We start from the raw sequence: 57,201 nt of genomic DNA, 5'->3' as shown, positions 1-57,201 counted from the left end.
GACGACCTGCGCGAGTCCTTCGAGGCGGTCAAGGCGGCACACCCGGACAACTACGTCCTCTCGGACCGCTTCAGCGTCCCGACCCCCCTCGGTGCGCTGTTCAACGTCGCCGCGCCGAACTTCGGGACCGTCGCCGGGTGGGGCTTCCAGGAGGGCCTGCAGTGGGACCCGGACGCCGAGGAGTTCGTCTTCGCCGGCGCGAGCGACGAGTACCGGGCGATGGTGGAGTACTTCCACGGCCTCGTGGAGGCGGGGCTCATGGACCCGGAGAGCTTCACGCAGGACGACGACACGGCGATCCAGAAGCTCACCTCCGAGCAGTCCTACGCGATCACCACGAACTCCCAGGAGATCCTGCGCCACCGGGCGACGCTCGACGAGACGCTCGGTGCGGGCAGCTACCAGCTGAGCAAGATCCGCGTGCCCGCCGGGCCCGCCGGTGACCTCGCCGCCGGGAGCCGCATGGAGAGCGGCATGATGATCTCGGCCGACTGCGCCGAGAACGACACCTTCGTCGCGATGCTGCAGTTCATCGACTGGCTGTACTACTCCGACGAGGGTCTGGAGTTCGCCAAGTGGGGCGTGGAGGGCGAGACCTTCACCACGACCGACGACGGCACCCGCGTGCTCAACCCCGACATCACGATCCAGTCGCTGAACCCGGGCGCCCCCACCAACCTCCAGGTCGACCTCGGCTACCACAACGGCGTCTTCATGCTCGCGCAGGGGTCCACCGAGGACCTGGTGAACTCCATGCTGTCCGAGGAGGAGCAGGACTGGCAGGAGCTCATGGCCACCAAGGAGCAGGCGCCGGTCGCACCTCCGCACCCCCTCGACGAGATCGAGCGGGAGCAGGCCAGCCTGTACCAGACGGCCCTGACGGACTACGTCACCCAGAACACCCTGGCCTTCGTCCTGGGTCAGCGTGACCTGTCCGAGTGGGAGGACTACGTCGGCGAGCTCGAGGGCCAGAACATGTCCGCGTACGTGGACATCATGAACGCCGCGCAGGAGCGCTTCGCCGAGAACAACGGCTGACCTCTCGCCCTGAGCCCGCCCGCCTTCACCGTCAGGAGAACCGTGGCCGTCGTCGTCCCGTCCGAGCCGATCGGACGCCTCACCGACGCATGGCGCGCCTGCGTCGGCACCGGCCGCGCGAGCCTCGCCCTGCGTGGGGACTACGTCGAGTCCCTCACCCGCACCCAGCGCGACATCGGCTTCCGCGCGGTACGCGGGCACGGGCTGCTGAGCGACGACATGGGGGTCCACCGGCCGTACACCCTGGACGGCGAGCGGCGGGTGCGGCACAGCTTCACCTACGTCGACCAGGTGGTCGACACCTATCTGGCCCAGGGCATCAGGCCGTTCCTCGAGCTCGGGTTTATGCCCAGCGGACTGGCCTCCGGTGGCCAGACGGTCTTCTGGTGGAACGGCAACGTCACGCCGCCGTCGTCGTACCCCGAGTGGGCCGAGCTCGTCGCGGCAACCCTGCGCCACCTGGTGGACCGCTACGGGATCGAGGAGGTGCGGTCCTGGCCGGTGGAGGTGTGGAACGAGCCGAACCTCACGAACTTCTGGGCCGGGGCGGACCGGGACGAGTACCTGCGCCTGTACGAGGTCACCGCCCGCGCGGTCAAGGACGTCGACTCCGGCCTGCAGGTGGGCGGCCCGGCGATCTCCCCGGGCGCCGACGAGTGGTGGGAGCCGTTCGCCGAGTTCGTCACCGCACGCGACGTGCCGTGCGACTTCGTCAGCCGGCACGCGTACACCTCCGGGCCGGCGCAGCACGTGCCGTTCGGCACCTACCAGGACATGCAGCCGCCGCAGGCGCTCCTCGACCAGTTCGGCGCCGCCCGCCGGCACCTGGCCGGGTCCCCGCTGGCCGAGCTTCCGGTCCACATCACCGAGTTCAACACCTCCTACCGGCCGGACAACCCCGTGCACGACACCGCGGACAACGCGGCGTACCTCGCGCCGGTGCTGGCCGCCGGCGGCGACCTGGTCGACTCGTTCTCCTACTGGACGTTCTGCGACGTCTTCGAGGAGGAGGGTGTCCCGACGTCCCTCTTCCACGGCGGCTTCGGCCTGCTCACCCACCGCGGCATCGCCAAGCCGACCTTCCACCTGTACGCCTTCATGGCCCGGATGGGCGCCACCGTCCTCGCCCGCGGGGACGACCACCTGGTCACCCGCCACAAGGACGGCCGGGTCACCGTCCTCGCCTGGCAGCCCGTCGACGGGTCCGCCACCACCGCGGCGACGTCGCACACCGTGCGGCTGTCGGTGCCGGTCGCGGCCGCCGCGCGCCCGTGGGCGGCCCCGCCCCCCGACGGCGACCACGACGGCGGCCCGGCGACGGTGTTCGCGCTGCGCCACCGGGTCAACGAGTCCGACGGCAACGCCTGGACGGCGTGGCAGGGGCTGGGGCGGCCGGCCAGCCCGTCGGCGCGGCACCTGGACGTCCTGCACGAGGCGTCCCGGCCGGCCGTCGAGCACCGCGCGCTGCCGCTCGCGAGGGGCCGCGTCGAGCTGGACCTGCACCTGGCGCAGCACGAGGTCACGCTGGTCGAGCTGGAGGTCGTCCGCGACGGGACCGCGCCGTGGACGGACGACACCCGCATCCCGGGCTATCATCCGTGAGCCGACGATGAGCCGACGATGAGCAGAGCCGAGACCGACCGCACCGGGCCGCTCGCGCGCGCCGCCACGGTCGTCTACTGGTTCGCGGCGATCGAGGTGCTCTGGGCGCTGCTGACCGCCCCGGCGCTGGTGGCCGCCCTGTTCCTGGCGCCCGAGGCCAGCAACCTCCCGCTGTACGCCCTGGCGCTGGTTCCGGTGGGCCCGGCGACCGCGGCGGCGCTGTTCGCCTGGCGCGTGTTCCTGCGCGAGCGGGACCCGTCCCCGGCCGCGCAGTTCTGGCGCGGGCTGCGCCTGGGCTGGGTGGACGCGCTGCGGTCGTGGCTGCCGGCGCTCGTCGCGCTGGTCGTGCTGGCCACCAACATCGCGTACGCCGGGGCCGCCGGCCTGGCCGCGCCCGTGGTCCTGGTCCAGGTGCTGCTGGCGGCGCTCGTGCTGCTGTGGGCCGTGCGGATGCTCGCCCTGGCCTCCACGTTCGCGTTCCGGTGGCGCGACGCGGCGCGCCTCGGCTTCTACACGCTGGTCAACCGCCCGCTCGTGACGCTCGGCATGGTGTCGCTGCTGGTGCTGATCGGCGGGCTGACGGCGATCACCTTCGACGCCGTCCCGGTGCTGCTGGCGTCGGTGCTCACCTTCTTCCTCGCCCGCAACGAGGCCCCCGTGCTCGACGACGTCGAGCGCCGGTTCGTCGCACCGTCGGCGACCACGACCCCCTCCTGACCTGTCCCGACCCCACCACTCACCGCGAGGTACCACCATGACCGTCGACCACGTCGCCCCCGTCGTCCCCCTGCGCACCGAGCTGTCCGCCGACGGCGAGCTGCGGGTCCGCGAGCTCATGGCCCGCATGACGCTCGAGGAGAAGCTCGCCCAGCTCGTGGGGCTGTGGGAGGGGCGCGGCGGCAGCGGCGAGGGCGGTGACGTCGCACCGATGCAGGACGCGATGCAGGCCGAGGTCGACGAGCTGGAGGCGTTCGCGACCCACGGGCTCGGACAGCTGACCCGCGTCTTCGGCACCACCCCGGTCGAGCCCGTCGACCAGGCGCGCGCGCTGGCGCGCAAGCAGCTGTGGCTCACCACCCAGACCCGGCTCGGCATCCCGGCCCTCGTGCACGAGGAGTGCCTGACCGGCCTGGCCGCGTGGAAGGCGACCACCTTCCCCGCGCCGCCGTCGTGGGGAGCGAGCTTCCACCCCGAGCTGGTCGAGGACATGGGGCGCGCCATCGGGGAGTCCATGCGGTCCCTCGGCGTGCACCAGGGGCTGGCCCCGGTGCTCGACGTCGTCCGCGACGCGCGGTGGGGCCGGGTCGAGGAGTGCATCTCCGAGGACCCGTACCTGGTCGGGACGGTGGCGACCGCGTACGTGCGGGGGCTGCAGAGCGCGGGCGTCGTCGCGACCCTCAAGCACTTCGCCGGGTACTCCAACTCGCGCGCCGGCCGCAACCTGGCGCCGGTGCACGCCGGTCCGCGTGAGATCGCCGACGTCTTCCTGCCGCCGTTCGAGATGGCGGTGCTCGACGGCGGGGTGGACTCGGTCATGAACTCCTACGCCGAGGTCGACGGCGTGCCCGCCGCGGCCGACGTCGACCTGCTCACCGGCGTGCTGCGCGAGCGGTGGGGCTTCACCGGCACCGTCGTCGCCGACTACTTCGCGGTCGCGTTCCTGCAGACCCTGCACGGCGTGGCCGGCGACCTCGGCGAGGCGGCCGCGCAGGCGCTGACCGCGGGCATCGACGTGGAGCTGCCGACCGGCACCGCGTACCTGGAGCCGCTGGCCGAGCTGGTGCGGTCCGGCGCCGTGGACGAGGCGCTCGTGGACCGCGCGCTGCTGCGCGTGCTCGGCCAGAAGGAGCGGTTGGGCCTGCTGGACGCCACCTTCGACCCGGACGCGACCGACGGGATCGACCTCGACCCGCTGCCGCACCGCCGGATCGCGGCCCGGATCGCCGAGGAGTCGGTGGTCCTGCTCACCAACGACGGCACGCTCCCGCTGGCTGCCGCGCAGCCGCGGGTGGCCGTCGTCGGGCCCAACGCGGACGTGACCGAGGCGCTGTTCGGCTGCTACAGCTTCGCCAACCACGTGCTGTCCCAGCACCCGTCCTTCGAGCTCGGCCTCGACGTCGCGACGGTGCGCGAGGCGCTGGGGCGCGAGCTGCCCGGCGCGCAGCTCGTGCACGCCCGGGGCTGCGACGTGCAGGGCGACGACACGAGCGGGTTCGCCGCCGCGGTCCAGGCCGCGCAGGACGCCGACGTCGTGGTCGCGGTCATGGGCGACCTCGCGGGGCTGTTCGGGCGCGGGACGTCGGGGGAGGGCTGCGACGCCGACTCCCTCGACCTGCCCGGTGTGCAGCGCCGGCTCGTGGAGGAGCTGCTGGCCACCGGCACGCCGGTGGTGCTGGTGCTGCTCACCGGGCGGCCGTACGCGGTCGACTGGGCGGTCGAGCGCTGCGCCGCCGTCGTGCAGTCGTTCTTCCCGGGGCAGGAGGGCGCCCAGGCGGTCGCCGGGGTGCTGTCCGGCCGGGTGAACCCGTCCGGGCACCTGCCGGTGACCATGCCGCGGTCCGTCGGGGCCCAGCCCTACAGCTACCTGCGGGCCAAGCTGGGCGGCGCGAGCTCGGTGAGCAACCTGGACACCGCCCCCGTGCTGCCGTTCGGGCACGGCCTGTCGTACACCACGTGGGAGTACTCCGACCTGCGGCTGGAGTCCGACCGGGTGGCCACCGACGGCGCGATCCGGGCGACCGTGCGGGTGCGCAACACCGGGGACCGGGACGGCGCCGACGTCGTGCAGCTGTACGGGCAGGACCCGGTCGCGTCGGTGACGCGCCCGGTCGTGCAGCTCCTCGGCTACGCCCGGGTCGAGGTGCCCGCCGGCCGGAGCGTCGAGGTGACGTGGGACGTGCCGACCACGCGGCTCGCGTTCAGCGACCGCCGGCTGGTGCGGGTCGTGGAGCCGGGCGAGGTGCGCGTGTCGGTGGGGACGTCCTGCGAGGACCTCACGCTCACCCGGTCGGTGACCCTCGAGGGTGCGGTGCACGAGGTGACCACCGCGGACCGCCGGGTGGTCGAGGTCGGGGTGCGGCCCGCCGGGGACTGACCTCCCCGCGCCGGCGGCGGCGCGGCCCGGTCACCACGACGGGCCGCGCGCCGTCAGCGGTACCGGTACAGCCGCACCCGCTGGATCGTGAACCGTCCGGGTTCGAGCCGGACGTGTCGCCCCTGGTGCGTCTGGTCGCCGTTGAGCCAGCGCCGGTGCTGCCAGCCGCCGTCGTCGTCGTAGCGCCCCTCCTCGCAGCTGAGGATGCCGACGGTCTCGGTCCCGGCCTCGACCGGGTCGAAGGTGAGCGTCACGCCGATCCCGCCGACCACGAGCTCGTCCGGCCCGGTCCGGATCACGATCGCGCCGGCGGGCAGCCGGGTGGTGTCCGTGGCGCGGTCCCCGACCTCGTTGATGACGCCGTCGGCCAGGCTCGGCGCCGCGATCCGCTCGTAGGTCGCCGCCAGCACGACGTCGACCAGCGGCACCCGGTGCGGCACGCGCTGGTCCTCGGCGGGCGGGAGCAGGCCGGTCGTCGTGCCCTGCCCGGCGTGCTCGGCGAGGAGCGGGGTCAGCTGGCGCACGACGTCGTAGGAGGCGGCGAGCATGGTGGCCGCGTGGTCCTCGATGGTCTCGATGCCGAACGGCGAGAAGCCGATCGCCGCGTGCCGCCCGTACGCGTAGAGCGCGTTGGCGGCGGCGTCGACGCTGCGCAGCGCCTCCGGCACGAACAGCGGGTTGCCGCCGCGGACGTACCGGTCGGCCCACTCGGCGAAGTTGGGGAAGTAGATGTCGGGTGCGATGAAGTCCAGCGCCGGCGCCCCGGCACGCCAGACGTCGATCAGGTGCGGCAGCGGTCCCGCGCTCGGGTACTGACCGGGCTGCGTCCCGGGCCGGACGAGGGCGGCGTTGGTGTACATCGGCAGGTCCAGCTCGGCCTTGCCCGCCGCCGTCACCGCACCGACGTAGCGCGCGAAGGCCCAGGCCATGAACAGCTCGTCGGTCGCGGGACCGGCGCCGAAGACGTCGGTCCAGGTGCCCTGGCTGCGTCCGCCGGCGGCGGTCCACCGGGCGGCGAGCTCGGGGGCGAGGGTGTCGCGGTGGTCGGCGAGGTAGGCCAGGAGCTCGGTGGGCACCGGGCCGGCGAACGCGGCGTCGGCCTCCGGTGTGCGGTCGCGGGCCTCGGGGATCATCCCGATCTCGTTCTCCACCTGCACCAGCACCACGACGTGGTGCTCGTCGACCTCGCGCAGATGGGCCAGGAGCGCCGCGAACGCGCGGCCGTCGGCGTCCCGGTTGGCGGCGCTGAACGGGGTCAGGATCTCCAGCGCGCGGCCGCGCGAGTCGCGCGCGCGGGGGAAGCGCGCCACGTCGGTCTTGACCCACCCCGGCACGTAGGACGACATGCTGTTCTTCCAGCTGCCGAACCACAGCAGGACGAGCCGCATCCCGTGCGCACGGGCGTCCTCGACCAGCTCGTCGACGCTCGTCCAGTCGAACCGGCCCTCGGCCGGCTCGACCACGTCCCAGGACGCCGGCGCGACGACCGTGTTGAGCCCCAGCTCGGCCAGGCGCGGCCAGTGACCGGCCAGGTGGGACCGCTCGGCGCTGGAGTTGCCGAGCTCGCCGCCCCGGATGACGAACGGCTCGCCGTCGACCACGAGCCGCGTCGCCGTCCCGACCCGCTCGAGCCGGGGGAGCGGGGCGCGGCCCCGGGGGTCGGGGGGCGTGGACGGGGACGTCGTCGCTGAGGTCACGGCAGGGCAGTCTGGCACCACTAGCCTGGCCGCGTGATCGTCGCCCACGTCTCGGACTGCTACCCGCCCCGCACGGGAGGCATCGAGTCGCAGGTCGGCGACCTGGCCGCCCGGCAGGCCGCGGCGGGGCACGAGGTGCACGTGCTCACCGCGACGCTCGGCGAGGGCGGTGAGCGGGGCGGCGTCGTCGATCTCGAACGCGGGGTGCACGTCCACCGGCTCGGTGCCCGGATGCCGTTCAGCCTGCCGGTGAACCCGGTCGAGGGCCGGCTCATCGACGCGGCGCTGCGCGAGGTGCGGCCGGACGTGGTGCACGTGCACGCCGGGGTGCTGTCGCCGTTCGCGTTCGACGGCGCCCGGGCGGCCCGCCGGCTGGCGCTGCCGCTCGCGATCACCTGGCACTGCATGCTCGATGGCGTCGTCCCCGTGCTGCGGGCCGGTGCCCGCGCGTCCGGATGGCGCGACGCGCGGGCGGCCCTGAGCGCGGTGAGCGGGGTCGCGGCGGCGCGGGTCGCGGACGTGTTCGGCGCCGACGTGTCGGTGGTGCCCAACGGGCTGGACCTCGCCCGGTGGGCCGACGTCGCGGCCGGCACCCGGTCGGCGGTGACCCGCACGGGGCACGCGGTGCCGCCGCTGCGGCTGGTGGCCACGATGCGGCTCGCGCCCCGCAAGCGGGCCGTCCCGCTGGTGGACCTCGTCGCCCGGGCGACGCAGAGGCTGCCGGCCGGCGCGGTGCGGCTCGACGTCATCGGCGACGGCCCCGACCGCGGCCGGGTCGCCGCCCGCGTCGAGCTGCTCGGGCTCGGCGACGTCGTCACCCTGCGCGGACGCCTGGCCCGCGACGACGTGCGGGCCGCGTACGCGGACGCCGACGTCTTCCTCGCGCCCGCCGAGCTCGAGGCGTTCGGCATCGCCGCGCTCGAGGCGCGCGCGGCCGGGCTCGTCGTGGTCGCGCGCCGGGGGACCGGCATCGAGGAGTTCGTCGCCGACGGCACCGACGGCCTGCTCGTGGCCGACGACGCCGCGATGTCCGACGCCGTCGTCCGGCTCGCCCGTGAGCGGCCGGTGCTCGACGCGATGCGCACGCACAACGCGGCGGTGCTGCCCGACCAGGGCTGGGACCGGGTGCTGCGCGCGGCGGACGCCGAGTACGCCCGGGCCCGGTCGCTCGCGCGCGGGTGAGGCGCGGGGTGCGCCCGGGGCCGGTCGCTCGCGCGCGGGTGAGGCGCGGGGTGCGGCCGGGGTGGTCGTCGGTGCGACGCTGACGCACGTCCCGCGCGCCCAGGTGCGGGCTGCGGCCCCTCCACGGCGGAGGCGGACGCGCGGGAGCCGGTGAGCGTGGCGCTCACCGGCTCCCGGCGCGGTGCGACCGGCTGCTCAGTGCCGTCGGCGCACACCTGCGGCCACGGACCCGGCCACCAGGCCGACGCCCGCCAGGGCGAGCAGGGCGATGAAGGCCAGCTCCAGGTCGAACTGCGCGCCGGCGGCGATGGCGACGATCCCGGCACCGATGATCGCGATGACCAGCCCCCACACCACCGTCCCCACCCGCAGGGACGGTCGCTGCCCGCGGTCGTCGGCCGGCAGGGCCGTCGCTCCGGACGAGGACACCGCCTCGTGGGGAGCGGTGTCCGCCGGCTGGTCGACGCCGGCGCTCGCGTCGGCCACGGTCAGGACCGGGGTCGTGGTGGGTGCGCCGCCGGACTCCGGCGGTCGGGGCCGGTCGGTGGGGCTCGCGCCGTCGGACGGCTCGTCGCTGCCGGGTGCGGTGGCCCCCGTGTCCAGGGCCCGGGTGGCCTCCTCCGACCGGGCGGATGCCGGGCGACGGATCGGCACGGTCGGCTGGTCGCCGTCCCCACGGCCCGTCGCGATGGGCGCGGTCTCGTTGTTCTCGGTGCTCATCGGTTCTCCTCCACGACGCGGACATCGCCCGCGCCGGCTGTGATGCGGACGGCGAGCTGGACGTCGGCGTCCACGGCTTCCTCGCTCGTGTAGGGCTGGTGCGCGCCGTCGGTGAGGCCGGAGAACCCGGACGACACCCCCCGGTCGCTCTCGGGGTCGACGTCCCACCGGAACTCGCCCACCGTGAGCGCGACGTCGCCCGTGACCGCGGCGTCGTCGGGCACCACGACGAGGAGGTTCCCGGCGCTCATCCGGATCGGGACCTCGACGGGCTCGTCGTCGAGCGGGACCTCGGTGAGGTCGACCCGGAGGTCACCGAAGCCGATCGAGATGCCCCGCTCCGCCTCCGCCGCGCTCCGCGGCGTCCACGTCTCCCCGGACGACACGCGCAACCCGTCGGGGCCGCCGACCACGCCGAACCGGTCCACCGTCCCCGGCACGAGCGCGACCGGCACGGCGGCGACGATGCCGACGATCCCCAGGAAGCCGAGCGTGCCGCTCGAGCGTCCCCGCAGCCCGGCGATCATGATCGCCAGACCGGTCAGCACCACGCCGATCCCCACGGCCGTCAGCCCGACCGGCAGGTCACCGAGCTCGCCCTCGCGCTGGAGGATGAGCAGCACGGCCAGGGTCAGCAGGGTCAGGCCGACCACCGTGCCGACGGCGCCGACTCCGGGCCCCTGCACCCGCCGCCGGGCCGGACGCGGCGGGGTCGGCGGGACGGGGTAGGCCGCGCGCGGCGGTGTCGGGCCGTACGGGCCGCCGGGAACGCCGGACGATGCGGACGGCGCCGGTCCCGCGGTCCACGACGGCGGCGGAGGGGGTAGCAGCGTGCCCGACGCGCCGGACGTGCCCGCGGTGCCGGACCAGTCCGGCGTGCCGGCGGTGCCGGACTGGCCCGGCGTGCCCGGCGTGCCCGGCGTGCGCGACCAGTCCGACGTGTCCGCGGTGGCGGACGGGTCCGCCGCCGGTCCGCCGGGCACGCCCGAGGCGTACGTGTCGGCCGGTGACGCGGTGCCCGACGCGTACGGACCGGGGGCGGGGTGGGTGAGCGGCACGGCCCCGTACCCGGGGTGCGGCACCTTGCCGGTCGGGGTGCCCGACCGGGCTGCCGTGGACTGCGAGCGGGCCGCCGTCGACCCCGACCACCCGGTCCCACCGGGCACCGCGCCCGCCGGCGCCGCCCCGGACGCCGGAGCCTGACCGCGCTGGTTGGCGGCCGCGATGACCAGGGCGATGACAGCGGCGAGAGCCGCCGCCCACAGCAGCCCGTTGATCCAGCCGAGCCCCCGGTCGTTCCACCAGCCGAACCAGCCGTCGCCCCGGTTCAGCCCCACCACCACGACCGCGATCGCACCCAGCAGCGCCGCGTCGAACCGGCCGCGGATCGTCTCCTCGAGGTGGATCCGGCCGTCGGCCTCCTCGGGCAGCAGTGCCCACGCGACGCCGTAGAGCACGAGCCCGGCGCCACCGAGCAGCACCGTCACCGCGACGAGCCCGCGGACCAGCAGCGGGTCGAGACCCAGGCGGCGAGCGATCCCGCCGCAGACACCGCCGATCCAGCGGTCCTGGGTGCGCACGACGCCGGCGCGCCGCACGGAGTTGAAGAAGCCGCCGTTGCCGAGGTCCTGGGGTCCGGGGGCGGGGGCCGGAGGCGTCGTGCCGCCCGCCGGAGGTGTCGTCGATTCCATGTGTCGATCCTGTCGCCACCGCCGGCGGCCGGGCATCGGGTACCACCCTGAACCGACCCTGAAAGGGCCCCCGACGTGCGGATGAGGGGCCGGGGACGTGTGACGATCGGGGGGTGCAGAACGCCGTCGACCCGCTCGCGGGTGAGCGCCGGACCGGTCCGTGGGGACGTGCCGGCCAGCTGCCGCTGCGCCGTCCTCCGCACGGTCGCTGGCTGGGCGGCGTCGCGGCCGGGGTGTCGGCGCACCTCGGGCTGCCGGTGGGCGTGGTCAGGTTCGCGCTCGCCGTGTCGACGCTGGCGGCCGGCGCCGGTCTGGCCCTGTACGTGTTCCTGTGGGTCACCGTCCCCACCGGTGACCCCGCGCAGGCCGCGGAGGACGGCAGGCCTGCGGCGCTGAGTCGGCTGGCACCCCGGCTGCGCTCGCCCGACCGCACGGTCCCGGTGACCGACATCGCCGTCGGCCTGCTGCTCCTGACCGGGGCGGGGCTGCTCGTCGCCACCCGCAACGGCCTCGACGTGGAGATCTCGTGGGTCCTGCCGACCCTCATCGTGCTGGCCGGCACGGCGCTGGTCTGGAGCCAGCTCGACGCGGTGCAGCGTGAGCGGTGGCTGTCCCGGGCGGGTGGCAGGACTCCGGTCAGCCTGGTGCGGGTGGCCGGCGGCATGGTCCTCGTCGGCATCGGGGTCCTGCTGCTCGTCGGCCAGGACGAGCCGGCGGTCGCCCTGATCCGCTCGGGGGTCGCAGCGCTCGCGGTGCTCGCGGGCGCGTGCGTGGTCCTCGCACCCTGGGGGCTGCGGCTCGTGCGTGAGCTCGGCGACGAGCGGGCCGCCCGCGCTCGCGAGGCGGAGCGCGCGGACATCGCCGCCCACCTGCACGACTCGGTGCTGCAGACGCTCGCGCTCATCCGCGCGCGCGCCGACGAGCCCGCCGAGGTCGCCCGGATGGCGCGCGCCCAGGAGCGCGAGCTGCGCGAGTGGCTGTACGACGACCGTTCGGAGCCGGGCACGTCGGTCGCGGCCGCGCTGCGCGCGGTGGTCGCCGAGGTCGAGGACGGCCGTGCGGTCGCGATCGACGCCGTCGTGGTGGGCGACCGCGTGCCGGACCCCGACACCGAGGCCCTGCTCCAGGCGACGCGGGAGGCGCTGGTCAACGCCGTCGTGCACGGGCGCCCACCGGTCTCCCTGTACCTCGAGGTCGCCTACGACGCCGTCGAGGTGTTCGTCCGTGACCGCGGTGACGGCTTCGACCTGGCCACGGTGCCGTCCGACCGGTTCGGCGTGCGGGAGTCCATCATGGGGCGGGTGCGGCGTCGTGGGGGGACAGCGACGGTCACGTCGCGCCCCGAGCGCGGTACCGAGGTCCACCTGCGGGTGCCGATCCGCGGTGCCTGGCCGGCGAACGGGCACGCCAACGGCCACGTGAACGGGCCGGCCAACGGCCATCCGAACGGCCAGGCCAACGGCCATGTGAACGGCCGGGCGAACGGGCAGGCGAACGGGCAGGCGAACGGGCACCGGGAGGATCCAGCATGAGCCAGGACGGGACGGCCCCGGCAAGGGCGGCCGCACGCAGCGCGGTCGACGTCGTGCTCGTCGACGACCACCTCATGTTCCGCACGGGGGTGCGCGCGTCGCTCGACGACCGCGTGAACGTCGTCGGCGAGGCGGACGACGTCAGCTCGGCCGTCGCGCGGGTCCGAGCTCTGCGACCACCCGTCGTGCTGCTCGACGTGCACCTGCCGGGCGGTGACGGTGGCGGCGGCGCCGAGGTCATCACGGCGTGCGCGGACCTGCTGGCGACCACCAGGTTCCTCGCGCTGTCCGTGTCCGACGCCGCGGAGGACGTCGTCTCGGTCATCCGCGCCGGCGCGCGCGGCTACGTCACCAAGGCGATCTCCGGGCCGGACCTGAGCGACGCCGTCCTGCGGGTCGCCGACGGCGACGCCGTGTTCTCGCCCCGACTGGCGGGCTTCGTCCTGGACGCGTTCGGCACCGCCGCGGGCGACGTCGCGATCGCCGACGACGAGCTCGACCGCCTCTCGGCACGCGAGCGGGAGGTGATGCGGCTCATCGCGCGCGGGTACAGCTACCGGGAGGTGGCCTCCGAGCTGTTCATCTCGATCAAGACCGTGGAGACGCACGTGTCCGCGGTGCTGCGCAAGCTCCAGCTGTCGTCCCGGCACGAGCTGACCCGGTGGGCCGCCGCCCGCCGGCTGCTCTGACGGGGCGCCCGGGCCCGCCCCCCTACGCTGGCGTCCATGGAGACGCTCTACGACATCCTGCTCGTGCTGCACCTCGTCGGCTGGGCCATCGTGCTCGGCGGCGCCGTCACGACCATGCGCACTCCCCGCATTCCCACCGGGATGCTGCACGGCATCCTGACGGCGCTCGTGACGGGCCTGGCGATGGTGGGTCTGGCCTCCGCGGGGCTCGCAGCCGACGAGCCGGACAACGTCAAGATCGGCGTCAAGCTCCTGGTCGCCGTGGTCGTCACCGTCCTGGTGGTGCTGGGCGGCCGGCGCGAGCGGGTCACCAGCGGCTACGTCGGCGCGATCGCCGGACTCACCGTCGTCAACGTCGCGATCGCGGTCCTGTGGCACTGATGTCGCCGGGGTCGCCGATGCCGTCGCGCACCGGGACCGAAGGGGGCGCTCGGTGACCGTGTTCGGCGAGGTCCTCGTCGCCGTCGTGATCCTCATCGGCCTCGTCGGTGTCGTCGTCCAGGTCATCCCGGGCTCGCTCCTCGTGCTGGGGGCCGTCGTCGTGTGGGCAGCGATCGAGGGCACCGTCCTGAGCTGGGCGGTCGCCGTGCTGGCGATGGCAGCCACGGCAGCTGCCCTGGTCGCCAAGTACCTGCTCGCGGGCCGGCACCTCAAACGAGGGGGAGTGCCCAATCGCACCCTCGTCATCGGTGGTCTGGTCGGCATCGTCGGGTTCTTCGTCGTACCGGTCGTCGGACTGTTCCTCGGGTTCGTCCTCGCGGTGTACCTGGCCGAGCTCGGACGGCTGGGTGACCGCCACCGTGCGTGGCGAGCCACCGTGGTCGCGCTCCAGGCCACCGGCATCACGATCCTCGTCGAGCTCGCCGGTGCCCTGGTGGCGTCGGGTGCCTGGCTCCTGACGGTGCTGCTCACCTAGGCCCCGTCCGCGTTCCCCGGGTCGCCGTCCGGCTGCGCCGCGTCGCCCGCCCTCGCAGACCGCCCGCCGACCCGTCCGCGACGACGACGTCCGTCTCGTCGTCGCCCACCGGTGTCCTCGCTCGCCTGCCTCGCTGAGATGCGACCTGGCAGAGACGCGTCACCGCCGACGTGCGACCGCCGACGTGCAAGGACCTCACCTGCAGCGGTGACATCCAGGGGCGTGTCGAGACGAGGGGCCGCGACCACCGACGTGCCACCACCGACGTGCGACCGCCGATGTGCGATCGCCGATGTGCGATCGCCGACGTGCAGCCCTGACGGTCAGGGCGTGTCGAGGCGAGGGGCCGCGACCACTCACGGAGCTGGTCCGTGCCGTGGACCTGCGTGTGGATGGGCCGCCGATCCCGAGTGATCTGCCCGGCGGCCGTGCCGCGCTGGCGACGCCGTTGTCGGTCCGGCGCGGTCCGCTCCGAACAGCGGCGGCACTGCTGGTGCTGACGGCGGCAGCACCGGCACTCGCACCGGCACCGGCACCGGCACCGGCACCGGCTCTCGCGCTCGCCTCACCTCCAGGACTGCTCTCCCCGATGCCGTCGGCGGCGACGGGGAGACCGCTGCCGGCGGTGCCGCGGGCGCCGACAGAGGCGCCGGAGCCGGTGCCGCCCCGTACCGACGGCCGGTGGGGTCACAGAACTCGTAACGGACCCGCGATCGGCTCGTCGCCGTCGCGACCACCGGCGATTCACCCGCTCGCTGCGGCACCCGTGTGATCGCCAGGTCGCGCCGGTGCACCTCGTGGTGGTGGTAGACGCACAGCAGGACCCCGAGGTCCACGGAGGTGGGCCCGTCGTCCCGGTCCCACCACCGCATGTGGTGGATGTCGCACCACCGGGCCGGCGAGTGGCACGACGGCCAGCCGCACTCGCGGTCGCGGGCGATGACGGCTCGGCGCTGCGCTCCGCTGAACAGCCGCTGGGTGCGGCCGAGGTCGAGGGGTGCGCCGTCCGCGTCCACCACGATGCGAGTCAGCTCGCAGTCGCACAGGGCGATGGCGAGCTCGCTCGGCGGCACCGGCGTGCCGTCCTCCAGCGTGGCCGGCTCATGAGCTGGACCTGTGGCGCTCGCCGGCTGCGGTGCGCCGGGGTCGCCCGTGGAGCATGCGGCGTCCGAGGGAGTGCCGCACGCTCCGCCGGTGCCGGTGCCGGTGCCGGTGCCGGTGCCGGTGCATGCACCGGGTCGCCGTCGGCGATCGCGCTCGGCGCGGGCGGCGTACCAGGTGGCCTCGGTGAGGAGCACCGAGACGTGCGGCGGGACGTGCGCGCCGGGCTTGGTGTCCCGGTCCGACAGCACCCGCCCGACCATCGTGTCCAGTGCGTCGGCGCGACGCTGACCGGGGTCACGGTCGTCGTCCGCAGCAGGACGCGGGCTCAGCGCCTCGATCGCGAGCTGCAGACGGTGCCCAGCCATCGCGTCGACCTGGCCCTTGATGAGGGTGCCGCAGGCGGTGTGCGACAGGTGCAGGAACCGTGCGCGACGCTGGGCCTGGTGGTCGCGCTCGAGGCCGTCGGGATCGACACCCGCAGCCATGGTGGCGACGGTGGTCGCGAAGGTCGCGGCGTCCTCCCGCTCCGCGATGCGCACGAGCCGCGCCTGGCCGTCCGGACTGGCGACGGCTGCCTGCTGGGCGGGCGTGCCGGTCACCGCCACCCGGCCGATCGTCACCGCGTGCTCGAGACCGATCCGCCCCTCGCTGACCGCCGCGGCGACCGAGGGGACTGCGGCCAGGTGCTCGGCCTGCCGGACCTGGGCTGCCGCGACCCGGTCCCCGGCGCGGCTGGTCCGGGCCCGCCAGGCGGGGAACGACCGGTCACCTCCGCCCTGCCACGCCCCCGACTCGCGCTCGGCCAGCAGCACCACCGCGCGGACCGTCGCCAGCGCATCGAGCGTCCGGTCGAGCGCAGCCAGCACCGCGCGGCGGTCGCCGGTGGACCACCCATCCGCGTCGCCCGCCACTGCGAACAGCGTCGTCACGCGCGAACCGATGGCTTCGACCTCGGTCAGCGGGGAAGCACCGCGGTCCTGGGGGCCCACCGTCGCCGTGCTCATCGGGAGCATCGCCGCCCACCTCCCCTCCGTCGAACGCTTGTTCGAACGCTATCGGTCGCCTCTGACATGCGAGCCGGACGACCTGACCCCTGTAGACGCCCGCGCACCGAGCGTGCCGATGCGTTCACCGGACCGGGCTTCAAGCCGCCCGTGGCCCAGTCGTCCCCGGTTGGGGGCGCGAGCCTCGGTCCGGGCGTCGGCGGCCGCCCCCTCGCGCCACTCCGCGCCGCATGTGGGTCATCCGATGCTCTCCTGCGACAGGCAATGCACTGCGGTCATCGGGACCGGTCGCGCGTCGCGCGGTGCGCTGCCGTCCTCGTCGTCCGGCCGCACGTCCCGGCAACCAAGTCCGGCCGCGCGTCCCGGCAGCCAGGTCCGGCCGCGCGTCCCGGCAGCCAGGTCCGGCCGCGCGTCCCGGCAGCCAAGTCCGGCCACACGTCCGGGCAGCCAGGTCCAGCCACACGTCCCGGCAGCCAGGTCCGGCGGCGCCCGCGGCGACCGGTCAGCAGGGCGCCCCCGCCCCGTGCGTGGCGATCACCGCGACGCGGCGAGGCCCTGTGACGCGGCGCTCGTCGTCCGGTGTGGGTGGGCGTGCCTACCCTGGTACCGCCATGACCTCCCTGTTCCAGAACCTCCCGCTGCCCGGCTTCCCGAGCGCCGATCCGGGCGCGAGCGACGCCGCCATGACCGCCGCGTCGTCCGCGAGTGCCGCCGGCACCCGGCCCGCAGCCGGCGACGGTGCCCCCTCTGCCCGCGGCCACCGGGCCGGCCCCTCGGTGCGTGACCCGGAGAGCTTGCTCACCGGCCTCAACCCGCAGCAGCGCGAGGCGGTGCTGCACGCGGGCAGCCCGCTGCTCATCGTCGCGGGCGCCGGCTCCGGCAAGACGCGCGTGCTGACCCACCGCATCGCGCACCTGCTGGCCACCGGGCGGGCCCGCCCAGGCGAGATCCTCGCCATCACGTTCACCAACAAGGCCGCGGGGGAGATGCGGGAGCGCGTCGAGGCGCTGGTCGGCCCGTCGGCGCGGATGATGTGGGTCTCCACGTTCCACTCCGCCTGCGTGCGCATCCTGCGCAAGGAGGCGGCGACGCTCGGCCTGCGATCCACCTTCTCCATCTACGACGCCGCGGACTCCCAGCGGCTGATGACGATGGTCGCGCGCGAGCTGGACCTCGATCCGAAGCGCTACCCGCCCAAGGCGCTCGGCGCGCGGATCTCCGCCCTCAAGGACGAGCTCGTCGACCCCGAGACGTTCGCCAGCGAGAGCGGCGCCGCCTCCGGCTCCGCCAACGACTTCGACGCCGTGCTCGCCCAGGCCTACACGCGCTACCAGGCCCGGCTCCGCCAGGCCCACGCACTCGACTTCGACGACCTCATCATGACGACGGTGAACCTGCTGCAGGCGTTCCCCGCGGTCGCCCAGCACTACCGACGCCGGTTCCGGCACGTCCTCGTCGACGAGTACCAGGACACCAACCACGCCCAGTACACGCTCGTGCGGGAGCTCGCCGGACACGACCCCGCGATGGACACCGACGAGACCGACGACAACCCCGAAGCGGACGGCGACGGCGACGTCGTGCCCGGCGAGCTCACCGTCGTCGGCGACGCCGACCAGTCCATCTACGCCTTCCGCGGTGCGACGATCCGCAACATCCTGGAGTTCGAGGCCGACTACCCCAGCGCGCGCACCATCCTGCTGGAGCAGAACTACCGGTCCACCCAGACCATCCTCTCCGCCGCCAACGCGGTGATCTCCCGCAACCCCGGCCGGCGACCCAAGCGGCTGTGGACCGACTCGGGCGCCGGTGCGCAGATCGTCGGCTACGTCGCGGACAACGAGCACGAGGAGGCACGGTTCGTCGCCGAGGAGATCGACCGGCTGGCCGACTCCGACGGCGTCCGGCCGGGTGACGTGGCGGTGTTCTACCGGACCAACGCGCAGTCCCGCGCGCTGGAGGAGGTGCTGATCCGCGTCGGCCTGCCCTACAAGGTCGTCGGCGGGACGCGCTTCTACGAGCGCCGCGAGATCAAGGACGCCGTCGCCTACCTGCGCGCCGTGGACAACCCCGACGACGACGTGAACCTGCGCCGCATCCTCAACGTCCCCAAGCGCGGGCTCGGGGACCGGTCGGAGTCGATGGTCGCCGCGTTCGCCGATCGGGAGCGCATCTCGTTCGGCGCCGCGCTGGACCGCGTCGACGAGGTGCCCGGCCTGGCGAGCCGCTCCGCCAACGGGCTGCGGTCGTTCGCGACGATGATGACCGACCTGCGCGCGCTCGCCGCCTCGGGGGCCGGCCCCGCTGAGGTGCTGGGCGCCGTCCTGGACCGCAGCGGCTACCTGGCCGAGCTGCGCGCCAGCGAGGACCCGCAGGACGCGTCCCGGGTGGAGAACCTGGCCGAGCTGCACGCCGTCGCGACCGAGTTCGAGCAGAGCGACCCGGAGGCCGACCTCGCCGACTTCCTCGAGCGCATCTCGCTGGTCGCCGACTCCGACCAGATCCCGAGCGCGGACGACGCCGACGGCGCCCCCAAGGTCGACCAGGGCGTGGTGACCCTGATGACGTTGCACACCGCCAAGGGCCTGGAGTTCCCGGTCGTCTTCCTCACCGGGCTCGAGGACGGGACCTTCCCCCACATGAGGTCGCTCGCGGACACCGACCAGCTCGCCGAGGAACGGCGCCTGGCGTACGTGGGCCTGACCCGCGCCCGGCAGCGGCTGTACATCTCACGCGCGGCCGTCCGCACCTCATGGGGCGTGCCGAACGAGTTCCCGGCCAGCCGCTTCCTCGACGACCTGCCGGACGACCTGCTCGACTGGCGCCGTCGGGAGTCCAGCATGGCGGCGCTGCGCTCGGGCGCCGGCTACGGCTCCGGGTACGGCGCCGGCGGCTACGCGCCCGGCTCCTACGGCAACGGCTCCGGTGCGCCCCGCACGGGGCCGGCCAAGCGCTCCGTCCCGCCGTCGCCGGACGGCCCGAAGTTCGGCTCGGCGACCCCCCGTCCCGCCGGGGACGTGCCGAGCCTGCAGGTCGGGGACCGGGTCACCCACGACGCCTACGGGCTGGGCACCGTGGTCGTCGTCGAGGGGGCCGGCCCCAACGCCGTCGCGAAGATCGACTTCGGCGCCGAGGGCACCAAGCGGCTGCTGCTGCGGTACTCGCCGGTCACCAAGCTCTGACGGCCGGCAGGCCGCCCCGGCCGCGCACCAGCGGTGACCACGGGCCGGCCCCTGTGGCGGGCGAGACATGCCCTCGAGGTGAGATGGCCCGACGCCCGCGGCTACCATCGCTCGGGCGGCGTGGTCACCGGACGGCACACGTCAGCGGCGACGGAAGGACCCATCCAAGGTGGACCTGTTCGAGTACCAGGCACGAGACATGTTCGAGAAGCACGGGGTACCCGTGCTCGGCGGCATCGTCGCCACGACGCCCGAGGAGGCCCGCGCAGCCGCGGAGCAGCTCGGTGGCGGCACCGTGGTGGTCAAGGCCCAGGTCAAGACGGGTGGTCGCGGCAAGGCGGGCGGCGTCAAGCTGGCCCACAGCCCCGACGAGGCGGCCGAGAAGGCCGGGCAGATCCTCGGCATGGACATCAAGGGCCACACCGTCCACCGCGTCATGATCGCGGCGGGCGCGAAGATCGCCGAGGAGTTCTACTTCTCGCTCCTGCTGGACCGGGCCGAGCGGCGCTACCTCGCGATGGCGTCGGTCGAGGGCGGCGTGGAGATCGAGCAGCTCGCGGTCGAGCGTCCCGAGGCGCTGGCCCGGGTGGCCGTCGACCCGCAGGTCGGCATCGACGACGCCAAGGCGCGCGAGATCGCGCAGACCGCCGGCTTCCCCGAGGAGATCCTCGACGCGGTGGCCGACGTCTTCGTCAAGCTGTGGGACGTCTACGCGAACGAGGACGCGACCCTCGTGGAGGTCAACCCGCTGGTCCGCACCGAGGACGGCGCGATCGTCGCCCTCGACGGCAAGGTCACCCTCGACGAGAACGCCGAGTTCCGGCACACGGACCACTCCGAGCTCGAGGACGCCCAGGCGGCGGACCCGCTCGAGGCCCGCGCCAAGGAGAAGGGTCTGAACTACGTCAAGCTCGACGGCGAGGTCGGCATCATCGGCAACGGGGCCGGGCTCGTCATGAGCACCCTGGACGTCGTCGCCTACGCCGGCGAGGAGCGCGGCGGCGTCAAGCCCGCGAACTTCCTCGACATCGGCGGTGGCGCCTCGGCCGAGGTGATGGCCAACGGCCTGGACATCATCCTGTCCGACCCGCAGGTCAAGTCCGTCTTCGTCAACGTCTTCGGCGGGATCACCGCCTGTGACGCCGTCGCGAACGGCATCGTGCAGGCGCTGCAGATCCTCGGCGACCACGCCACGAAGCCGCTCGTCGTGCGGCTCGACGGCAACAACGTGGTCGAGGGCCGGGCGATCCTCGAGAGCGCCGCGCACCCCCTGGTCACCCTGGTCGACACCATGGACGGCGCCGCGGCCAAGGCCGCCGAGCTGGCCAACGCCTGACACCCGGCTTCCGAAGAAAAGAGACTGAAGGTCCCATGGCAATCTTCCTGACCGAGAGCTCCAAGGTCATCGTCCAGGGCATGACCGGCTCCGAGGGCCAGAAGCACACGACGCGCATGCTGGCGTCCGGCACCACGGTCGTCGGCGGTGTGAACCCCCGCAAGGCCGGCACGTCGGTGGATTTCAGCACCGACGGCGGCACCGTGTCGGTCCCCGTCTTCGGCTCCGTCAAGGAGGCCGTCGCCGAGACCGGCGCCGACGTCTCCGTCATCTTCGTCCCGCCGGCCCACACCAAGGGCGCCGTCCTCGAGGCCGTCGACGCCGGCGTGCCGCTGGTGGTCATCATCACCGAGGGCGTCCCGGTCGCGGACACGGCGGAGTTCTTCTCCTACGCCCAGTCCAAGGGCGTGCGGCTGATCGGGCCGAACTGCCCGGGCCTGATCAGCCCCGGGAAGTCGAATGTCGGCATCATCCCGGCGGACATCTCCGGGCCCGGCAAGATCGGCCTGGTGTCGAAGTCGGGCACGCTGACCTACCAGATGATGTACGAGCTGCGGGACTTCGGGTTCTCCACCGCGATCGGCATCGGCGGGGACCCGATCATCGGCACCACCCACATCGACGCCCTCGAGGCGTTCGAGGCCGACCCGGAGACCGCCGCCATCGTCATGATCGGCGAGATCGGCGGCGACGCGGAGGAGCGCGCGGCGGCGTTCATCCAGGCCAACGTGACCAAGCCCGTCGTCGGCTACGTCGCGGGGTTCACCGCACCGGAGGGCAAGACCATGGGCCACGCCGGCGCGATCGTGTCGGGGTCGTCCGGCACCGCACAGGCCAAGAAGGAGGCCCTCGAGGCCGCCGGCGTCAGGGTCGGCAAGACGCCGAGCGAGACCGCCGAGCTCATGCGGTCGATCCTGTCCGCCTGACCCGCCGCTGAGCCCCGGGCCACCCGGGCATCGCACCACGCCGACGGCGCCGGTCCCCGAGGGGCCGGCGCCGTCGGCGCGCCCACCCTCGCTGCCGGGGCACGCCCACGGCGCCGGGCCACGTCACACCGGGAGCTGACGCGCCCCCGGCGCGGCGGCCCCGGCCGGACGCTCCCGTCGGTGACCATGGACCGGTGAGTGGCAGCAGCTGGGGACCCGCGGGCACGACGACGCTCTCCCGGTGGGGGCACCGCCTGCTCACCGCGGACGACGGCTCGCGCCGCACCCTCACCGGCTCCGTCGACGGCGCCCCGCGGTGGGTCGGTGGCCTCGCCGCCGCGATGCAGGGCGCGCTGCTCTCCCTCGCCGTGGTGGTGCTGCCGACCGTCGCCGCGTACGTCGCGACGTCGGCCGACCCGTCCAACCAGGACGTCGGCTGGCAGCGCGCCGTCGGCATGGGGGCCGGCATCTGGCTGCTCGGCCACGGTGCCCCGTTGGACGTCGACGGCGTCCGGGTGTCCCTGATCCCGCTCGGCCTGACGGCGATGGCGGTGTTCACCTGCTACGCCTCGGCGCGCCGGTCCGGTCGGGCGACCGGTGCCGGGTACGCCGTGGGCGTCGCCGGGTACGTGCTGCTCGCACTCGTGATCGCGCTCGTGTCGGGCCACAGCGGCGTGGTCCGCGCCGTCGCCGGCAGTGTCTGCGTGGCCGGCCTGGGCCTGGGCGCCGGCCTGCTCGCCCAGCCGGGCGCGCCTCGCCTGCGAGACCTCAGCCGGCCGCTGTGGCGACGCGTGCCCTCCCCGGCACGGGCCGGCGCCGCCGCCGGCCTGATGGCCGCGGCGTCGCTCGTGGTCGTGGCGTCCGTGATCGTCGCGGCCTGGCTGGTGGGCGGACGTCTCAACATCATGGCCGTCACCTCGAGCCTGGGGCTCGACGTCGTCGGCGGCACGGTGCTCACCCTCAGCCAGCTCGCGCTGGTGCCCGTGCTGGTGGCGTGGTCGCTGGCCTACGTGGTGGGGCCCGGGTTCGTGGTGGGGGCGGGTACCCACCTGACGGCCTCGGAGGTGGTGTCGGGACCGCTGCCGGCGCTGCCCATCCTCGGTGCCCTCCCTCAGCCGGGGGCTACCGGCGCCTGGAGCACCTGGAGCGCCTGGTGGCCGTTGCTGACGGTGCTCATCGGCGCGGGGGTCGGCTGGTGGCTGCACACCCGGCTGCGACGCGGGGAGTGGTGGCATCCCCTGGTGGGCTGCCTGACCACGGCCGTGGTGGCCGGCCTGGGCACCGGTCTGCTGGTCGGGCTCGCCGCCGGGTCCGCAGGTCCAGGACGGCTGACCGAGGTCGGCGGGTCCGGCGTGCTGGTCGGCGCCGCCGTGGCGCTGGGAACCCTGCTCGGCTCCGCGGTGGTCGCGCTGCCGTTCAACCCCGAGGTGCGCAGCCAGGCGTCACGGCGGTGGCGCCAGGTGCGCGCGGGTGACCGGGTGGCGACGGGCGCGGTCCCCGCAATCCCGACCGCACCACTCCTGGTGGACGACGCGCCGAGCGGGGGAGGGACGCCCGACGACGCGGTGCCTGCCGACGCGGTGCCTGCCGACGCGGTGCCTGCCGACGCGGTGTCCGACGACGACGACGCGGTGCCCGCCGACGACGACGCGGTGCCTGCCGACGCGGAGCCCGCCGACGCCGCCCGGCGCCCGCTCTCCGGCGCCGACGGTGCGGCGGCCCACGGCACGGCGCCCCACGGCACGGACGCCTCGACCGGTGCGGTCTCGGCCCGTCCGTGACCCGGCGGCCGTGGCGCCACCTACGTCCGGGGTGTGCCGGCCATCTCCTGCAGCCGCTGCTCGACCGCACGCTCGAACTCGGCGTCGCACGCGCGCGTGGCGGAGATGGTGACGGCCTCGGTCAGGCACTCCTGGTGCACGAGTCGCTCGGGCCACAGCGCCAGCAGCGACACGATCATCAGCGCGACGAGTCCGGCGACCCCGGTCATCACGCCGAGCGCGGCGAGCGTCGCGCCGCGCACACCGCCGCGCCACGCCTCGACCCACCCGTGCACCCCGACCCCGATGGCGCCCAGCACGAAGACCAGCGACGCGCCTTGCCACGGGACCGGCAGCGGCAGGGTGAGCAGCCCGGCGATGAGGAACGCGTAGAAGCGCAGCGCCCGACGCGAGGCGACGCGGGTGGCCTCGACCTGCGCCGGTGTGGGCGGCGGTCGCTCGGGCGTGGGCACCGGCCCTCCGGGCGGTCTGCCCGACCCCCGAGGCCCGCCCGGTGGGCCGCCGGCCGACGGACGTGCGTCTCCCGGTGCCGCCGACCCGTGGTGCGGCTGGGGACGTCCCGCGCCACCGGTGGGCCACGCAGCCGGGTCCGTCTGCCCCTGACCCGGCTGCCCGCCGTCCGGCTGACCGCCACCCGGCGGCAGGTCGCGGACGGGCGGCGCGCCCTGGTCGGTCGGGTTCTCGCCGGGCGGTGCGTACGGGTTGCCCACGGCTGCGTGTCCTCCTCACCTGCGGCCCGGGAGGGCACGACGGTCCATTGTCCCCCACCGCCAGTAGGGTCGTCCGCGTGACGAGCGAGCACCCCCCGGCATCCGGCGCGACGGGTGCGGCGTCGTCGCGTCCGGGGCCGACGACGCCTCACGGCCGACCCGTCCCGGCGACGCAGGCGCACCGCCTGGTGGTGCTGATCTCGGGGACCGGAAGCAACCTCGCCGCGCTGCTGGACGCGCACGGTGACCCCGCGTACGGGGCCCGCGTGGTCGGGGTGGTCAGCGACACGGCCACGGCCGGAGGGCTCGAGCTGGCCCGGACCGCCGGCGTGCCGACCGCCGTGGTCGCGCCCGCCGACTTCCCGGACCGCGCGACCTGGGACCGCGCGCTGGCCGAGACCGTCGCCGTCTTCGGCGCCGACCTCGTGGTCAGCGCGGGGTTCATGCGGATCCTGGGCGCCGGCTTCCTGGGCCGCTTCGCCGGCCGGGTGGTCAACACCCACCCCGCGCTGCTGCCCGCCTTCCCCGGCGCGCACGGCGTCCGGGACGCGCTCGCCTACGGCGTGCGGGTCACCGGTGCGACCCTGCACGTGGTCGACGCCGGCGTCGACACCGGCCCGATCATCGCCCAGGTCCCGGTCGCGGTGGAGCCCGACGACGACGAGTCGTCGCTGCACGAGCGGATCAAGGTCGCCGAGCGTGCGCTGCTGGTCGAGTGGGTCGGCCGCATCGCCCGGGGGACGCTGACGGTCGACGGTCGCCGGGTGACCGTCCGCTGAGCCGACCGTCCTGGCGGAGCCGACCGTCCCGGCGGGGTGACCGTCCGCTGATGCGTTCGGTACCCTGGCCCCGGCCGTGACTGGCGTACCTGAGGTGGGCGCAACCACCGGGGAGCGGCCGAGCAAACCCGCCGGTGCACCGTCCGCCTGGGTGCCTGGGTCCACGACACATCGCCGCTCCCGGCGACGTGAGTACCGACCCCGGAGGAGCTCATGACCCACGCGCAGGCCCCCCTCGCCCCCGTCGCCGACCCGACCGCCGCGGAGACCCGCCGACCGCTGCGCCGCGCGCTGGTCAGCGTGTACGACAAGACCGGGCTCGCCGAGCTGGCGACCGCGCTGCACGAGGCCGGCGTCGAGCTGGTCTCCACCGGGTCCACCGCCGCCACCATCGCGGCAGCCGGCGTGCCGGTGACCCCGGTCGAGCAGCTCACCGGCTTCCCCGAGTGCCTCGACGGGCGGGTCAAGACGCTGCACCCGCGCGTGCACGCCGGGATCCTGGCGGACACCCGCCGCCCCGAGCACGTCGCCCAGCTCGCCGAGCTCGGCATCGAGGCGTTCGACCTGGTGGTCGTGAACCTGTACCCGTTCACCGCGACGGTCGCCTCCGGCGCCGGCCCGGACGAGTGCGTCGAGCAGATCGACATCGGCGGGCCGTCGATGGTGCGGGCCGCGGCCAAGAACCACCCGAGCGTCGCCGTCGTCGTCGACCCCACCCGCTACGACGACGTCGTGGCGGCCGCCGGGGCCGGCGGCTTCACCCTGGCCGAGCGCCGGTCGCTGGGCGCGGCGGCCTTCGTGCACACCGCGACCTACGACGTGGCGGTCGCGAGCTGGATGGGCAACGTGCTCGCCCCGGAGGGCAGCGACCACGGGCAGCCGCCCGCCGCGCCGTTCCCGGCCTGGGTCGGCGCGACGTGGGACCGCCGCGCCGTCCTGCGGTACGGCGAGAACCCGCACCAGCCCGCAGCCCTGTACACCTCCGGCCACGGCGCGGACGGGCTCGCTCAGGCCGAGCAGCTGCACGGCAAGGAGATGAGCTACAACAACTACGTCGACGCCGACGCCGCCTGGCGTGCCGCGCACGACCACGACGGTCCGGCCGTCGCGATCATCAAGCACGCCAACCCGTGCGGCATCGCGGTCGGTGCCGACATCGCCCAGGCCCATGCCCGTGCGCACGCGTGCGACCCCCTGTCCGCCTTCGGTGGCGTGATCGCGGCCAACCAGGTCGTGACGGCGGCCATGGCCCAGCAGGTCGCGCCCGTGTTCACCGAGGTCGTCGTGGCGCCCGGGTTCGAGCCGGCGGCACTGGAGATCCTCACCGCGAAGAAGAACATCCGCCTGCTCCAGGTCCCCACGCCGCCGTCGGCCCGGGTGGAGCTGCGACCGGTGAGCGGGGGACTGCTGATGCAGCACGTCGACGCGGTGGACGCCCCGGGCGACGACCCGACGACGTGGACGCTGGCCGCCGGCGAGCCCGCCGACGCGGCGACCCTCGCGGACCTCGCCTTCGCCTGGCGCTCGGTGCGCGCGGTGAAGTCGAACGCCATCCTGCTGGCGGCCGACGGCGCCTCGGTCGGCGTGGGCATGGGGCAGGTCAACCGGGTGGACTCCTGCCGGCTCGCGGTCGAGCGGGCCGGTGCGGGCGAGGGCGGCCGTGCACGGGGCTCGGTCGCCGCGTCGGACGCGTTCTTCCCGTTCCCGGACGGGCTGCAGGTCCTGCTGGACGCGGGCGTCCGGGCCGTCGTGCAGCCCGGCGGCTCCGTCCGGGACGACGAGGTCGTCGCGGCCGCGCAGGCCGCCGGGGCGACGCTGTACCTGACCGGCACCCGGCACTTCGCGCACTGACGCCCGCGCCGCCGGCGGCCGGCGCGCAGCTGTGCGGGGGCGCGGGCCGGGGCGGTGACGCCCCGGCCCCACCCCCTACCGGACGACGGCGTCGCGCAGCCCGCGCGTGGCGTCGGCGGCGACGGCCGGGTCCAGCCGGGGCAGCACCGGTCCGCCGAACAGCCGGCGGCCCGCGGCGACGTCCCGCGGCCGGTCGACGGCGAGCATCGCGGTCAGGGCGCGCCCGGGACCGCCGTCGTCGTCCACCGCGGGCGCGGCGAACCACAGGGCGCCCCAGCCGGCGCCCCCGGCGGGGTCGCCGCGCAGGACGAGCTCGTCGCCGGGGCCCTGCTGGCCGAGCAGCGTGAGGTCGTGCCCGAGCTGGGTGGAGAACACGTACGGCGCCGGGTCCTCGTGGTCGTCCGTCGTGCTCGACGCGCCGAGCAGGGCGCGCACGGCCGTGGCCGGACCCCGCAGCGCGCCGTCCCAGTGGCCCCCGGGCACCCAGCCGTGCCGGGCCGACCACCGCCGGGCGACGTCGCCGACCGCGCGGACGTGCCCGGGGGCGCCGACGACTCCGTACCCCGCGTCGACCCGCAGCGAGCCGTCCGGGTCGCGCGGGAGCGAGCCGTCGAGCCACCCGGTGTCCGGCCGCGCGCCCACCGCGGCCAGGACGACGTCGGCCGGCAGCCGGCGCCCGTCGGCGAGACCGACGCCGTCCCGGGACACGCCGGTCACCTCGGCACCCAGCTCGAGCCGGACGCCGGCGGCGGCGTACCAGCCGGCGGTGAGGTCGCCCACCCGCGCACCCAGGGCGGCGCTGAGCGGAGCCGTCGTGGCCTCCACGACGGTGACGTCGACGCCGGCGGCGCTCGCCACCCCGGCGACCTCCGCGCCGATCCACCCGGCGCCCACCACGACCAGCCGCGCACCCGGCACCAGGCGTGCCCGCAGGCCGGCCGCGTCGTCGGCGGTGTGCAGGGTCACCGCGTCCCCCCAGTCGGCCGGGCGCACGGCGCGCGAGCCGGTCGCCAGCACGACGGCGTCCGCCCGCACGTCGGCGGCGCCCGCCCGGACCACGACGCCGTCCCCGACGACGGCGAGGTGGTCGGCGCTCGTGCCCAGCTGCACGGTGTCGGCGAGGGTGTGCACGTCCACGCCGAGCTCGTCGCGCAGCCACGCGGGCTCGGGACGGTCCAGCAGGTGCTTGGACAGCGGCGGCCGGTCGTACGGGTCGCGGGTCTCGCGCCCGAGCAGGGTCACCCGCCCGTCGAAGCCGTGCTCGCGCAGCGCGGCCACGGTCCGGGCGCCGGCCAGCCCGGCGCCGACGACGAGCACCGAGCGGACGGGGTGCGACGGGGGCGGGACGGCGGGCGGAGCGGCAGCGGGAGGGCGGGCGTCGGGCATCCCGCTCACCGTATCCCCGGACCGGCCCCGGACCGGGCGCCGGACGGACGGTGGGCCGACGGTAGGCTGGCGCGTCGGGGAGGCCAGCCGATGCAGGAGCAGGACCGCGGGCACGCCGACGGCGTGCCGACGGAGCGCCCGCGCGACCCCGGCCCCGTCGATCCCCGGGCCGCGGCACGCGCGTCGCTCGCGGCCGGGCGCAGCGCCTCGCTGTGGTGGGTCTGCGCGGGACTGGCCGTCGTCCTCGGGGTCACGGTCGCCGCCGGTCCCCGACCGGGCGGGCTCCTGCTCGCCGGCCTGCTGGCCGGCTTCGCCGTGGCGCGTGCCGTGCTGCGAGCCGGGCCGGTCGCCCTCACCGTCCGCTCACGCACCGTGGACACCGCGGTGCTCGCCGCGCTCGCGCTCGCGGTCGGCGTCCTGGCTCAGGTCATCCCCACGCCCTGACGGCGCGGGGCCGAGGCGCGCTGCGCGCCGGCGGACGGCGCGCAGCGGCGGCGGTCAGGGGCGCGGGCCGACCGTGATGTCGTCGGCGTCGTCGTCCAGGAGGGAGTCCTCGTCGACGACCAGGTCGTCCTCCTCGAGCAGGTTCTCCGGGCCGGCGTCGACGGCGAACGCGCGGTGCGCGAGCCCGGCGATGGCCGCGCCGACGAGCGGCGCCGCCCAGAACAGCCACAGCTGCTCCAGGGCCCAGCCCTCGGCGAACAGCGCGGCCGCGGTGGACCGGGCCGGGTTGAGACCGGCGGCGTCGATCGGCGCGGCCAGCAGGACGAGCACCGCGTAGGTCAGGCCCATCGCGACCGGCGCGACGGCGTGGGACACCCGGCGGCTGGACGCGGCCAGCACGACCCCCACCAGGACGGCGGTCGCGACGAGCTCGATGAGCAGGGTCGGCATCAGGTCGAAGCCGACCTGGCCCTGGGACAGCGTGTAGAGCGGCGAGTGCTCGCCGTACCCGTTGGCGCTCGCCGAGAACAGCTGACGCCGGCCGCCCTGCCCGATCAGCACGGCCAGCTGGGCGGGCACGGTGACGTACAGGGCCGCCGCGGCCAGCACCGCCCCGACCAGCTGCGCGAGCCAGTAGGGGACGAGGTCGCGCGCCGGGGTGCGGCCGGCCACGACCGCACCGAGCGTCACGGCCGGGTTGAAGTGCCCGCCCGAGACGTGCCCGAGCGCGATCGCCATCGCCGTCAGCGCGAAGCCGAAGCCCAGCGCGGTGCCGAGCGCACCCGCACCGGACAGCTGCGCGTACAGCGCGATGCCCACGCCGACGAGCACGAGCACGAAGGCACCGAGCATCTCGGCGGCCAGGCGCGCCCACAGCGTCGGGCGCGCGGGCGACAGGACGACGAGGTCACCGGGCAGGTCGCCGTCCACGGAGGCGACGGCGCCGGTGGTGGGGCCCGTCGGGTCGCCCGCGGCGTCCCCGGCAGGCGGGTCCGACGGCGTGCTCGACGGCGTGGTGGCCGACGAGGCACCCGACTGCGGCATGGCCGTCGCTCCGGTGCCGGAGCTCGCGGTCCCGGCGCTGCCGGCCGGGTTCAGGTCAGGGGTGTCCTGCGACATGTGGTTCCCGTCATCGTGACAATCGTGTGGACGCCGGCCATCGGGTGCCGCGTCGGCGTCGAGCGTGGCAGGTGCTCCTGTGCCGCTCCTGTGCCGTCCCAGCATGGCAGGCGCGGTCTCGGGCGCCCAACGCCGTGAGAGTTGCGGTCTCTTGATGTCGAGTAATCTGGCCGCGGTGGCCACGACGTGGCCGACAGGGGCGAGGGTGCACCCGGGCACCTCGCGGCGAGGCACGAACCCAGCGCACACACAAGGAGTCCCGTATGGCCAAGATCAAGGTGGCCGGACCTGTCGTCGAGCTCGACGGCGACGAGATGACGCGGATCATCTGGCAGTTCATCAAGGACCGCCTCATCCACCCGTACCTCGACATCGACCTGCGCTACTACGACCTGTCGATCGAGAACCGCGACGCGACCGACGACCAGGTCACCATCGACGCCGCCCACGCGATCAAGGAGCACGGCGTGGGCGTCAAGTGCGCCACGATCACGCCCGACGAGGCCCGCGTCGAGGAGTTCGGCCTGAAGAAGATGTGGGTGTCGCCCAACGGCACGATCCGCAACATCCTCGGTGGCGTCGTCTTCCGCGAGCCGATCATCATCTCCAACATCCCGCGCCTGGTGCCGGGCTGGAACAAGCCGATCATCATCGGCCGTCACGCCCACGGCGACCAGTACAAGTCGACGAACTTCAAGGTCCCCGGCGCCGGCAAGGTCACGATGACGTTCGAGCCGGCCGACGGATCCGAGCCGCAGCAGTTCGAGGTCGTGACCATGCCCGAGTCCGGCGGCGTGGCGATGGGCATGTACAACTTCAACGAGTCCATCCGCGACTTCGCGCGTGCCTCGTTCGCCTACGGCCTGCAGCGCAACTACCCGGTGTACCTGTCGACGAAGAACACGATCCTCAAGGCCTACGACGGCGCCTTCAAGGACATCTTCCAGGAGGTGTTCGACGCCGAGTTCGCCGACCAGTTCGCCAAGGCCGGCCTCACCTACGAGCACCGCCTCATCGACGACATGGTGGCCGCCGCCATGAAGTGGGAGGGCGGCTACGTGTGGGCCTGCAAGAACTACGACGGCGACGTGCAGTCCGACACCGTCGCGCAGGGGTTCGGCTCGCTGGGCCTGATGACGTCGGTCCTCATGACGCCCGACGGCAAGACCGTGGAGGCGGAGGCCGCGCACGGCACCGTGACGCGCCACTACCGCCAGCACCAGCAGGGCAAGCCGACGTCGACCAACCCGATCGCGTCGATCTTCGCCTGGACCGGTGGTCTCAAGCACCGCGGCAAGCTGGACGGCACGCCGGAGGTCACGCAGTTCGCCGAGACGCTCGAGCAGGTCGTCGTCGAGACCGTCGAGAGCGGGAAGATGACCAAGGACCTCGCCGCGCTCGTCGGGCCCGACCAGGCCTGGCAGACGACCGAGGAGTTCCTGGCCTCGCTCGACGAGAACCTCGCCGCCAAGCTCTCCTGACGAGACAAGGAACCACTCCCATGGCAAGCACCACCCCGGTCAACGTCACCGTCACCGGTGCCGCCGGCCAGATCGGCTACGCGCTGCTGTTCCGCATCGCGTCCGGCCAGCTGCTCGGACCGGACACCCCGGTCAAGCTGCGCCTGCTCGAGATCCCGCAGGGCGTCAAGGCGGCCGAGGGCACCGCGATGGAGCTCGACGACTGCGCGTTCCCGCTGCTGGCGGGGATCGACATCTTCGACGACCCGAACGCGGGCTTCGAGGGTGCGAACGTCGCCCTGCTGGTCGGCGCGCGTCCCCGGACCGCGGGAATGGAGCGCGGCGACCTGCTCTCCGCGAACGGCGGCATCTTCAAGCCGCAGGGTGCGGCGATCAACGCGGGCGCGGCGGACGACATCCGCGTCCTGGTGGTCGGCAACCCGGCCAACACCAACGCGCTGATCGCCCAGCAGCACGCGCCGGACGTCCCGGCCGAGCGGTTCACCGCGATGACCCGGCTGGACCACAACCGGGCGCTGTCCCAGCTCGCGACCAAGGCCGGCGTCCCGGTCTCCGACATCACGAAGCTGACGATCTGGGGCAACCACTCCGCGACCCAGTACCCCGACATCTTCCACGCCGAGATCGGCGGGCGGCCGGCCTCGGAGGTCGTCGCGGACCAGGGGTGGCTCGAGGACGACTTCATCCCCACCGTCGCCAAGCGCGGCGCGGCGATCATCGCGGCGCGCGGTGCATCGTCGGCGGCGTCGGCGGCCAACGCGGCCATCGACCACGTCTTCGACTGGGTCAACGGCACGCCCGAGGGTGACTGGACATCGGCCGGCCTCGTGTCGGACGGCTCGTACGGCGTCCCGGAGGGCCTCATCTCGTCCTTCCCGGTCCGATCGACCGGTGGTCGGTGGGAGATCGTGCAGGGGCTGGACATCGACGAGTTCTCCCGTGGCCGCATCGACGCCTCGGTCGCCGAGCTGGTCGAGGAGCGCGACGCGGTCGCCGAGCTCGGCCTCATCTGAGCCCGACCCCGTTCCGGCCACCACGGCCGTGCCCGACGGCGCCGTACCCCACCCGGGGGCGGCGCCGTCGTCGTCCACACCGCTGTAGGCGGGTACAGCTACCCGGCGACGCGGGCGCGGTCCACGGCCGCGAACGTGACGCGGTCCCGGCCGGCGTGCTTGGCGGCGTACAGGGCGGTCCGCCTGCGCCAGCAGCTCGTCCACCGAGTACCCGTCGTCGGGGAAGCAGCACGCGCCGACCGACGCGGTGACCCGCACGGGCGCGCCGCCGTCCGGCAGCGGGACCGAGCAGTCGGCGATCGCCAGCCGCAGCCGCTCGGCCACGGCGCCGACCACGGCGGCGTCGGCCTGCGGGAGCAGGACGACGAACTCCTCGCCGCCGAACCGGCCGACGAGGTCGCCGTCGCGGACGGCGGCCTGCATCACCCCGGGCCGCGGCCACGAGCAGCCGGTCGCCTGCGAGGTGGCCGTGGGTGTCGTTCACGGTCTTGAAGTGGTCGAGGTCCACCAGCAGCACCCCGAGCGGCGTCGAGCGCGCGCGGACCGTGACCAGGGCGCGTTCGGCCCGCTCCCGCCAGTGACCGGCCGACAGCAGCCCGGTCCTGGGGTCACGCTCGCTCGCCTCGCGCAGCTGGCGGTGCAGCAGGGCCTGCTGCAGGTGCATCACGACGGGCATCCCGGCCAGCAGCAGCAGGGGATCGGTCTGCCACGCGACGGCCAGCAGCAGACCGAGCGAGCCCAGGCCCAGCTCGTCCGGGGCGCTGGACACCAGCAGCCGGGGGACGACCCGCTCGGGCTCACCGCACGCCACCACGATCAGCCCGAGCGTGGTCATCTGCACGACGTCCATCAGCAGCGTCGCCACCAGGCCGCCGAGCAGCACGGCCCCGACGGGCGGCACCTCGCCCTGCCCCTGCAGTGCGCTCACCACCGCGTGGTAGGCGTGCGCCGCCCAGCTGGAGGACGTCGCCACCATGGCGGCGTTGAACACGACGCGATGGAGGGGGAACGGCGCGTCGGCCGGACGCGAGCGGTGCCACCGCACGTCCGTGGCGAGCAAGAGCAGCACCGACAGCAGGCCGACGAGGTGGACGGGCAGGGCCACGATCGCCACGACGATCCAGACCGTGTCGGTGCTGACGGTGATGTCGGCCCCACCGGACCCCGCCCGGGACCGGACCACCCACCCCAGTCGCTCCTTGACCCGGTCGGTGACGTCCCCGATGACCACGAGCACCGCGAGCAGCAGCCAGTCGTGGCGGTCTGCCGAGGTCCATGCGCCGACGTGGAGCAGCACGGTCGCGCAGGCGGCCACCACCGTGGCGAGGACGATGACCGCCACGCCCCTCGGCGTCTGCCACAGCGCCCAGCGCCGGATCCAGGTCATACGTCGACCATCGGTCGCCGGCCCGGCCGTTGAGCGGGCAGCGGCCGACCGGATGACGGCGCCGGCCGCGGCGGATCCCTCAGACGCGGCGCGTGGCGGCCGATCGGCACCTGCTGACCAGCCCCCGCACGACGACGCCGGGTGCCTCGGTCCCGACGACGAGGGGAGTGACGGTGCACGGTGGACCGGCCGGGGCCGCCCCAGGCGTCCCTCCCGACGAGGACGGGCTGCGTCGGCGGGTGCGCCGGGACGTCGTGGTCGTCGTCGCGGCCCTGGTGCTGCTCGCCGCGCTCGGCGTCGCGCTGGAGGCGTTCGACACCGTCGCGGGGTGGGATGCCCGCGTCCCCGCGGCCCACCTCGGCGACGTCGTCGTCTTCGTCGCGCTCGCCCACGTGGTGATGATGGTGTTCGGCGCCCGCCGGGGCCGGGATCTGCGCCGGGCCGACGTCGAACGTGCGCAGCGGACCGACCAGCTGGCCTTCCTCGCCCACCACGACCCGCTTACCCGGCTGCTCAACCGGACCGGCTTCGCCGGGCGGGCCGATGCGGCGTTCGACGCCGCGCAGCGCGACGGACGCGTGCTGGCGGTCCTCGTGCTGGACCTCGACCGGTTCAAGGAGGTCAACGGCACCCTCGGCCACCACGTCGGCGACGAGCTGCTGACCCGGGTGGCCGAGCGGCTGGTCGAGCAGCTCCCGGCGCGGGCCACGGTCGCTCGGCTCGGCGGCGACGAGTTCGCCGTTCTGCTCGACCCGGCGCGCAACGCCGCGGACGCCCACGCGGTGGCTCGCGACGTGGTGACGGCGTTCACGACCCCGCTGGTCGTCGCCGGGATGGTGCTCGACGTCGGCCTCAGCGTCGGCGTCGCGTGCGCCGCCGGCGCCGGCGACTCGTGGCTGCTGCTGCTGCGCCGGGCGGACGCCGCGATGTACCGCGCGAAGGCCCATCACACGGGTGTCGAGGCGTACGACGCGGCTCATGACGACCGCGTCCCCGAGCGGGTGACCCTCTACGGCGAGCTGCGTCGAGCCGTCGACCGTGCCGAGCTCGTCGTGCACTACCAGCCCCAGGTCGACCTGCGCCGGGGCACGGTCCGCGGCGTGGAGGCGCTGGTGCGCTGGGAGCACCCGACTCGGGGCACCGTGCCGCCGTCGGAGTTCCTCGGCCTGGCCGAGCAGACCGGGCTCATCCGCGGGCTGACGTCGGTCGTCCTGGCGCAGGCGCTGGACGACGTCGCCGCGTGGCGGGCCGACGGGCTCGCGCTCTCGGTGGCGGTCAACCTGTCGGTGGAGAGCCTGCGGGACGCCGCCCTGCCCGACGTCGTCGCGGCGCTGCTGGCCGACCGCCGCCTCGACCCGGCGGTCCTCGAGGTGGAGATCACGGAGTCGGTCGAGATCGCCCGGGCGGGCGACCCGGCCGTCGACCGTGCCGACGTGCTGACCCGGCTGCGCGCGCTGGGGATCCGGGTCGCGATCGACGACTACGGCACCGGGTACTCCTCGCTGTCGTACCTGTCCCGGCTGCCGGTGGACGTGCTCAAGATCGACCAGTCCTTCGTCCGTGAGATCGAGCTGGACCCCAGTGCCCAGGTCATCGTCCGGTCCACGGTCGAGCTGGCCCAGAGCCTGCGGCTGCAGGTCGTCGCGGAGGGTGTCGAGACCGAGCAGGCCTGGCGCCTGCTCCGCGCGTACGGGTGCGACACGGCTCAGGGGTACTGGTTCGCGCGACCGGGCCCCGCAGCGGATGTCCCCGCGACCGTGCACGGTCTGCACAGGCGCCTGGCCCAGCCCGCGGCATGACGCCGACCCGGAACGACCCGAGCACGCCACCCGGACGGAGCGGGCGTACGGCGCGGATTTCACCCGCGCAGGATGCGTCGGTCATGCCGGCGAGCGTCGATCATCTTGGTCGAAGGACCTCCGGTCCGTCTCACCGACCGTCTGGAGCTCCCGTGCGTCCCGTCACCGCGACCGTTGCCGCCCTCGTCGGCCTGCTGGGCGTCTCGGGGCTCACCCCGGCGGCGGCCGCCGGGGCCCCCGCGCCGCTCCCCGCCGCGAGTCGGCTGGTCCCGACACCGGACCCCGGCTGGTCCGAGGCCGACGGCGCGATGCTGCGCATCCCCCGGGCCTGGCAGGTCACGGCGGGGCGCGGGGTCACCGTCGCGGTCGTCGACAGCGGCGTGCAGGCCGGCCATCCCGAGCTCGCCGGCGCGCTCCTCCCGGGCGTCGACCTGGTCGGCGCCGACCCCCAGCCGGACGACGTGAGCGGCCACGGCACCGCCGTGGCCGGCGTCATCGCCGGTCGGCTCGACGGAGCCGGGTCCATGGGGGTCGCGTACGAGGCCACGATCCTGCCCATCAAGGTGACCGAGGGGCACTGGCAGACACCCGGGGCGGACGACGTCGTCGCCTCGGGCGTGCGCGCCGCGACGGCGCGCGGGGCGGACGTCATCCACGTGTCCCAGGCCACACCCACGTCGTCCGGCGCACTGCGCGACGCCGTGGTGGCGGCGATCGCGGCCGGCGCGGTCGTCGTGGTCCCGATGGGGGACGCGCCCGACGGCACCCCGCGGTACCCGGCCGCCTGGGCGTCCGAGCTGCCGGGGCTGGTCGCGGTGGCGCGGTCGGACGACGACCGGTCGCCGGAGAGCCGGCACGGCTGGGGCGACTGGGCCACGGTGGCCGCCCCGGGCGCGAACGTGACGGTTCCCACGCAGGGTGACGGGTACGGCCCGTGGAGCACCGACGGCCTGGCGTCGGCACGCGTGGCGGGGGTGGTGGCGCTGGTGCGCGCCCACGAGCCGGGGCTCGACCCCGCACAGGTCGTCGAGCGGCTGGAGCGGACGGCCCAGGACGCCGCGGCGCCGGGCGCCGACCCGTACTACGGAAGCGGCGTCGTGGACGCCGCGGCTGCGGTGACGCTGGGTGACGCGGTGCCGGCAGCGCCGGGTCTCGCGTTCGACCGCCCCCTCGGCGACGGTGGCCAGGACGACGTGATGGCGGGCGCGCGGCCCCTGGCGAGGACCGAGGGTGCCGGCGGACAGGTGGACGGGACCTTCGACGCCGAGGGCGACATCGACTGGTACACCTTCGACCCGGGATCGTCGGCGCGTCATCGCGTCAGCGTCCGGGGCGCGGTGGTCGACGTGCACGACCGCGACGGCGCGTACCTGCTGACGGTGGACGACCGGCCCTCGCTCGGGGACCGCACCGACGAGCTCGACGGGCCCGGGCCCTGGTACCTGCGGGTGCGCAGCGAGGACCCGCGAGACCTGGGCAGCTACGGGGTCGGCCTGACGCTGTCCTGGGCGCAGCCGACGACCACGGTGCGTTTCGACCGCGGGGTCACGACCGAGTCGGACCCGGGGGACTGGGTGAACGGAGACGTGCAGCTCGCCGATGTCACCGGTGACGGTCACCTCGACGCCGTGGTGGGCACGGCGCAGTTCGTCCCGCATCCCGAGGGCGGTGCCGGGATCGCGCCGGTGGTGGGACTGTCGCCGGGCCGGGGGGACGGGACGTTCGGCCCCTACCAGCGCGTGCCCGTCGGCACGCTGCGTGGCCTGTCGCCGTCCGTCACCACCGTGGACCTGGACGGCGACGGCGTCGCGGAGGTCGTGGCGGCGACCGATGCCGAGGTGTGGACGCTCGACCTGAGCGGGGTCGCACCGGTCACCCGCCGGGTGGCCGGATACGACGGCGGGTACGCGAGGCGCCTCGTCGCCGCGGACCTCGACGGGGACGGGGACCAGGACCTCGCCGGGCGTGGCCTCGTCCTGCACAACGACGGCACCGGCGGCTTGGCACCGACGCCGCTCCCGGCGGTGACCCCCGTCCCGGTCCCGGACCTCGGTCGCCCGGCCGCCGCGGACGTCGACGGCGACGGCCGGCTCGACCTCGTCCACGCGGAGGGTGCGGTGCTGGCGCAGGGGGCCGACGGGTCGTTCGTCGCCGCGCCGTCGATCGCATGGCTCGCGGGTTCGGCGGTGGTGCGCGCGGGCGACGTCTCGGGTGACGGTCGGCCGGACCTGGTGGCCGGCTTCGCCGACGGCACCCTGCGACTGGCGCGTGCGACGGCTGACGGCTGGGAGCAGCCCGTGACGGTGACCTCCAGCGGCCAGCCCAGCGACCGGATCGAGCTGCTCGACGTGGACGCCGACGGCCGGACCGACATCGCGAGCTCACCGCCGGGGGCCACGGTGCTCGGCATCCAGCAACGGGACGGAGGCTTCCACGCCGACGCGTTCGTGCTCAGCCCGTCGCCGGACTACGGGTACGCCGCAGCCCTCGCGGACCTGGACGGCGACGGGCTCGCCGACCTCGTCGGCACGGACGGGGGTGAGCTGCGAGTCGCCCGCCAGGGGGCCGTCCGGCCGGGCGCGACGCCGGGGGTGCTCGACGTGACGCCGGTGACGTCGAGCCGCGGCGTCGGCACCCGGCCGACCGTGGAGGTCGCCCTCGGCGCGGACGTCGACCCGGCGTCCGTGTCGGCGCAGACGGTGCGGCTCGTGGACAGCACCACGCGGGCACCGGTGCGCGCCGTGCTGCGGGTGACCGACGGGGTCGTCCGGCTCGTGCCCGTCGCCGACCTGGTCGCGGGCCGGTCGTACGGCGTGCACGTGGCGGGGCTGCGGACGCGCGGTGGCGCCACGTCCGAGCCGTTCCGGTCGTGGTTCACCGTCGCGGCGGGCGGCGACCGGTTCACGCCGGTGGAGCCGACCCGGGTCTTCGACAGCCGCGACGGCTTCGGTCCGGCCGAGCCGGGGTACCCGATCCAGCTGAGCTTCGACGGTCTGGTCCCTGCGGACACGACCGCCGTGGTCCTCAACCTGACCGCCGTCGACCCCAGCGCCCTGGGCAACGTGCGGGTGTACCCGACCACCGAGGACGGCGTCCCGCCGCAGGTGTCCAGCCTCAACGTGGTGCCGGGCTCGGACCAGCCGGCGGGCGTGACCGTGGGACTGGGGCTGGACCTGTCGGTGGACCTCCTGGTCGACGGCGCCGTGGCGGACCTCGTCGTCGACGTCGCCGGCTACTACTCCCCGACCGGAGCGACCGCGTTCACCTCGACCGCGCCGGTGCGCGTCTTGGACACGCGCGACGGCACCGGCGGGGTACCGAGCCGGCCGGTGGGAGCCGGTCGTTGGGTGGAGCTCCAGGTCACCGGCCGGGCCGGCGTCCCCACGGACGCGTCGGCGGTGGCGCTGAACGTGACGGCGACGCAGGTCGCGGCGCGCACCCACGTGCGGGTCTACCCGAGCCCGGCGGCGTCCGAGGACGGCGCGCCGCCCGAGGTGTCGAACCTCAACCTGGACCCGGGACGCGACCAGGCCAACATGGTCGTGGTCCGCGTGGGTGACGGCGGGCGCATCCGCCTGTACACGCACAGCGCCCCGCTGGACCTGGTCGTCGACCTGGCGGGCTGGTACTCCGGTACCGGCGAGCTGGGCTTCGTCCCGGTGGACCCGGCGCGCATCGTCGACTCCCGGTACGGCGTGGGCCTGCCGCGGGCGCTGCGCGCCGGGACCCCGGCCGAGGTCGTCGTCGGCGGTGTCGCGGGTGTCCCGCCCGGTGCGCCGGCGGCCGTGCTGACGATCACGGGCACGGGTCAGCGCACCGGCACCCACATCCGCACCTTCCCGGTGACGGACCCGCGGAGCCTGCCGCTCGTCTCGACCCTCAACATGGTCGCCCGACGCGACGAGGCGAACGCCACGATCGCGCGCATCGGGCTGGGCGGCCGGATCGGGGTGTACAGCCAGAGCGCCGACCTGGACCTCGTGGTCGACGTGTCCGGCTACTTCACCCGCTGACGTCAGCGGGCGTCCGCCGGCCCGCCCGGCCCGGCCCGGTGGGGTCCGGGCACTGGCAGGCCCCGCGCCCGACGGTGCCGGGCGGCGCCGTTACAGTGCGTGCCTCACCCTCGGCGCCCGGCGGCGTCGCCCACCGGCTGGAGCGAGCGACATGAGCACGCGGCGCGAGAAGAACGAAGGCCTGTCCCTGCGCTACCGGATCGGGTACCGGATCCGGTACACCACGCTGCACCTGTTCGGTCCGGCGCAGCTGGGCGGGGGCACGGACCCGCACCGGCGGCTGGAGCGGGAGCGGGCCGCCAAGGTGGCCGCCGCCCGGCGGGCCCGCCTCGCCCGGGAGACGTCCACCGACTGAGGCGGCCCGGCCGACGTCCGCGGTCGCGTCAGGGGTGGCGGCAGGTCGTCAGCCCGGCGCCGTCGTCCTCGACCCGGTCGGCCCAGTCCGCAGAGTCCAGCACCGGCTGGTACCCCAGGTCGGCGCGCGCGGTGCCGAGCGACCAGCGACCGCCGCTGTTCGCCGAGACGGCCGAGTACATCCCGGTGCGCACATCCGCCTCGATCGCCCGCAGCACGAGCTGGCGCAGATCGGCCGGTCCGAGCCATCCCGGCAGCTGCCGGGCCGCGAACGGCTCCGGCTCGGTCGCACCCAGCCGCAGGCCGATCGTGCTGACGCCGTGGCGGTGCGCGAACACCCCGGCGATGGCCTCGTCGAACGCCTTGGTCGCGCCGTACGGGCAGCACGGGGCCGGTGCCCACGTCGGGTCGATCGGGTAGCGACCCTCCGCCTCGTACCGCCCCATCGCGTGCACGGAGCTGGCGTAGACCACCCGGCGCACCCCGTGCTCCTGCGCGGCGCCGAGGAGGGCCACGAACCCGTCCACGTTGGGGGCCTCCAGGTCCGCCCAGTCGGCGTCCGGGTTCGGCTCACCGGCCAGGTGCACGACGGCGTCCACCCCGTCGACCGCCCGCGCCAGCAGGTCGCGGTCGGTGAGCTCGCCGACGAGCACCTGCGCGCCGGAGGGCTCCTCGGGCCTGCGCCGGTCCAGCAGACGCAGGCGGACGTCGTCCAGGCCGGCCAGCAGCTGGCCGGCGACCCGGCCGGCGGCGCCGGTCACCAGCACGGTCGGTGAGGTCATGCGCCGATCCTGCACCCCGGTCGCGCGGGACGCGCGGCCGGCGCACCCGGTCCGGGTTCCGCGGCGGCGTAGCCTCGCCCGATGGACGACGACGCCCCCGGCGCCCGCGACGGTGCACCCGGCCCCGCGCCGGGACAGCCGGGACCGAAGGCCCCGACGCACGACCGGGCGCGCACGGTGCTCGTGGCCGGTGTGGTGCTGCTCGTGGCGGGCCTGATCACCACGGTCGTCCTGGTGCTGCGCCCCGTCGGCGTCGCGGACTTCGGCTGGTTCGCCTACGCGCCGCTGAGCGGAGAGGTGTACCTGCCCGGTGTCGTCGTCGTGCACCCCGGCGCGCTGTGGGGCGGCCTGGTGGCCGGTGCGGGAGCCGTGCTGGTCAGCGGCGCGGTCGGCTACCGGCGCGGCCGGCGGCGCCGCGCGACGGGCTGACCGCGAGGGCGGGCGCCGATCAGCGGAAGACGATGGTCCGGTGCCCGTTGAGGAGCACCCGGTGCTCGGCGTGCCAGCGCACCGCCCGGGCCAGCGCGCGACGCTCGACGTCCTGCCCCAGCGCCACCAGGTCCTCCACCGTGCGGCTGTGGTCCACCCGCTCGACGTCCTGCTCGATGATCGGGCCCTCGTCGAGGTCGCCGGTGACGTAGTGCGCGGTCGCGCCGATGAGCTTGACCCCGCGGTCGTGCGCCTGGGCGTACGGGCGGGCGCCCTTGAAGGACGGCAGGAACGAGTGGTGGATGTTGATGATCCGCCCCGACAGCGCCCGGCACAGGTCGTCGGACAGGATCTGCATGTACCGCGCCAGCACGACCAGCTCGACGTCGAGGTCGGCGACCAGCGCCAGCAGCGCCGTCTCGGCCTGCGCCTTGGTCGCCTTGGTGACCGGGACGTGGTGGAACGGGATGCCGTAGAAGGCGGCGAGGTCGGCCAGGGCGGTGTGGTTGGAGACCACCGCGACGATCTCCACGGGCAGGTTCTCCGAGCGCTGGCGGAACGCCAGGTCGTTGAGGCAGTGCGCCGCCGTCGAGCCCATCACCAGGGTCCGCACCGGGCGACCGGCCAGGTCCAGCCCCCACGTCATGGCGAACCGGTCCGCCAGCTCGGTCAGTGCGCCCTCGAGCTCGGCGCGCGGTGAGGACGACTCCACCTGGACCCGCATGAAGAACAGCCCCGTCGTCGGGTCCCCGAACTGCTGGGACTCGGTGATGTTGCCCCCGTGCTCGGCGAGCAGGCCGGCCACGGCGTGCACGATCCCCGGCCGGTCCGGGCAGGAGAGCGTCAGCACCCAGTGCTGGAGGTCGGCCGCCGGCGTGGCGGCTGCGCCGTTCGAGGGGACGACCGGTTCCGATGCGTGGGACACGGGTGGTCAGAGTAGTCGGGGTCCCCAGCGGCTGACACGATGAGTCCATGACCGCACTCGACGTCACCATCGCCCGCGTCACCGACGACGAGGCCGGTGAGCTGCTGACGCTGCGTCGGGCGGCCTTCGTCAGCGAGGCGCAGGTCTACGGCGACCCGAACATCCCGCCGCTGACCCAGACCCTGGCCGAGCTGCGCGAGGACCTGGCCGCCGACGGCGTCGTGACCCTGGGTGCGCGGGCCGGGCACCGCCTCGTGGGGTCGATCCGGGTCAGCCTCGAGGGGCAGCGCGCCACGCTGGGCCGCCTCGCGGTGGCGCCGGACCTGCAGGGGCAGGGGATCGGCACCCAGCTGCTGTTCGCCGTCCTGCCGTACCTGCCCGAGGGCACCCAGGAGATCTGGGTCTTCACCGGCCAGGACTCGGCGCACAACATCGCGCTGTACGAGAAGCACGGCTACGAGCACCAGTACGACCGCACCGCCGGCGACCTCACCTACGCCTACCTGCGCAAGATCCTCGGCGACGACGAGCCGGAGGACGACGCGGCGCCCGACGTCGTCGAGCACGCCTGAGCGCCGCTCTGCGGTCGCGACCGCCTTGCTAGGCTGACCCGCGTCGCGACTGGCGAAGGTGGGTCACCACCAGGGAGCGACGCAGCAGCAGCAGACCATGGGTCGTACGCCTGGGCCCGGCGGTCACCACACCCGCGTGTGCGTGCCCGGACCGACTCCGGGATCCCCACGACACTGCTGAAGGCGCGAGGAGAACCATGCCCTCCGAGTCCGACGTCCTGACCGACGCCCTGCCCGAGAACGCCCAGCCCGGCGTCCTCGACCAGCCCCTGTCCCAGGTCGACCCCGAGATCGCCGCCGTGCTCGACGGCGAGCTCGAGCGCCAGCGCGGCACCCTGGAGATGATCGCGAGCGAGAACTTCGTCCCTCGTGCCGTCTTGCAGGCCCAGGGCTCCGTGCTGACGAACAAGTACGCCGAGGGGTACCCCGGCCGGCGCTACTACGGCGGCTGCGAGCAGGTCGACATCGCCGAGAACCTCGCGATCGCCCGCGCCCGGGAGCTGTTCGGTGCCGAGCACGCCAACGTCCAGCCGCACTCGGGGGCGAGCGCCAACGCCGCCGTCCTGCACGCGCTCATCAACGCCGGGGACAAGATCCTCGGCCTGGAGCTGGCGCACGGCGGGCACCTGACGCACGGCATGAAGATCAACTTCTCCGGCCGCCTGTACGACGTCGGCGCCTACGGGGTGGACCCCGACACGTTCCTGGTCGACATGGACGTCGTGCGGCAGCGCGCCCTCGAGCACCGGCCCGACGTCATCATCGCCGGCTGGTCGGCCTACCCCCGCCAGCTCGACTTCGCCGCGTTCCGGTCCGTCGCGGACGAGGTCGGCGCCAAGCTGTGGGTCGACATGGCGCACTTCGCCGGCCTGGTCGCCGCCGGCCTGCACCCGAGCCCGGTGCCGCACGCCGACGTCGTCTCCTCCACGGTGCACAAGACGATCGGCGGTCCGCGGTCGGGCTTCATCCTCAGCAAGCAGGAGCACGCCAAGAAGATCGACTCCGCGGTGTTCCCCGGCCAGCAGGGCGGGCCGCTCATGCACGTCATCGCCGCGAAGGCGGTGTCGTTCAAGATCGCCGCGTCGCAGGACTTCGCCGCCCGCCAGCAGCGCACGCTGGACGGCGCCCGCATCATCGCCGAGCGCCTCACCGCGCCCGACGTCGCCGCGGCGGGCGTCTCGGTGCTCACCGGCGGCACCGACGTGCACCTGGTCCTGGTCGACCTGCGCCACTCCGCCCTGGACGGGCAGGAAGCCGAGGACCTGCTGCACGCGGCCGGCATCACCGTGAACCGCAACGCCGTGCCGTTCGACCCGCGCCCGCCGCGCGTCACCTCCGGCCTGCGCATCGGCACCCCGGCGCTGGCGACGCGCGGGTTCGGCGACGCGGAGTTCACCGAGGTCGCCGACATCATCGCGACCGCGCTCGTGGGCGGCGCCTCGGCCGACCTGGAGACGCTGCGCGCCCGGGTCGCGACGCTCGCCGAGGCGTTCCCGCTCTACCCGGGCCTGGTCCAGTGAGCGCCCAGGTCCTGGACGGCACCGCGACCGCGCGCGCGATCAAGGCCGAGCTCACCGAGCGGGTCACCGCGCTGCGCGAGCGCGGGATCGTCCCCGGGCTCGGCACCGTGCTGGTCGGCGACGACCCTGGCAGTCGCGCCTACGTCGGTGGCAAGCACAGGGACTGCGCCGAGGTGGGCATCGCCTCGATCCGCGTGGACCTGCCCGCCGACGCCACCCAGGCCGACATCGAGGCGGCCGTCGAGCGGCTCAACGCCGACCCGGCCTGCACCGGGTACATCGTCCAGCTGCCGCTGCCCGCCGGCATCGACACCAACCGGGTGCTGGAGCTGGTCGACCCGGCCAAGGACGCCGACGGCCTGCACCCGACCAACCTGGGCCGCCTCGTCCTGCGGGTCAGCGAACCGGTCGACTCCCCGCTGCCGTGCACGCCGCGCGGCATCATCGAGCTGCTCGTCCGGCACGGCATCAGCCTCGCGGGGCAGGACGTCGTCGTGGTGGGACGGGGCACCACGGTGGGCCGCAGCATCGGGCTGCTGCTGACCCGCCGCGAGCACAACGCCACGGTGACCCTGACCCACACCGGCACCCACGACCTCGCCGAGCACACGCGCCACGCCGACGTCGTGGTGGCCGCAGCCGGGGTGCCCGGCATCATCACCCCCGACATCGTCAAGCCCGGCGCCATCGTGCTCGACGTCGGCGTGACCCGGGTGGTGGACGAGTCCGGCAAGACCCGGCTGGCCGGCGACGTCGACCCGGGCGTCGCCGACATCGCGGCGTGGGTCTCGCCCAACCCGGGCGGCGTGGGTCCGATGACGCGGGCCATGCTGCTCGCGAACGTGGTGGACAGCGCGGAGGCGGCCGCGGGGTGAGCCCGCAGGCGCGGCGTGGGGCCGGGTCCGGGCGGTTGCCGGGCCCGGCCCGCCGCTGGCAGGGTGCGCCGCAGAGCCGTGCAGGCTCCCGGACGAGGGGTGCCGTACCCGGCCAGCGACAAGACGGTGCCGGAGGAGTGGTCATGGCCTGGCTCGTTCTCGTCGCGTCCGGTGTGCTGGAGGCCGTCTGGGCCACGGCGCTGGGCCGGTCGGAGGGCTTCACCAAACCGGGCCCGACGGCGGTGTTCGGCGTCTCGGTCGTGCTCAGCATGGCCGGGCTCGCGTACGCGATGCGCGAGCTGCCCGTGGGGACGTCGTACGCGGTGTGGGTCGGCATCGGGGCGTCCCTGACCGTCGCCTACGCGATGGCGACGGGCACCGAGCCGGTGTCGCTGGTCAAGATCCTGCTGCTGCTCGGCATCGTCGGGTGCGTGATCGGGCTCAAGCTCGTCCACTGATCCGCGGCGAGCGGCGGCCGGCGGCTCAGCCGTAGGTCAGGCAGAACGGGTGCCCGGCCGGGTCGGCGTACACGCGGAACCCGTCGTGGTCGTCGGAGATCAGCCGCGCGCCGAGGCCCAGCACGCGGTCCTGCGCCTCGGAGATGTCCTCGACGGCGATGTCGAGGTGCAGCTGCTGGGGGACGGTCGGGTCCGGCCAGGTCGGCGCCACGAGGTCCGGCGCGAGCTGGAACGACAGCCGCGGCCCGCCGGGGCCGCCGATGTCCACCCAGTCGCCGTCGTCGTTCACGACCTCCAGGCCCAGCACGGCGGCGTAGAAGTCCGCGGCGGCACGCGGATCGGGGCAGTCCAGGACCACGGTGTCGAGTCGTCCGATCATGGCGCCATCGTGCCGTGACCCGCGCCGCGGGGCCAGAGGCGGGCCGCCGGACGCGAGGCACGCCACGTCCGGGCCCCAGGGCCGTGTCGGTGGCATGGGGTTGGATGTCCCGGTGCTGACGATCGCGACCGCCAACGTGAACGGGATCCGCGCCGCCCTCAAGCGCGGCATGGGGCAGTGGCTGGAGACCCGCGCGCCCGATGTGCTGCTCCTGCAGGAGGTCCGCGCGCCGGAGGGCCTGCTCGGGGACCTGCTGCCCACCGACCGGTGGGACCTCGCGCACGCCGAGAGCGACGCGAAGGGCCGCGCCGGGGTCGCGATCGCGTCCCGCCTGCCGATGAGCGCGATCCGGATCAACCTGGACCAGGGCGTCGCGACCAACACCGGCCGCTGGGTCGAGGCGGACCTGGAGCTCCCGGGCGAGGACGGCGCGCCGGCCCGCACGCTCACCGTCGTCTCGGCGTACCTGCACTCCGGCACGGTCGGCACCCCGTCCATGGACGAGAAGTACGCCTTCCTGGAGCTGGTCACCGCACGGTTGGCGCAGATCGCCGCCGACGGCGGCCTCGCCGTGGTCGCGGGGGACCTCAACATCGCCCACCGTGAGGTCGACATCAAGAACTGGAAGGGGAACCGCACGTCGGCGGGCTTCCTGCCCGAGGAGCGCGCGTACGTGGACCGGTGGCTCGAGCTGGGCTGGCGCGACCTCGGGCGCGACCTCGGTGGCGAGGGTCCCGGGCCGTTCACGTGGTGGTCGTGGCGCGGCAAGGCGTTCGACAACGACGCCGGCTGGCGGATCGACTACCAGCTCGCGACGCCCGCGCTCGCGCAGAGCGCCCGGACGGCGACGGTGGACCGTGCCGACGCGTACGACCAGCGCTGGAGCGACCACGCGCCGCTGGTGGTGGAGTACCACCTCTGAGCGGTGACCGCGCGTGGGTGCGTGCGGGGCGGGTGAAACGGCGGGTGAACCCCGCCGCGACATCACCCGTTCGGGTGGTCCGGCGCCCCCGGGGGTGGACAGTTCTGCCACCGGGTCGCACCGGCCCGGGTGGCAGCAGCAGGGGGACGAACGTGAAGCGAGCAACGGGTGCCGTGATGGCGGCACTGGTCATCGGGATGTCGAGCGCCGGGCCGGCCGAGGCCGCCCGGCCCAGCAGGGGAGCGCAGCACCTCGGTGTGGCCGAGTGCGCCGTCGACGTGACCACCAGCGGCATGGTCCTGACCGCGACGCACGTGGTGCGCGACGGCCGGGTCCGGGGGCTGCCCGGTGGCCTGACCGAGGCCGTGGCGATCAACGACCGTGGTCAGGTCCTCGGCGCCGTCGGCGCCGAGCCGGTCCTGTGGGACGGCCGGCGCACCGTCGCGCTGACCCCCGCGGCAGCAGACCCCGACGAGCGGTGGCGCTTCGACGACGTCTCGGCGACTGGCGTGACGGTCGGTGACGTCTCCGAGCCGTGGCCGTCGCAGGAGCGCACGGCGTTCCGACGGGCGAAGGACGGGACGATCACGCGGCTGACCGCGCCGGGCGTGCGCAGCGGCGCCCTGGCCGTCAACGCCTCCGGGCAGGTCGTCGGGGACGTCTGGGACGGCGACCTCCAGGTCGCCGTCCGGTGGGACGCCGACGGCACCACGACCCGGCTGGAGTCGCTCGGTGGGCACAGCCTGGCGATCGGCATCAACGACGCCGGACAGGCCGTCGGGTACAGCTACCGGACCGACGGCACCATCGAGCCGGTGAGCTGGTCGGCCGACGGGGCGGTCACCGCGCTCGGCGGGACGGGCAGCGCGCTCGCGGTCAACGCCCGGGGCGACGTCGTCGGCGAGCAGTACTCGCCCCAGCGCGCGTTCGTGCGCACCCGCGCCGGCTCGGTGCGGACCTTCCCCGCGCCGGACGACGGCGTCTCGATGCTGAGTGCGGTCAACAGCCGGGGCTGGGCCGTCGGGTGCGAGCTCGCCGGCGACACCGAGTCCGCGATCATCGTGCGCGCCTGACCGTCCGCGGGACGGCGCGCCGCAGCGTGCGGAGCGTCAGACCAGCGCCGGCAGGTCCGCGCGTGGGGCCGGCTGCAGGTCGGGCCGGATGCGCTCGTGCCCGGCCCACCACGGGTCCTCCCGGCGCCAGGGGAACTCTGCCGCATCCGCCGAGCGGATCCGGCGTGCCAGGGGCAGGCCGAGGGCCAGGGAGAGAGCACACCACGCTGTGACGAGCTCCACGATGAGCATCATGTGCTCTTCATACGCCGTGTCCCCGCGGTACGCCAAACGGGGGACCCCTCGCGTCCGGGTCGCGAGACCGGCCCGGCGCGGGAGGGCGGCCCGGGGAGCTGATCAGCGGCGCGTGGACGGACCGGGGTTCGTGTCGTCGGCCGACCGCGCCGCGCGCGGGGAGCCGTCCGGGACCGGCGCTGCCACCGGCACCGGCACGGGGGCCCGCGAGGGCTCGGCGGGTCGGTCCCCGCCGACCTCGACCCGGTCCCGGCCGGCGGTCTTCGCGCGGTAGAGCGCGGCGTCCGCCGCCGCGACGACCTGCTGCGACGGATCGCCGGGACGGTGCTCCGCCACCCCAGCCGAGAACGTCTGACCCCGGGGGGTGCGGGCGCGCAGCCGGTCCACCACGTCGCGCGCCTGCGGTGGGCGCAGCCCGGGCAGCAGCATGGTGAACTCCTCCCCGCCGTAGCGCGCCAGCAGCTGGCCGGGCGCGAGCGCGGCGCTCCACTCCTCGACGCAGTCGCGCAGGACCTGGTCACCGGCGGGGTGACCGTGCTCGTCGTTGAACCGCTTGAAGTGGTCCAGGTCGAGGATCGCGACGGACAGCGGCGTCCCGGTGCGCTGCGACGCCTCGCACGCGCGGTCCAGCTCGTGGTCCCACGTGCGCCGGTTCGGCGCGCCGGTCAAGGCGTCCACCCGCGCCACCGCGGCGAGCTGGGTGGCCTGGACCTCGACCTGCCGCACCAGGATCGCCATCCGGGCGAGCACGAGCCCGGACAGAGCGATCACCCCGACGCCGATCGGCGCCCACGCCACCAGCCCGTCGCCGACCCCGTCCACCAGCAGCGTGACGCCCGGCAGCATCGACCCGCCCGCGAGCAGGAACAGGGTGGGCACCGACCGCCGGGCGGGTCGCTGCGACTCGGGGCTGGCCAGGCGCACCATCGACGGGTGGGAGCACGCCACCGCGAGCAGCACGTAGGCGGCGAGCCACGCGACGTCGGTCCACGCGTTCTCGGCGTACGCGGGGTCCCGCAGGACGGCGACGTTGTAGGCGCAGTCGGCCAGGAAGGTGACGCCGAGGGACGCGGTGAGGTACCGCAGCGCGGGCGTCAGGGCGCCGGAGGTCAGCGTCAGCCGCCCGAGCACCGCGAGGATGAACAGGTCGGCGACGGGGTACGCCGACGCCACCACCCGCCCCAGCGGGCTCAGGCCCGGGTCGGCGCTGAGGGGCGCGACGACGAAGGCGAACGACGGCACCGCGACACCGACGGTCACGATGAGCGAGTCGATGAGCGCGGTGCTCGCGCCCGCGCTGCGCCGGCCCGGCGCGAACTGCAGCGCACCGGCACCCAGGACGACGTACCCGGCCAGGTAGAGCGCGTCCGCCGGCTTGGGGAAGGCGTCCGACGCCCAGACGGTCACCCACAGCAGGTCGGCCACCAGCCAGGCCGCGAACCCGCCCACCACCAGCACCCACGGCAGCCGCCGGCGGACCGGGCGCGACCGCACGCCGGTGACCGCGGTGGCCAACGACGCCAGCGCGACGGCCGCGTACACGACCTGCAGGTCGTCGTAGCCCAGCGGGATGAACGGGTAGGCCACCAGGGCAGCGACGAGCAGCGTCAGGACGCCGACTCGACCGCTGCTCATGCGCGTCCCATCGGCGGCACGGCCGCGCTGATGACCCATGGCAGCGATGGCGTGCGTCCTCACCCACGCCGACGCACGCCGCGGCACCTGGCCGGACCGCGCCGGGTGCCGGGCGGCGCAGGGGCCACCCGGCGACGCGGGTCGCCGACCGGCTCAGCGGGTGCGCGCCGCCGGTGCCGACGCCTCGGCGACCAGGAAGGCCGGCGGGTGGAACCCGGCGTCGGCGAAGGCGCGGGCGACGGCCTCGGCGACGGCGTCGATCGCCCCCACCTCGACCAGCGCGATCGCGGAGCCACCGAACCCGCCGCCGGTCATCCGGGCGCCGAGTGCGCCGGCCGACCGGGCGGCGTCCACGACCACGTCGAGCTCGGGGGCGCTGACCTCGTAGTCGTCACGCAGCGACGCGTGGGAGGCGTCCATGAGCGGGCCGACGTCGCGCACCCGGCCGGCGTCGAGCAGTGCCACGAACCGCTCGACGCGGGCGATCTCGGTGACGACGTGCCGCACCCGGCGCCGGGTGACCCCGGCGGGCAGGTCGGCGTCGGTGATCCGGGCGAGCGCGTCCGCGAGGTCGTCGGGGGAGATCTCCCGCAGCGTGGCCACCCCGAGCTGGCGGGCCGCGGCCTCGCACGCCGTGCGCCGGGCGGCGTACTGGCCGTCGGCGAGCCGGTGCTCCGCCTTGGTGTCCACCACGAGGAGCGCGAGGCCGGCCGCGGCGAGGTCGAACGGCACGTGCCGCACCGATTGGTCCAGGGTGTCCAGCAGCAGGGCGTGACCGGCCCGCGCGCGCAGCGACGACGACTGGTCCATGCCGCCGGTGGGGGCCCCGGCGACGTCGTTCTCCGCCCGGATGCACGCGCCCACCAGGCGGGTGCGCCCGGCGTCGTCGGCGGCGAGGCCCAGGTCGAAGGCGTCGTCCAGGGCCACGGCGACGGCGCACTCCAGCGCGGCGGAGGACGACAGGCCGGCGCCGTACGGGACGCAGGAGTCGACGACCGCGTCGAACCCGCCCACCGTGAGCCCGTCCTCGGCGAGCGCCCAGGCGACCCCGGCCGCGTACGCGGGCCACCCCTCCACCCGCCCGGGCGCCACGTCCACGAGCGCGGACGACCACAGGCCGGCGTCGGGCTCCTGCGCGGAGGCGAGCCGCACCACGGCATGGCGGGCGGCGTCGTCGCGCTCTGCCGTGGTCCGGCGCAGCGCGACGTAGGTGCGGTGCGGCAGGTCGATCGGCAGGCACAGCCCGCCGTTGTAGTCGGTGTGCTCGCCGATCAGGTTGACCCGGCCGGGTGCGGACCACACGCCGTCCGGCTCCGCGCCGAACCGGTCCCGGAAGGCCGCGACGGCGCGGTCGGCGCCGTCGGCAGGGTCCCAGGCGTCGATCCAGGTGACCGGGGTGGCGGCGTGTCGGCTCATCGGGCCAGCTCCTGCAGTCGGGTCGCGATGCGTTCGGGAGTGGTGTCGCTGATCCAGGCGCCCATGCCGGACTCGACGCCGGCCAGGTACTTGAGCTTGCCGGGCGCCCGGAGCACCGAGAACACCTGCAGCGCGAGCCGGGACAGGTCGCGGCCCTCGCGCACCGGCGCCTGGTGCCAGCCGGCGATGTACGGCAGGGTCAGCGGCTCGCCGTCGGCGCCCACGAAGAACAGGTCCAGGCGGCGCAGCAGCTCCAGGTACACCGGGGCGAGGTCGGCGCGTTCGGCGTCGGTCAGGCCCGGCAGGTCGGGGACGTCACGGCGGGGAACGAGGTGGACCTCGACCGGCCACCGGGCCGCGAACGGGACGTAGGCCACCCAGTGCTCGGACTCGAGCACGACGCGCTCGCCGCTGCGCAGCTCGGCGGCCAGCACGTCGGCGGCCAGCAGCCGCCCGGTCGCCTCGCGGTGGGTCCGGGCCTGGCCGAGCATCGCCTGGGTACGCGGCGGCAGGTAGGGGAACGCGTAGATCTGCCCGTGCGGGTGGTGCAGGGTGACGCCGATCTCCTTGCCGCGGTTCTCGAACGGGAAGACCTGCTCGACGCCGGGCAGCGCACCCAGGTGGGTGGTGCGGTCCGCCCAGGCCTCGATGATCGTGCGCATGCGGGTCGGGCTGACCGAGGCGAGCGACGCGGTGGGGTCGGGGCTGAAGCAGATGACCTCGGTGCGGCCGTTGGCGGGGCGCACCGGCCACAGCTCCTCCCCGTCACGGTGCTGCACCTCGTCCGGGACGCCGGGGACCGCCATCAGCGACGGGAACCGGTTCTCGAACACGACGACGTCGTAGTCCTCGGCCGGGATCTCCCCGTCCTGGTAGGCGGCCCCGGGCCGCGCGGGCGCCAGCGGGTTGGAGTCCGCGGCGGGCAGGAAGGTGCGGTTCATGCGGTGGGCGGCCATCGGGATCCAGTCACCGGTGAGCGGGTCGCGGCGCAGCTCGGGGCCGGTGACCGGGCGCGCGGTGCCGTCCTCGCCGACCACCGGGGCGAACCGGTCGGGCAGGGGGCGGGGGTCGTCCAGCCGGCGGGTGGCGGCACCGGAGACGTACGGCTCGGAGTCGTCGAAGTAGATGAGCTCCCGGCCGTCGGCCATCCGGGTGGCGGTGCGGCGGATCCGGGCGGCGTGCGGGCTGTCGGCGGTGCTCACGGTGCTCCTCGGCGGGCGGGTGGGGTGGCGGGCTGCGGGTCGGGGGTCACGCGGTGGGAGGTGTGGCGGGCTCCGCTGCATCGTGCCCCGGCCCGGCGACGACCTCGACGCGGCCCACGGCGGCCGTCGTGGCGGCGCGCACGTCGTCCGGCAGGTCGTCGGTGAGCAGCACGTCGACCGCGTCCAGGCCGCAGATCCGCGCCAGGCCGACCGCCGCCCACTTGCTGCGGTCCGCCAGCACCAGCACCTCGTCGGCGGACGCGACGAGGGCGCGGTCGGTCTGCGCCTCGAGCAGGTTCGGCGTGGTGAGCCCGCTCGGCCCGAGGCCGTGCACCCCGAGGAAGAGGCGGTCGACGCGCAGCTGTCCGAGGGCGGCGTCGGCCACCGGACCGACCAGGGCGTCCGACGGCGTCCGGGTGCCCCCGGTCAGCACGACGTCCAGGTCGTGGGGGTCGCCCGCCGTCGTCGCGCGCCCGGCGGCGTGCAGCGCGTCCGAGACGGGCACGGAGTTGGTCACGACCGTGAGCGGGCGCAGGTGCGGCGAGGCGGCGATGAGCTCGGCCAGCGCATGCGTCGTCGTGCCGGCCGAGAGCGCGATCGAGCCGCCGGGGGTGACGTACGCGAGCGCGGCCCGGGCGATGGCGAGCTTCTGCGCGGCGGCCAGGCCGCGCTTGGTCGCGAACTGCGGCTCGTGGGCGGTGTGCTGCGGGCTCACCGCGCCGCCGTGCACCCGGCGGACGAGGCCGCGGTCGGCGAGCTGGGCGATGTCGCGTCGCACGGTCATGTCCGAGACGGCGAGCTCGGCGACGAGGTCGGTGACCCGGACCGCACCGCGGGCGCGGACCTCCGTGAGGATGCGCTCCTGGCGCTGGGGGGCGAGCACGCGAACAGTATTCACCACGATCGAACAGAAATCGACGTCGACCGGCGGGTCGGCACCACGGCACACCCGTGCCCACAGTTGACGCGACAACTTCTGTGTCGGAGCCTGTCCGACGACGCGACAGCCGTCGCGACGACCGTCGGGAAGCAGGCACGGACATGGCTCAGCTCGCGCGCGAGGGGACCGGCGCGCCGGCGCCGCCCCGGATCGGCGCCACCGGCGCACCCGGCACCACCGCCGGCGCTGACCGGCGCGACCCCGATGCGCTGCTGCCTGCCACGACGGGCATGGACGCCGTCACGCTGCACGTCGCCGACCTCGCCGGCATGACGGACTACTACCGCGATGCCCTGGGCCTCGAACGGCTCGACGGCGCCGCCACGACCACGGCCCTCGACGCGGCGACGCGTCATACCGGCGGGCGCGCACCGCAGGTCGTGGTCCTGGGCCGGGCGTCCACACCGCTCGTCGTGCTCGTCCACACGCCGGGGCTGCCTGGGCAGCGCCGCGGGGAGGCCGGGCTCTTCCACACCGCGCTGCTGTTCCCCGACCGCGCGGCGCTCGCCGCGGTCCTGCTGCGGGCCGCGCAGCACCCGCGGTCCCGGTACGTCGGGTCGGCGGACCACCTCGTCTCCGAGGCGTTCTACTTCACCGACCCGGAGGGCAACGGGATCGAGCTGTACCGGGACCGCCCGCGCGAGACCTGGACCTGGACGGCCGCGGGCGGTGTCGTCATGGACTCGCTGCCCCTCGACGCCACAGCCTTCGTCCGCGAGCACTCCGCGCCGGACAGCGCCCGGACCGCGGAGGTCGGGCACGTCCACCTCAAGGTCGGCGACATCGCCACCGCCCGCAGGTTCTACGCCGACGCCCTCGGCTTCGAGGTCACCGCCGACCTGGGCTCGGCGCTCTTCGTCTCGGCCGGCGGGTACCACCACCACATGGCGATGAACACCTGGCAGAGCCGGGGTGCCGGCGCGCGCGCCGCGACGCTCGGCCTCGGTCAGGTCTCCCTGACCGTGCCGTCCCGGGACGACCTCGCCGCTCTCGGCGCCCGCCTGCGTGCCCACGGGGTCACCCCACGTGACGACGGCCGGACGTTGCGCTTCGAGGACCCGTGGCGCACGTTGCTCGAGGTCAGCGCCGCAGGCTCGCGCTGAGACGCGGCCGCGCCGCCCGCTGCCGGCCGGTCACCGGTCCGCGGTCACCGGTCACCGGTCCGCGGTCGCCGTCAGGGCGACGACGGCGATCCGGCGGCTGACCTTCGCCTGATAGGCGGCGTAGTCGAGCACCTCGTCGTTCAGGCGGCGCCACAGGACGTCGCGCTCGGGGCCGGTGACCTCCGTCCCCACCACGGGAGCACGGACGCCGTCCACCTCGATGGTCGCCGAGGTGCCCGCACGCAGGTTCAGCCACCAGCCCGGCTCCCAGTCCGCACCGCCGTTGGACGCCACCACGATCCACCGGTCGCCGTCGGGCAGGTACGCGAGCGGCGTGGTCCGTGCCGTGCCGGTCGTGCGACCGGTGGTCGTCAGGTACAGCAGACGCGCCCCGCGGAAGCGGCGTGGTCGGACACGTCGCACGACGGCGTTGACGGTGCGGTTCAGCAGGACGAATGCACGTCGCCTCATGCCGGCGATGATAGGGAGCGCCGACCCGCGCGGGTACCTCCTCGTCCGTGGCTCACGCGCCGCTCTGGGAGGGTGGCCGGATGAGCCTGTGGACCACCCGCGCGTCGACCGTCGTCTACGAGAACCCCTGGATCCTGGTGCGCGAGGACGCCGTCGACCGACCCGACGGGTCGGCGGGGATCTACGGCGTGGTGGAGCTGCGCCAGCCCGCCGTGTTCGTCGTCGCACTGTCCGACGACGGCGAGGTCGTCCTGGTCGAGGTCGACCGGTACACGACCGGTGCCTCGCTCGAGGTGCCCGCGGGCGGCTCCGACGGCGAGGACCTGCTGGTCGCCGCCCAGCGGGAGCTGCGCGAGGAGACGGGGCTGGTCGCGGACCGGTGGCAGGCGGTCGGGAGCATGTCCGCGCTGAACGGCGTGTGCCGGGCGCCGGAGCACGTGTTCCTGGCACGTGGTCTGCGGCCCGCGCCCGCGGCGACGGACGCCCACGGTGCGCAGGCCGAGGAGGGCATCACCGCGGTCCGTCGGCTCCCGTGGGCACGCGTGCTCGAGCTCGTCGCCGACGGGACGATCACGGACGGCGAGAGCGTGGCGGCGCTGATGTACGCGGCCATCGCCCTGGGTCGCGTGGGCTGAGGTCCGGCGGCGGTCGACCCCGTCGCGCCGCCGGTGCGGGGCGGGCGGCGACGGGGGTGCGGGCTACCGCCCCACCGGCGACAGGCCGAGCGGGCGCCCCGCGAGCCCGCGCGACCGGCCCGCCAGCGTGCGGGCGACGTCGCGCAGCACCACCGCGGCGGGGGCGTCCGGGTCGGCCAGGACCACCGGAGTCCCGGCGTCCCCGGCGGCGCGCAGGCCGACGTCGAGCGGGACCTGACCCAGCAGCGGGACGTCACCGCCGGTGGCGCGGGCGAGGTTGGCCGCGACCGTCGCACCGCCGCCGGCGCCGAAGACCTCCAGCCGCGACCCGTCCGGCTGCTCGAGCCAGGACATGTTCTCCACCACCCCCGCGACCCGCTGGCGGGTCTGCAGCGCGACCGACCCGGCGCGCTCGGCGACCTCGGCGGCCGCGACCTGCGGGGTCGTCACCACGACGAGTTCCGAGCGGGGGAGCAGCTGGGCGACCGAGATCGCGATGTCGCCGGTCCCCGGGGGCAGGTCCAGCAGCAGCACGTCCAGGTCGCCCCAGAACACGTCGGCGAGGAACTGCTGCAGGGCGCGGTGCAGCATGGGACCGCGCCAGACGACGGGCTGGCCGGCCGGCACGAACATGCCGATCGAGACGACCTTCACGTCGTGCGCGACGGGCGGCAGCAGCATGTCGTCGACCCGGGTCGGGGGACGGGACACCCCGAGCATCCGCGGGATGGAGAACCCGTAGACGTCGGCGTCCAGCACCCCCACCCGCAGCCCGTCGGCGGCCATCGCCACGGCGAGGTTCGCGGTCACGGACGACTTGCCCACGCCACCCTTGCCGGACGCGATCGCCAGGACCCGGGTCAGGGAGTGGGGCTGGGCGAACGGGATCACCGGCTCCGGTGAGCCGCCGCGGAGCATCGAGCGCAGCGCGGTCCGCTGCTCGGCACTCATCACGCCCATCGCGACGTGCACCGACGTCACCCCGGGCACGCGCAGGGCCGCGGCAGTCACGTCCCGGGTGAGGGTGTCCTTGAGCGGGCAGCCCGGGGTGGTCAGGTCGAGGCCGACGGTGACCAGGGTGCCGCCCGAGCCGTCGGGGCCGAGGTCGACCGACCGGACCATGCCGAGCTCGGTGATCGGACGGCGGATCTCGGGGTCCTGCACCGAGGCCAGCTCGGCGCGGACGGCGTCGACCAGGGCGGTGGGATCGACGGGCGTCGGCATGCGGCCATCGTACGGGCGGCGTCCGACGGGGCCGTCCGGGGCGGCGCCGGAGCCCGTTCCCGTCCGCGCTGCTCACTCGCGCCGGCTGACCGGCTCCCGGCGGCCGGGACGACCCGGGTGCCGACCGTCGTGCCGCGGGTCGCGCACCACGGTGGCTTCGCGCTCCTCGCGGTCCTCGTCCTCACGGTCGGCGGTGAGCTCCTCGAGCAGGTTCCGCAGCTCGGACCGGACGAAGTCGCGCGTGGCGACCTCGCTCAGGCCGATCCGCAGCGCGGCCATCTCCCGGGCGAGGAACTCGGTGTCGGCGAGGTTCCGCTCCGCGCGCTGGCGGTCCTGCTCCAGGGCGACCCGGTCGCGGTCGTCCTGCCGGTTCTGCGCGAGCAGGATCAGCGGGGCCGCGTAGGAGGCCTGGGTGGAGAAGAACAGGTTGAGCAGGATGAAGGGGTACGGGTCCCAGCGCAGGCCCCACAGCCCGATGGCGTTGATCGCCACCCAGACCACGACGAACGCGGTCATGTAGAGCAGGAACCGGCCGGTGCCCATGAACCGGGCGAACGCCTCCGCGATGCGCCCGAC

The 57,201-nt window shown here is 74.9% G+C and carries 48 protein-coding genes, 2 pseudogenes and 3 riboswitches (2 of these 53 only partly in view); of the genes and pseudogenes, 30 read left to right on the top strand and 20 right to left on the bottom strand.

Annotated features, from left to right (window positions below; translation table 11 throughout):
• From Q0840_RS03090 to Q0840_RS03075, 4 genes are all read left to right on the top strand, one after another.
• Positions 1-1,038: the 3' portion of an extracellular solute-binding protein gene (locus Q0840_RS03090; protein WP_298456169.1), read on the top strand. 633 nt of this gene lie to the left of the window's left edge; only the last 1,038 of its 1,671 coding nucleotides appear in the window; the start codon falls outside the window, past its left edge; it ends in the stop codon at positions 1,036-1,038.
• Between the two features lie 42 nt (positions 1,039-1,080).
• Positions 1,081-2,640, top strand: a complete 1,560-nt coding sequence (locus tag Q0840_RS03085) for a GH39 family glycosyl hydrolase (protein ID WP_298456166.1) — start codon at positions 1,081-1,083, stop codon at positions 2,638-2,640.
• 18 nt (positions 2,641-2,658) lie between these two features.
• Complete coding sequence (locus Q0840_RS03080; RefSeq protein ID WP_298456163.1) at positions 2,659-3,357, top strand: DUF624 domain-containing protein; 699 nt, start codon at positions 2,659-2,661, stop codon at positions 3,355-3,357.
• A gap of 118 nt (positions 3,358-3,475) precedes the next feature.
• Entirely contained in the window at positions 3,476-5,734 is a 2,259-nt protein-coding gene (locus tag Q0840_RS03075) for a glycoside hydrolase family 3 N-terminal domain-containing protein (RefSeq protein WP_298456578.1), read from the top strand.
• A gap of 53 nt (positions 5,735-5,787) precedes the next feature.
• On the opposite strand, the gene Q0840_RS03070 is transcribed toward Q0840_RS03075, so the two are convergent.
• The gene (locus Q0840_RS03070; protein ID WP_298456160.1) at positions 5,788-7,431 is read right to left on the bottom strand and encodes a DUF5597 domain-containing protein; all 1,644 of its coding nucleotides are present in this window, start codon (positions 7,429-7,431) and stop codon (positions 5,788-5,790) included.
• Between the two features lie 33 nt (positions 7,432-7,464).
• Between Q0840_RS03070 and Q0840_RS03065 the strand changes: the two genes are divergently transcribed.
• Positions 7,465-8,613, top strand: coding sequence for a glycosyltransferase family 4 protein (locus Q0840_RS03065; protein WP_298456156.1), 1,149 nt, complete (start codon positions 7,465-7,467; stop codon positions 8,611-8,613).
• A gap of 195 nt (positions 8,614-8,808) precedes the next feature.
• Here the strand turns inward: Q0840_RS03065 and Q0840_RS03060 are convergent, their stop codons facing one another.
• The gene (locus Q0840_RS03060) at positions 8,809-9,333 is read right to left on the bottom strand and encodes a hypothetical protein (protein ID WP_298456153.1); all 525 of its coding nucleotides are present in this window, start codon (positions 9,331-9,333) and stop codon (positions 8,809-8,811) included.
• Entirely contained in the window at positions 9,330-11,024 is a 1,695-nt protein-coding gene (locus Q0840_RS03055) for a PspC domain-containing protein (protein WP_298456150.1), read from the bottom strand. Before Q0840_RS03055 ends, Q0840_RS03060 begins: the two co-directional genes overlap by 4 nt.
• 179 nt (positions 11,025-11,203) lie before the next feature.
• Between Q0840_RS03055 and Q0840_RS03050 the strand changes: the two genes are divergently transcribed.
• From Q0840_RS03050 to Q0840_RS03035, 4 genes are read left to right on the top strand one after another with little or no spacing between them, the layout of a single operon-like run.
• Positions 11,204-12,556 (top strand): PspC domain-containing protein, encoded by a 1,353-nt coding sequence (locus Q0840_RS03050; protein WP_298456576.1) that lies wholly within the window; start codon positions 11,204-11,206, stop codon positions 12,554-12,556.
• Complete coding sequence (locus Q0840_RS03045) at positions 12,553-13,245, top strand: response regulator transcription factor (protein ID WP_298456147.1); 693 nt, start codon at positions 12,553-12,555, stop codon at positions 13,243-13,245. The genes Q0840_RS03050 and Q0840_RS03045 overlap by 4 nt, the downstream gene beginning before the upstream one ends.
• A 36-nt stretch (positions 13,246-13,281) precedes the next feature.
• Positions 13,282-13,626 (top strand): hypothetical protein, encoded by a 345-nt coding sequence (locus Q0840_RS03040; RefSeq protein ID WP_298456144.1) that lies wholly within the window; start codon positions 13,282-13,284, stop codon positions 13,624-13,626.
• A 52-nt stretch (positions 13,627-13,678) separates the two neighbouring features.
• Positions 13,679-14,161 carry a DUF456 domain-containing protein gene (locus Q0840_RS03035; RefSeq protein ID WP_298456141.1) on the top strand — a complete coding sequence of 161 codons (483 nt, stop codon included), beginning with the start codon at positions 13,679-13,681 and terminating at the stop codon, positions 14,159-14,161.
• A 356-nt stretch (positions 14,162-14,517) separates the two neighbouring features.
• Here the strand turns inward: Q0840_RS03035 and Q0840_RS03030 are convergent, their stop codons facing one another.
• Entirely contained in the window at positions 14,518-16,269 is a 1,752-nt protein-coding gene (locus tag Q0840_RS03030; protein WP_298456138.1) for a DUF222 domain-containing protein, read from the bottom strand.
• Positions 16,270-16,880: 611 nt separating this feature from the next.
• On the opposite strand from Q0840_RS03030, the gene pcrA reads away from it, so the two are divergent.
• The 4 genes from pcrA (at position 16,881) to Q0840_RS03010 (ending at position 23,494) form a co-directional block, all read left to right on the top strand.
• Positions 16,881-19,451, top strand: coding sequence for a DNA helicase PcrA (pcrA, locus tag Q0840_RS03025; RefSeq protein ID WP_298456135.1), 2,571 nt, complete (start codon positions 16,881-16,883; stop codon positions 19,449-19,451).
• A gap of 169 nt (positions 19,452-19,620) precedes the next feature.
• Positions 19,621-20,787, top strand: coding sequence for an ADP-forming succinate--CoA ligase subunit beta (sucC, locus tag Q0840_RS03020; RefSeq protein WP_298456132.1), 1,167 nt, complete (start codon positions 19,621-19,623; stop codon positions 20,785-20,787).
• Between the two features lie 35 nt (positions 20,788-20,822).
• Complete coding sequence (gene sucD, locus Q0840_RS03015; protein WP_298456129.1) at positions 20,823-21,713, top strand: succinate--CoA ligase subunit alpha; 891 nt, start codon at positions 20,823-20,825, stop codon at positions 21,711-21,713.
• Between the two features lie 194 nt (positions 21,714-21,907).
• Positions 21,908-23,494 carry a DUF6350 family protein gene (locus Q0840_RS03010; protein WP_298456126.1) on the top strand — a complete coding sequence of 529 codons (1,587 nt, stop codon included), beginning with the start codon at positions 21,908-21,910 and terminating at the stop codon, positions 23,492-23,494.
• A 20-nt stretch (positions 23,495-23,514) separates the two neighbouring features.
• Here the strand turns inward: Q0840_RS03010 and Q0840_RS03005 are convergent, their stop codons facing one another.
• Entirely contained in the window at positions 23,515-23,946 is a 432-nt protein-coding gene (locus tag Q0840_RS03005) for a hypothetical protein (RefSeq protein WP_298456123.1), read from the bottom strand.
• 443 nt (positions 23,947-24,389) lie between these two features.
• Between Q0840_RS03005 and purN the strand changes: the two genes are divergently transcribed.
• Together purN and purH are read left to right on the top strand one after the other, a co-directional pair.
• Positions 24,390-24,983 (top strand): phosphoribosylglycinamide formyltransferase, encoded by a 594-nt coding sequence (gene purN, locus Q0840_RS03000; protein WP_298456574.1) that lies wholly within the window; start codon positions 24,390-24,392, stop codon positions 24,981-24,983.
• A 66-nt stretch (positions 24,984-25,049) separates the two neighbouring features.
• A riboswitch (ZMP/ZTP riboswitch) is annotated at positions 25,050-25,143 on the top strand.
• A 53-nt stretch (positions 25,144-25,196) separates the two neighbouring features.
• Complete coding sequence (purH, locus tag Q0840_RS02995; protein WP_298456120.1) at positions 25,197-26,834, top strand: bifunctional phosphoribosylaminoimidazolecarboxamide formyltransferase/IMP cyclohydrolase; 1,638 nt, start codon at positions 25,197-25,199, stop codon at positions 26,832-26,834.
• Between the two features lie 75 nt (positions 26,835-26,909).
• On the opposite strand, the gene Q0840_RS02990 is transcribed toward purH, so the two are convergent.
• The gene (locus tag Q0840_RS02990; RefSeq protein WP_298456117.1) at positions 26,910-28,220 is read right to left on the bottom strand and encodes an NAD(P)/FAD-dependent oxidoreductase; all 1,311 of its coding nucleotides are present in this window, start codon (positions 28,218-28,220) and stop codon (positions 26,910-26,912) included.
• Positions 28,221-28,310: 90 nt separating this feature from the next.
• Here Q0840_RS02990 and Q0840_RS02985 point away from each other — a divergent pair, with 90 nt between their 5' ends.
• Positions 28,311-28,664, top strand: a complete 354-nt coding sequence (locus Q0840_RS02985; RefSeq protein ID WP_298456113.1) for a DUF3017 domain-containing protein — start codon at positions 28,311-28,313, stop codon at positions 28,662-28,664.
• A gap of 54 nt (positions 28,665-28,718) precedes the next feature.
• On the opposite strand, the gene Q0840_RS02980 is transcribed toward Q0840_RS02985, so the two are convergent.
• Positions 28,719-29,783 carry an aquaporin gene (locus Q0840_RS02980; protein ID WP_298456108.1) on the bottom strand — a complete coding sequence of 355 codons (1,065 nt, stop codon included), beginning with the start codon at positions 29,781-29,783 and terminating at the stop codon, positions 28,719-28,721.
• A gap of 263 nt (positions 29,784-30,046) precedes the next feature.
• Between Q0840_RS02980 and Q0840_RS02975 the strand changes: the two genes are divergently transcribed.
• Both Q0840_RS02975 and Q0840_RS02970 read left to right on the top strand, forming a co-directional pair.
• Positions 30,047-31,264 carry an NADP-dependent isocitrate dehydrogenase gene (locus Q0840_RS02975; protein ID WP_298456106.1) on the top strand — a complete coding sequence of 406 codons (1,218 nt, stop codon included), beginning with the start codon at positions 30,047-30,049 and terminating at the stop codon, positions 31,262-31,264.
• Between the two features lie 20 nt (positions 31,265-31,284).
• Positions 31,285-32,277: a malate dehydrogenase gene (locus Q0840_RS02970; protein ID WP_298456103.1), complete on the top strand. Its 993-nt coding sequence runs from the start codon at positions 31,285-31,287 to the stop codon at positions 32,275-32,277.
• Positions 32,278-32,499: 222 nt separating this feature from the next.
• Here Q0840_RS02970 and Q0840_RS19040 read toward each other — a convergent pair.
• Positions 32,500-32,830 (bottom strand): annotated as a pseudogene (locus Q0840_RS19040) (GGDEF domain-containing protein); the annotation flags it as partial.
• Positions 32,765-32,941: pseudogene (locus Q0840_RS19035) on the bottom strand (GGDEF domain-containing protein); the annotation flags it as partial. The pseudogenes Q0840_RS19040 and Q0840_RS19035, both read right to left, overlap by 66 nt.
• Positions 32,942-33,837: 896 nt before the next feature.
• Here Q0840_RS19035 and Q0840_RS02960 point away from each other — a divergent pair.
• The 3 genes from Q0840_RS02960 (at position 33,838) to Q0840_RS02950 (ending at position 39,831) form a co-directional block, all read left to right on the top strand.
• Positions 33,838-35,463, top strand: coding sequence for a bifunctional diguanylate cyclase/phosphodiesterase (locus Q0840_RS02960; RefSeq protein WP_298456097.1), 1,626 nt, complete (start codon positions 33,838-33,840; stop codon positions 35,461-35,463).
• 152 nt (positions 35,464-35,615) lie between these two features.
• Positions 35,616-39,476, top strand: coding sequence for a S8 family serine peptidase (locus tag Q0840_RS02955; RefSeq protein ID WP_298456094.1), 3,861 nt, complete (start codon positions 35,616-35,618; stop codon positions 39,474-39,476).
• A 151-nt stretch (positions 39,477-39,627) separates the two neighbouring features.
• Positions 39,628-39,831: a hypothetical protein gene (locus Q0840_RS02950; RefSeq protein WP_298456092.1), complete on the top strand. Its 204-nt coding sequence runs from the start codon at positions 39,628-39,630 to the stop codon at positions 39,829-39,831.
• Positions 39,832-39,859: 28 nt separating this feature from the next.
• On the opposite strand, the gene Q0840_RS02945 is transcribed toward Q0840_RS02950, so the two are convergent.
• Positions 39,860-40,612, bottom strand: coding sequence for an NAD(P)-dependent oxidoreductase (locus Q0840_RS02945; protein WP_298456089.1), 753 nt, complete (start codon positions 40,610-40,612; stop codon positions 39,860-39,862).
• A gap of 81 nt (positions 40,613-40,693) precedes the next feature.
• Here Q0840_RS02945 and Q0840_RS02940 point away from each other — a divergent pair, with 81 nt between their 5' ends.
• Complete coding sequence (locus Q0840_RS02940; RefSeq protein WP_298456086.1) at positions 40,694-41,041, top strand: hypothetical protein; 348 nt, start codon at positions 40,694-40,696, stop codon at positions 41,039-41,041.
• 19 nt (positions 41,042-41,060) lie between these two features.
• Here Q0840_RS02940 and purU read toward each other — a convergent pair whose 3' ends face one another.
• Complete coding sequence (purU, locus tag Q0840_RS02935; protein WP_298456572.1) at positions 41,061-41,891, bottom strand: formyltetrahydrofolate deformylase; 831 nt, start codon at positions 41,889-41,891, stop codon at positions 41,061-41,063.
• Positions 41,892-42,013: 122 nt separating this feature from the next.
• Between purU and Q0840_RS02930 the strand changes: the two genes are divergently transcribed.
• The 4 genes from Q0840_RS02930 (at position 42,014) to Q0840_RS02915 (ending at position 45,391) form a co-directional block, all read left to right on the top strand.
• Complete coding sequence (locus Q0840_RS02930) at positions 42,014-42,538, top strand: GNAT family N-acetyltransferase (RefSeq protein WP_298456084.1); 525 nt, start codon at positions 42,014-42,016, stop codon at positions 42,536-42,538.
• 35 nt (positions 42,539-42,573) lie between these two features.
• A riboswitch (ZMP/ZTP riboswitch) is annotated at positions 42,574-42,661 on the top strand.
• Positions 42,662-42,735: 74 nt separating this feature from the next.
• A complete protein-coding gene (gene glyA / locus Q0840_RS02925; protein ID WP_298456082.1) occupies positions 42,736-44,058 on the top strand; it encodes a serine hydroxymethyltransferase in 1,323 nt (440 codons plus the stop codon).
• On the top strand, positions 44,055-44,933 hold the full coding sequence (locus Q0840_RS02920; RefSeq protein ID WP_298456080.1) for a bifunctional methylenetetrahydrofolate dehydrogenase/methenyltetrahydrofolate cyclohydrolase: 879 nt from the start codon (positions 44,055-44,057) through the stop codon (positions 44,931-44,933). Before glyA ends, Q0840_RS02920 begins: the two co-directional genes overlap by 4 nt.
• Before the next feature lie 70 nt (positions 44,934-45,003).
• Positions 45,004-45,066, top strand: a riboswitch (guanidine-III (ykkC-III) riboswitch).
• Positions 45,067-45,076: 10 nt separating this feature from the next.
• A complete protein-coding gene (locus Q0840_RS02915) occupies positions 45,077-45,391 on the top strand; it encodes a multidrug efflux SMR transporter (protein ID WP_298456077.1) in 315 nt (104 codons plus the stop codon).
• 25 nt (positions 45,392-45,416) lie between these two features.
• Here Q0840_RS02915 and Q0840_RS02910 read toward each other — a convergent pair whose 3' ends face one another.
• The gene (locus tag Q0840_RS02910) at positions 45,417-45,770 is read right to left on the bottom strand and encodes a VOC family protein (protein ID WP_298456074.1); all 354 of its coding nucleotides are present in this window, start codon (positions 45,768-45,770) and stop codon (positions 45,417-45,419) included.
• A gap of 112 nt (positions 45,771-45,882) precedes the next feature.
• Here Q0840_RS02910 and Q0840_RS02905 point away from each other — a divergent pair, with 112 nt between their 5' ends.
• Together Q0840_RS02905 and Q0840_RS02900 are read left to right on the top strand one after the other, a co-directional pair.
• A complete protein-coding gene (locus Q0840_RS02905) occupies positions 45,883-46,692 on the top strand; it encodes an exodeoxyribonuclease III (RefSeq protein ID WP_298456071.1) in 810 nt (269 codons plus the stop codon).
• Positions 46,693-46,844: 152 nt separating this feature from the next.
• Positions 46,845-47,765, top strand: a complete 921-nt coding sequence (locus Q0840_RS02900) for a hypothetical protein (protein ID WP_298456068.1) — start codon at positions 46,845-46,847, stop codon at positions 47,763-47,765.
• Between the two features lie 36 nt (positions 47,766-47,801).
• Here the strand turns inward: Q0840_RS02900 and Q0840_RS02895 are convergent, their stop codons facing one another.
• The 5 genes from Q0840_RS02895 to Q0840_RS02875 form a co-directional block, all read right to left on the bottom strand.
• Positions 47,802-47,999 (bottom strand): hypothetical protein, encoded by a 198-nt coding sequence (locus tag Q0840_RS02895; protein ID WP_298456067.1) that lies wholly within the window; start codon positions 47,997-47,999, stop codon positions 47,802-47,804.
• A gap of 102 nt (positions 48,000-48,101) precedes the next feature.
• A complete protein-coding gene (locus Q0840_RS02890; protein WP_298456064.1) occupies positions 48,102-49,634 on the bottom strand; it encodes a GGDEF domain-containing protein in 1,533 nt (510 codons plus the stop codon).
• Between the two features lie 153 nt (positions 49,635-49,787).
• Positions 49,788-51,050 carry a galactokinase gene (gene galK, locus Q0840_RS02885; protein WP_298456061.1) on the bottom strand — a complete coding sequence of 421 codons (1,263 nt, stop codon included), beginning with the start codon at positions 51,048-51,050 and terminating at the stop codon, positions 49,788-49,790.
• Positions 51,047-52,198 (bottom strand): galactose-1-phosphate uridylyltransferase, encoded by a 1,152-nt coding sequence (galT, locus tag Q0840_RS02880; RefSeq protein WP_298456570.1) that lies wholly within the window; start codon positions 52,196-52,198, stop codon positions 51,047-51,049. Before galT ends, galK begins: the two co-directional genes overlap by 4 nt.
• A 100-nt stretch (positions 52,199-52,298) precedes the next feature.
• Positions 52,299-53,135, bottom strand: coding sequence for a DeoR/GlpR family DNA-binding transcription regulator (locus Q0840_RS02875; protein ID WP_298456059.1), 837 nt, complete (start codon positions 53,133-53,135; stop codon positions 52,299-52,301).
• Between the two features lie 158 nt (positions 53,136-53,293).
• Between Q0840_RS02875 and Q0840_RS02870 the strand changes: the two genes are divergently transcribed.
• Entirely contained in the window at positions 53,294-54,295 is a 1,002-nt protein-coding gene (locus Q0840_RS02870; protein WP_367183061.1) for a VOC family protein, read from the top strand.
• Positions 54,296-54,346: 51 nt separating this feature from the next.
• Here the strand turns inward: Q0840_RS02870 and Q0840_RS02865 are convergent, their stop codons facing one another.
• Positions 54,347-54,766, bottom strand: a complete 420-nt coding sequence (locus tag Q0840_RS02865; RefSeq protein WP_298456057.1) for a nitroreductase/quinone reductase family protein — start codon at positions 54,764-54,766, stop codon at positions 54,347-54,349.
• An 80-nt stretch (positions 54,767-54,846) separates the two neighbouring features.
• Between Q0840_RS02865 and Q0840_RS02860 the strand changes: the two genes are divergently transcribed.
• A complete protein-coding gene (locus Q0840_RS02860; protein WP_298456054.1) occupies positions 54,847-55,401 on the top strand; it encodes an NUDIX hydrolase in 555 nt (184 codons plus the stop codon).
• 63 nt (positions 55,402-55,464) lie between these two features.
• On the opposite strand, the gene Q0840_RS02855 is transcribed toward Q0840_RS02860, so the two are convergent.
• Together Q0840_RS02855 and Q0840_RS02850 are read right to left on the bottom strand one after the other, a co-directional pair.
• Entirely contained in the window at positions 55,465-56,625 is a 1,161-nt protein-coding gene (locus Q0840_RS02855; protein WP_298456052.1) for a P-loop NTPase, read from the bottom strand.
• Positions 56,626-56,697: 72 nt separating this feature from the next.
• Positions 56,698-57,201: the 3' portion of a DUF1003 domain-containing protein gene (locus Q0840_RS02850; RefSeq protein WP_298456049.1), read on the bottom strand. It continues 75 nt past the right edge of the window; only the last 504 of its 579 coding nucleotides appear in the window; its start codon lies beyond the right edge, outside the window; it ends in the stop codon at positions 56,698-56,700.

The sequence above is a fragment of the uncultured Cellulomonas sp. genome (genome assembly GCF_947494015.1).
Lineage (GTDB): Bacteria > Actinomycetota > Actinomycetes > Actinomycetales > Cellulomonadaceae > Pengzhenrongella.
This window is presented reverse-complemented; position numbering and strand designations above follow the sequence as displayed.

Bases quoted from the DNA above. Each gene is read 5' to 3' on its own strand.
- Q0840_RS02990 (WP_298456117.1), bottom strand. From the start codon at position 28,220: ATGCCCGACGCCCGCCCTCCCGCTGCCGCTCCGCCCGCCGTCCCGCCC.
- Q0840_RS03080 (WP_298456163.1), top strand. From the start codon at position 2,659: ATGAGCAGAGCCGAGACCGACCGCACCGGGCCGCTCGCGCGCGCCGCC.
- Q0840_RS02865 (WP_298456057.1), bottom strand. From the start codon at position 54,766: ATGAGGCGACGTGCATTCGTCCTGCTGAACCGCACCGTCAACGCCGTC.
- Q0840_RS02910 (WP_298456074.1), bottom strand. From the start codon at position 45,770: ATGATCGGACGACTCGACACCGTGGTCCTGGACTGCCCCGATCCGCGT.
- Q0840_RS03060 (WP_298456153.1), bottom strand. From the start codon at position 9,333: ATGAGCACCGAGAACAACGAGACCGCGCCCATCGCGACGGGCCGTGGG.
- Q0840_RS02860 (WP_298456054.1), top strand. From the start codon at position 54,847: ATGAGCCTGTGGACCACCCGCGCGTCGACCGTCGTCTACGAGAACCCC.
- Q0840_RS02930 (WP_298456084.1), top strand. From the start codon at position 42,014: ATGACCGCACTCGACGTCACCATCGCCCGCGTCACCGACGACGAGGCC.
- Q0840_RS03045 (WP_298456147.1), top strand. From the start codon at position 12,553: ATGAGCCAGGACGGGACGGCCCCGGCAAGGGCGGCCGCACGCAGCGCG.
- pcrA (WP_298456135.1), top strand. From the start codon at position 16,881: ATGACCTCCCTGTTCCAGAACCTCCCGCTGCCCGGCTTCCCGAGCGCC.
- Q0840_RS02980 (WP_298456108.1), bottom strand. From the start codon at position 29,783: ATGTCGCAGGACACCCCTGACCTGAACCCGGCCGGCAGCGCCGGGACC.
- Q0840_RS03055 (WP_298456150.1), bottom strand. From the start codon at position 11,024: ATGGAATCGACGACACCTCCGGCGGGCGGCACGACGCCTCCGGCCCCC.
- purH (WP_298456120.1), top strand. From the start codon at position 25,197: ATGACCCACGCGCAGGCCCCCCTCGCCCCCGTCGCCGACCCGACCGCC.
- Q0840_RS02945 (WP_298456089.1), bottom strand. From the start codon at position 40,612: ATGACCTCACCGACCGTGCTGGTGACCGGCGCCGCCGGCCGGGTCGCC.
- Q0840_RS03040 (WP_298456144.1), top strand. From the start codon at position 13,282: ATGGAGACGCTCTACGACATCCTGCTCGTGCTGCACCTCGTCGGCTGG.
- glyA (WP_298456082.1), top strand. From the start codon at position 42,736: ATGCCCTCCGAGTCCGACGTCCTGACCGACGCCCTGCCCGAGAACGCC.
- Q0840_RS02890 (WP_298456064.1), bottom strand. From the start codon at position 49,634: ATGAGCAGCGGTCGAGTCGGCGTCCTGACGCTGCTCGTCGCTGCCCTG.
- galK (WP_298456061.1), bottom strand. From the start codon at position 51,050: ATGAGCCGACACGCCGCCACCCCGGTCACCTGGATCGACGCCTGGGAC.
- Q0840_RS03030 (WP_298456138.1), bottom strand. From the start codon at position 16,269: ATGAGCACGGCGACGGTGGGCCCCCAGGACCGCGGTGCTTCCCCGCTG.
- galT (WP_298456570.1), bottom strand. From the start codon at position 52,198: ATGGCCGACGGCCGGGAGCTCATCTACTTCGACGACTCCGAGCCGTAC.
- Q0840_RS02895 (WP_298456067.1), bottom strand. From the start codon at position 47,999: ATGATGCTCATCGTGGAGCTCGTCACAGCGTGGTGTGCTCTCTCCCTG.
- Q0840_RS02915 (WP_298456077.1), top strand. From the start codon at position 45,077: ATGGCCTGGCTCGTTCTCGTCGCGTCCGGTGTGCTGGAGGCCGTCTGG.
- Q0840_RS03075 (WP_298456578.1), top strand. From the start codon at position 3,476: ATGGCCCGCATGACGCTCGAGGAGAAGCTCGCCCAGCTCGTGGGGCTG.
- sucD (WP_298456129.1), top strand. From the start codon at position 20,823: ATGGCAATCTTCCTGACCGAGAGCTCCAAGGTCATCGTCCAGGGCATG.
- Q0840_RS02870 (WP_367183061.1), top strand. From the start codon at position 53,294: ATGGCTCAGCTCGCGCGCGAGGGGACCGGCGCGCCGGCGCCGCCCCGG.
- Q0840_RS02975 (WP_298456106.1), top strand. From the start codon at position 30,047: ATGGCCAAGATCAAGGTGGCCGGACCTGTCGTCGAGCTCGACGGCGAC.
- Q0840_RS02940 (WP_298456086.1), top strand. From the start codon at position 40,694: ATGGACGACGACGCCCCCGGCGCCCGCGACGGTGCACCCGGCCCCGCG.
- Q0840_RS02970 (WP_298456103.1), top strand. From the start codon at position 31,285: ATGGCAAGCACCACCCCGGTCAACGTCACCGTCACCGGTGCCGCCGGC.
- Q0840_RS02855 (WP_298456052.1), bottom strand. From the start codon at position 56,625: ATGCCGACGCCCGTCGATCCCACCGCCCTGGTCGACGCCGTCCGCGCC.
- Q0840_RS02985 (WP_298456113.1), top strand. From the start codon at position 28,311: ATGCAGGAGCAGGACCGCGGGCACGCCGACGGCGTGCCGACGGAGCGC.
- Q0840_RS02950 (WP_298456092.1), top strand. From the start codon at position 39,628: ATGAGCACGCGGCGCGAGAAGAACGAAGGCCTGTCCCTGCGCTACCGG.